Origin of the sequence: Streptomyces sp. NPDC090025, from assembly GCF_044748125.1 — a bacterium.
Classification (GTDB): domain Bacteria; phylum Actinomycetota; class Actinomycetes; order Streptomycetales; family Streptomycetaceae; genus Streptomyces.
On record NZ_JBIVFL010000017.1, the window covers coordinates 27941 to 84866 of the forward strand.

53 protein-coding genes and 1 riboswitch (1 of these 54 only partly in view) are annotated in these 56926 nt (G+C 72.0%); of the genes, 40 read left to right on the forward strand and 13 right to left on the reverse strand.

Going from position 1 to position 56926, the window contains the following annotated elements:
* Positions 1 to 171: 171 nt before the first annotated feature.
* From arcC to ACIPXM_RS30170, 3 genes are read left to right on the forward strand one after another with little or no spacing between them, the layout of a single operon-like run.
* Entirely contained in the window at positions 172 to 1134 is a 963-nt protein-coding gene (arcC, locus tag ACIPXM_RS30160) for a carbamate kinase (RefSeq protein WP_401661975.1), read from the forward strand.
* Positions 1131 to 2735, forward strand: a complete 1605-nt coding sequence (locus ACIPXM_RS30165; protein ID WP_401661978.1) for a YfcC family protein — start codon at positions 1131 to 1133, stop codon at positions 2733 to 2735. The genes arcC and ACIPXM_RS30165 overlap by 4 nt, the downstream gene beginning before the upstream one ends.
* Positions 2735 to 3010 carry a hypothetical protein gene (locus ACIPXM_RS30170; RefSeq protein ID WP_401661980.1) on the forward strand — a complete coding sequence of 92 codons (276 nt, stop codon included), beginning with the start codon at positions 2735 to 2737 and terminating at the stop codon, positions 3008 to 3010. The genes ACIPXM_RS30165 and ACIPXM_RS30170 overlap by 1 nt, the downstream gene beginning before the upstream one ends.
* An 87-nt stretch (positions 3011 to 3097) precedes the next feature.
* Here ACIPXM_RS30170 and ACIPXM_RS30175 read toward each other — a convergent pair whose 3' ends face one another.
* The 3 genes from ACIPXM_RS30175 to ACIPXM_RS30185 form a co-directional block, all read right to left on the reverse strand.
* A complete protein-coding gene (locus ACIPXM_RS30175) occupies positions 3098 to 4522 on the reverse strand; it encodes a S41 family peptidase (RefSeq protein WP_401661983.1) in 1425 nt (474 codons plus the stop codon).
* Positions 4523 to 4673: 151 nt separating this feature from the next.
* Positions 4674 to 5654, reverse strand: a complete 981-nt coding sequence (locus ACIPXM_RS30180) for an LLM class flavin-dependent oxidoreductase (RefSeq protein WP_401661985.1) — start codon at positions 5652 to 5654, stop codon at positions 4674 to 4676.
* A 54-nt stretch (positions 5655 to 5708) separates the two neighbouring features.
* The gene (locus tag ACIPXM_RS30185) at positions 5709 to 7205 is read right to left on the reverse strand and encodes a cytosine permease (protein WP_401661987.1); all 1497 of its coding nucleotides are present in this window, start codon (positions 7203 to 7205) and stop codon (positions 5709 to 5711) included.
* 87 nt (positions 7206 to 7292) lie between these two features.
* Here ACIPXM_RS30185 and ftsY point away from each other — a divergent pair, with 87 nt between their 5' ends.
* Positions 7293 to 8531 carry a signal recognition particle-docking protein FtsY gene (gene ftsY, locus ACIPXM_RS30190; RefSeq protein ID WP_401661989.1) on the forward strand — a complete coding sequence of 413 codons (1239 nt, stop codon included), beginning with the start codon at positions 7293 to 7295 and terminating at the stop codon, positions 8529 to 8531.
* A gap of 108 nt (positions 8532 to 8639) precedes the next feature.
* Here the strand turns inward: ftsY and ACIPXM_RS30195 are convergent, their stop codons facing one another.
* Positions 8640 to 9293 (reverse strand): bifunctional DNA primase/polymerase, encoded by a 654-nt coding sequence (locus ACIPXM_RS30195; RefSeq protein WP_401661992.1) that lies wholly within the window; start codon positions 9291 to 9293, stop codon positions 8640 to 8642.
* Between the two features lie 452 nt (positions 9294 to 9745).
* On the opposite strand from ACIPXM_RS30195, the gene ACIPXM_RS30200 reads away from it, so the two are divergent.
* The 6 genes from ACIPXM_RS30200 (at position 9746) to ftsH (ending at position 19797) form a co-directional block, all read left to right on the forward strand.
* The gene (locus ACIPXM_RS30200) at positions 9746 to 11221 is read left to right on the forward strand and encodes a hypothetical protein (RefSeq protein ID WP_401661995.1); all 1476 of its coding nucleotides are present in this window, start codon (positions 9746 to 9748) and stop codon (positions 11219 to 11221) included.
* 356 nt (positions 11222 to 11577) lie between these two features.
* Positions 11578 to 12969: an ammonium transporter gene (locus ACIPXM_RS30205; protein ID WP_401661997.1), complete on the forward strand. Its 1392-nt coding sequence runs from the start codon at positions 11578 to 11580 to the stop codon at positions 12967 to 12969.
* A complete protein-coding gene (locus ACIPXM_RS30210; protein WP_004924863.1) occupies positions 12966 to 13304 on the forward strand; it encodes a P-II family nitrogen regulator in 339 nt (112 codons plus the stop codon). Before ACIPXM_RS30205 ends, ACIPXM_RS30210 begins: the two co-directional genes overlap by 4 nt.
* 125 nt (positions 13305 to 13429) lie before the next feature.
* Positions 13430 to 15976 (forward strand): [protein-PII] uridylyltransferase, encoded by a 2547-nt coding sequence (locus ACIPXM_RS30215; RefSeq protein WP_401661999.1) that lies wholly within the window; start codon positions 13430 to 13432, stop codon positions 15974 to 15976.
* Between the two features lie 137 nt (positions 15977 to 16113).
* Positions 16114 to 17667: a signal recognition particle protein gene (gene ffh / locus ACIPXM_RS30220; protein WP_401662002.1), complete on the forward strand. Its 1554-nt coding sequence runs from the start codon at positions 16114 to 16116 to the stop codon at positions 17665 to 17667.
* Between the two features lie 153 nt (positions 17668 to 17820).
* Positions 17821 to 19797 carry an ATP-dependent zinc metalloprotease FtsH gene (gene ftsH / locus ACIPXM_RS30225; RefSeq protein WP_401662005.1) on the forward strand — a complete coding sequence of 659 codons (1977 nt, stop codon included), beginning with the start codon at positions 17821 to 17823 and terminating at the stop codon, positions 19795 to 19797.
* 99 nt (positions 19798 to 19896) lie between these two features.
* Here ftsH and ACIPXM_RS30230 read toward each other — a convergent pair whose 3' ends face one another.
* Positions 19897 to 20625: a class I SAM-dependent methyltransferase gene (locus ACIPXM_RS30230; protein ID WP_401662008.1), complete on the reverse strand. Its 729-nt coding sequence runs from the start codon at positions 20623 to 20625 to the stop codon at positions 19897 to 19899.
* Between the two features lie 357 nt (positions 20626 to 20982).
* Between ACIPXM_RS30230 and ACIPXM_RS30235 the strand changes: the two genes are divergently transcribed.
* The 17 genes from ACIPXM_RS30235 to ACIPXM_RS30315 all read left to right on the forward strand — a co-directional run bounded on the left by ACIPXM_RS30235 (position 20983) and on the right by ACIPXM_RS30315 (position 34745).
* The gene (locus tag ACIPXM_RS30235; RefSeq protein ID WP_401662010.1) at positions 20983 to 21576 is read left to right on the forward strand and encodes a hypothetical protein; all 594 of its coding nucleotides are present in this window, start codon (positions 20983 to 20985) and stop codon (positions 21574 to 21576) included.
* 194 nt (positions 21577 to 21770) lie between these two features.
* Entirely contained in the window at positions 21771 to 22214 is a 444-nt protein-coding gene (gene rpsP, locus ACIPXM_RS30240; protein WP_401662013.1) for a 30S ribosomal protein S16, read from the forward strand.
* A 2-nt stretch (positions 22215 to 22216) separates the two neighbouring features.
* Positions 22217 to 22456 carry an RNA-binding protein gene (locus tag ACIPXM_RS30245; protein ID WP_056566048.1) on the forward strand — a complete coding sequence of 80 codons (240 nt, stop codon included), beginning with the start codon at positions 22217 to 22219 and terminating at the stop codon, positions 22454 to 22456.
* Between the two features lie 82 nt (positions 22457 to 22538).
* Positions 22539 to 23144 (forward strand): ribosome maturation factor RimM, encoded by a 606-nt coding sequence (gene rimM / locus ACIPXM_RS30250; protein WP_401662017.1) that lies wholly within the window; start codon positions 22539 to 22541, stop codon positions 23142 to 23144.
* Positions 23144 to 23965, forward strand: a complete 822-nt coding sequence (gene trmD, locus ACIPXM_RS30255; RefSeq protein WP_401662019.1) for a tRNA (guanosine(37)-N1)-methyltransferase TrmD — start codon at positions 23144 to 23146, stop codon at positions 23963 to 23965. The genes rimM and trmD overlap by 1 nt, the downstream gene beginning before the upstream one ends.
* A 128-nt stretch (positions 23966 to 24093) precedes the next feature.
* Positions 24094 to 24444 (forward strand): 50S ribosomal protein L19, encoded by a 351-nt coding sequence (gene rplS, locus ACIPXM_RS30260; protein ID WP_401662022.1) that lies wholly within the window; start codon positions 24094 to 24096, stop codon positions 24442 to 24444.
* 38 nt (positions 24445 to 24482) lie between these two features.
* Positions 24483 to 25394 carry a signal peptidase I gene (gene lepB, locus ACIPXM_RS30265; protein WP_401662024.1) on the forward strand — a complete coding sequence of 304 codons (912 nt, stop codon included), beginning with the start codon at positions 24483 to 24485 and terminating at the stop codon, positions 25392 to 25394.
* A 208-nt stretch (positions 25395 to 25602) separates the two neighbouring features.
* Positions 25603 to 26568: a signal peptidase I gene (lepB, locus tag ACIPXM_RS30270; protein WP_401662286.1), complete on the forward strand. Its 966-nt coding sequence runs from the start codon at positions 25603 to 25605 to the stop codon at positions 26566 to 26568.
* Positions 26483 to 27601, forward strand: a complete 1119-nt coding sequence (lepB, locus tag ACIPXM_RS30275) for a signal peptidase I (RefSeq protein WP_401662288.1) — start codon at positions 26483 to 26485, stop codon at positions 27599 to 27601. The genes lepB (ACIPXM_RS30270) and lepB (ACIPXM_RS30275) overlap by 86 nt, the downstream gene beginning before the upstream one ends.
* A gap of 256 nt (positions 27602 to 27857) precedes the next feature.
* Positions 27858 to 28667, forward strand: coding sequence for a signal peptidase I (gene lepB / locus ACIPXM_RS30280; RefSeq protein WP_401662026.1), 810 nt, complete (start codon positions 27858 to 27860; stop codon positions 28665 to 28667).
* Positions 28664 to 29185, forward strand: a complete 522-nt coding sequence (locus ACIPXM_RS30285; protein ID WP_401662029.1) for an NUDIX hydrolase — start codon at positions 28664 to 28666, stop codon at positions 29183 to 29185. Before lepB (ACIPXM_RS30280) ends, ACIPXM_RS30285 begins: the two co-directional genes overlap by 4 nt.
* A 55-nt stretch (positions 29186 to 29240) precedes the next feature.
* On the forward strand, positions 29241 to 29549 hold the full coding sequence (locus tag ACIPXM_RS30290; RefSeq protein ID WP_005311352.1) for a DUF2469 domain-containing protein: 309 nt from the start codon (positions 29241 to 29243) through the stop codon (positions 29547 to 29549).
* A gap of 184 nt (positions 29550 to 29733) precedes the next feature.
* Positions 29734 to 30099: a YraN family protein gene (locus ACIPXM_RS30295; protein WP_401662032.1), complete on the forward strand. Its 366-nt coding sequence runs from the start codon at positions 29734 to 29736 to the stop codon at positions 30097 to 30099.
* A gap of 1 nt (position 30100) precedes the next feature.
* On the forward strand, positions 30101 to 31771 hold the full coding sequence (locus tag ACIPXM_RS30300) for a YifB family Mg chelatase-like AAA ATPase (protein ID WP_401662035.1): 1671 nt from the start codon (positions 30101 to 30103) through the stop codon (positions 31769 to 31771).
* Entirely contained in the window at positions 31768 to 33036 is a 1269-nt protein-coding gene (gene dprA / locus ACIPXM_RS30305) for a DNA-processing protein DprA (RefSeq protein ID WP_401662038.1), read from the forward strand. The genes ACIPXM_RS30300 and dprA overlap by 4 nt, the downstream gene beginning before the upstream one ends.
* A gap of 254 nt (positions 33037 to 33290) precedes the next feature.
* Entirely contained in the window at positions 33291 to 34127 is an 837-nt protein-coding gene (whiG, locus tag ACIPXM_RS30310) for an RNA polymerase sigma factor WhiG (RefSeq protein ID WP_401662041.1), read from the forward strand.
* Positions 34128 to 34184: 57 nt separating this feature from the next.
* On the forward strand, positions 34185 to 34745 hold the full coding sequence (locus tag ACIPXM_RS30315; RefSeq protein WP_401662290.1) for a TetR/AcrR family transcriptional regulator: 561 nt from the start codon (positions 34185 to 34187) through the stop codon (positions 34743 to 34745).
* Between the two features lie 116 nt (positions 34746 to 34861).
* On the opposite strand, the gene ACIPXM_RS30320 is transcribed toward ACIPXM_RS30315, so the two are convergent.
* Positions 34862 to 35365 (reverse strand): M23 family metallopeptidase, encoded by a 504-nt coding sequence (locus ACIPXM_RS30320; protein ID WP_401662044.1) that lies wholly within the window; start codon positions 35363 to 35365, stop codon positions 34862 to 34864.
* 264 nt (positions 35366 to 35629) lie between these two features.
* On the opposite strand from ACIPXM_RS30320, the gene rpsB reads away from it, so the two are divergent.
* The 10 genes from rpsB (at position 35630) to ACIPXM_RS30370 (ending at position 46395) form a co-directional block, all read left to right on the forward strand.
* A complete protein-coding gene (rpsB, locus tag ACIPXM_RS30325; RefSeq protein ID WP_401662047.1) occupies positions 35630 to 36556 on the forward strand; it encodes a 30S ribosomal protein S2 in 927 nt (308 codons plus the stop codon).
* Between the two features lie 129 nt (positions 36557 to 36685).
* Positions 36686 to 37522, forward strand: coding sequence for a translation elongation factor Ts (gene tsf, locus ACIPXM_RS30330; RefSeq protein WP_401662050.1), 837 nt, complete (start codon positions 36686 to 36688; stop codon positions 37520 to 37522).
* A 158-nt stretch (positions 37523 to 37680) separates the two neighbouring features.
* On the forward strand, positions 37681 to 38445 hold the full coding sequence (pyrH, locus tag ACIPXM_RS30335; RefSeq protein WP_401662053.1) for a UMP kinase: 765 nt from the start codon (positions 37681 to 37683) through the stop codon (positions 38443 to 38445).
* 154 nt (positions 38446 to 38599) lie between these two features.
* A complete protein-coding gene (gene frr, locus ACIPXM_RS30340) occupies positions 38600 to 39157 on the forward strand; it encodes a ribosome recycling factor (protein WP_031008629.1) in 558 nt (185 codons plus the stop codon).
* Positions 39157 to 40317 carry a phosphatidate cytidylyltransferase gene (locus ACIPXM_RS30345; protein ID WP_401662056.1) on the forward strand — a complete coding sequence of 387 codons (1161 nt, stop codon included), beginning with the start codon at positions 39157 to 39159 and terminating at the stop codon, positions 40315 to 40317. The genes frr and ACIPXM_RS30345 overlap by 1 nt, the downstream gene beginning before the upstream one ends.
* Positions 40318 to 40439: 122 nt before the next feature.
* The gene (rlmN, locus tag ACIPXM_RS30350) at positions 40440 to 41546 is read left to right on the forward strand and encodes a 23S rRNA (adenine(2503)-C(2))-methyltransferase RlmN (RefSeq protein WP_399749854.1); all 1107 of its coding nucleotides are present in this window, start codon (positions 40440 to 40442) and stop codon (positions 41544 to 41546) included.
* Between the two features lie 69 nt (positions 41547 to 41615).
* A riboswitch (TPP riboswitch) is annotated at positions 41616 to 41725 on the forward strand.
* 83 nt (positions 41726 to 41808) lie between these two features.
* A complete protein-coding gene (locus ACIPXM_RS30355; protein WP_401662060.1) occupies positions 41809 to 42909 on the forward strand; it encodes a thiamine ABC transporter substrate binding subunit in 1101 nt (366 codons plus the stop codon).
* 47 nt (positions 42910 to 42956) lie between these two features.
* On the forward strand, positions 42957 to 44570 hold the full coding sequence (locus ACIPXM_RS30360; RefSeq protein ID WP_401662293.1) for an ABC transporter permease: 1614 nt from the start codon (positions 42957 to 42959) through the stop codon (positions 44568 to 44570).
* The gene (locus ACIPXM_RS30365) at positions 44570 to 45604 is read left to right on the forward strand and encodes an ABC transporter ATP-binding protein (protein ID WP_401662063.1); all 1035 of its coding nucleotides are present in this window, start codon (positions 44570 to 44572) and stop codon (positions 45602 to 45604) included. The genes ACIPXM_RS30360 and ACIPXM_RS30365 overlap by 1 nt, the downstream gene beginning before the upstream one ends.
* Before the next feature lie 197 nt (positions 45605 to 45801).
* Complete coding sequence (locus tag ACIPXM_RS30370; RefSeq protein WP_401662066.1) at positions 45802 to 46395, forward strand: hypothetical protein; 594 nt, start codon at positions 45802 to 45804, stop codon at positions 46393 to 46395.
* Between the two features lie 98 nt (positions 46396 to 46493).
* Here ACIPXM_RS30370 and ACIPXM_RS30375 read toward each other — a convergent pair whose 3' ends face one another.
* The 5 genes from ACIPXM_RS30375 to ACIPXM_RS30395 form a co-directional block, all read right to left on the reverse strand.
* The gene (locus ACIPXM_RS30375) at positions 46494 to 47573 is read right to left on the reverse strand and encodes an LOG family protein (protein WP_401662069.1); all 1080 of its coding nucleotides are present in this window, start codon (positions 47571 to 47573) and stop codon (positions 46494 to 46496) included.
* Between the two features lie 465 nt (positions 47574 to 48038).
* Positions 48039 to 49124 carry a hypothetical protein gene (locus tag ACIPXM_RS30380; protein WP_401662071.1) on the reverse strand — a complete coding sequence of 362 codons (1086 nt, stop codon included), beginning with the start codon at positions 49122 to 49124 and terminating at the stop codon, positions 48039 to 48041.
* Complete coding sequence (locus ACIPXM_RS30385) at positions 49106 to 49834, reverse strand: ABC transporter ATP-binding protein (protein ID WP_401662073.1); 729 nt, start codon at positions 49832 to 49834, stop codon at positions 49106 to 49108. Before ACIPXM_RS30385 ends, ACIPXM_RS30380 begins: the two co-directional genes overlap by 19 nt.
* A gap of 220 nt (positions 49835 to 50054) precedes the next feature.
* Complete coding sequence (locus ACIPXM_RS30390; RefSeq protein ID WP_401662076.1) at positions 50055 to 51437, reverse strand: aspartate aminotransferase family protein; 1383 nt, start codon at positions 51435 to 51437, stop codon at positions 50055 to 50057.
* Positions 51422 to 51928: an Lrp/AsnC family transcriptional regulator gene (locus tag ACIPXM_RS30395; RefSeq protein WP_401662078.1), complete on the reverse strand. Its 507-nt coding sequence runs from the start codon at positions 51926 to 51928 to the stop codon at positions 51422 to 51424. The genes ACIPXM_RS30390 and ACIPXM_RS30395 overlap by 16 nt, the downstream gene beginning before the upstream one ends.
* A gap of 191 nt (positions 51929 to 52119) precedes the next feature.
* Here ACIPXM_RS30395 and ACIPXM_RS30400 point away from each other — a divergent pair, with 191 nt between their 5' ends.
* The 3 genes from ACIPXM_RS30400 to ACIPXM_RS30410 all read left to right on the forward strand — a co-directional run bounded on the left by ACIPXM_RS30400 (position 52120) and on the right by ACIPXM_RS30410 (position 55554).
* Positions 52120 to 53556 (forward strand): gamma-aminobutyraldehyde dehydrogenase, encoded by a 1437-nt coding sequence (locus ACIPXM_RS30400; protein ID WP_401662295.1) that lies wholly within the window; start codon positions 52120 to 52122, stop codon positions 53554 to 53556.
* Positions 53557 to 53733: 177 nt separating this feature from the next.
* Positions 53734 to 54882 carry a spermidine/putrescine ABC transporter substrate-binding protein gene (locus tag ACIPXM_RS30405; protein ID WP_401662297.1) on the forward strand — a complete coding sequence of 383 codons (1149 nt, stop codon included), beginning with the start codon at positions 53734 to 53736 and terminating at the stop codon, positions 54880 to 54882.
* Between the two features lie 75 nt (positions 54883 to 54957).
* On the forward strand, positions 54958 to 55554 hold the full coding sequence (locus ACIPXM_RS30410; protein WP_401662081.1) for a hypothetical protein: 597 nt from the start codon (positions 54958 to 54960) through the stop codon (positions 55552 to 55554).
* On the opposite strand, the gene ACIPXM_RS30415 is transcribed toward ACIPXM_RS30410, so the two are convergent.
* Together ACIPXM_RS30415 and ACIPXM_RS30420 are read right to left on the reverse strand one after the other, a co-directional pair.
* Complete coding sequence (locus ACIPXM_RS30415; protein ID WP_401662084.1) at positions 55520 to 56704, reverse strand: serine hydrolase domain-containing protein; 1185 nt, start codon at positions 56702 to 56704, stop codon at positions 55520 to 55522. The genes ACIPXM_RS30410 and ACIPXM_RS30415 overlap by 35 nt on opposite strands.
* A gap of 129 nt (positions 56705 to 56833) precedes the next feature.
* Positions 56834 to 56926: the 3' portion of a response regulator gene (locus ACIPXM_RS30420; RefSeq protein ID WP_401662087.1), read on the reverse strand. 585 nt of this gene lie beyond the right edge of the window; only the last 93 of its 678 coding nucleotides appear in the window; its start codon lies beyond the right edge, outside the window; the stop codon is at positions 56834 to 56836.

Below are 56926 nucleotides of genomic sequence, written 5' to 3' on the forward strand. Positions count from 1 at the left end.
GTTGTCACCCCTCCAGGGGGTGTTGGGGGGGGCGGCGGGGGGGGTGCGCCGCGGGGCCGTCGGGCGGGCGGCCGGGGCGGGGGGGGGACCCGGTCCGGCCCGGACCCCGCCCCCTCCCTCTCCCCCCTTCCTTCCTTTCCTTCCCTCGCATTCCACCGAACGGAGACTCCGGTGCGTGTAGTCGTGGCTCTGGGCGGAAACGCCCTGCTCAGGCGCGGGGACAAGCCCGACGCCGACATCCAGCTGGCCAATGTGCGCCAGGCCGTGGCCGCGCTGGCCCCGCTGGCCGAGGAGCACGAGCTCGTGGTCACCCACGGCAACGGCCCCCAGGTCGGCGTGCTCGCCCTGCAGAGCGCCGCCGACCCGGCCCTCAGCAGCCCCTACCCCTTCGACGTGCTGGGCGCCGAGACCCAGGGCATGATCGGCTACTGGCTCCTCCAGTCGCTGCAGAACGCCCTCCCCGGCCGCCAGGTCTGCTCCCTGATCAACCAGACCCTGGTGTCCGTCGCCGACCCCGCCTTCACCGACCCCACCAAGTTCGTCGGCCAGGTCTACGACGAGGCGACCGCCCGCGCCCTCGCCGCCGAACGCGACTGGACCGTCCGCCAGGACGGCGCCCACTGGCGCCGGGTGGTGCCATCCCCGCAGCCCGCCAGGATCGTCGAGACCCGGCTGATCCGGATGCTGCTCGACCAGGGCGTCATCGCCGTCTGCGCGGGCGGCGGCGGAGTCCCCGTCGTCCGGGACGAGGGCGGCAGCCTCACCGGCGTCGAGGCCGTCGTCGACAAGGACCTCACCGCGGCGCTGCTCGCCGAGGCCCTCGAAGCCGACGCGCTGATCCTGCTCACCGACGTGCCCCGGGTGGTCCGCGGCTTCGGCACCCCCGAGGCCGAGGAGATCGCCCACACCACCCCGGCCGCGCTGCGCGCCGAGAACTTCCCGGCCGGTTCGATGGGCCCCAAGGTGGACGCCGTCTGCCGCTTCGTCGAACTGACCGGCGACATGGCCGCCATCGGCGCCCTGGAGGACGTCGCCGACATCCTGCGCGGCAAGGCCGGAACGGTGGTCACGCCCAGCGGCGACGCCGAGGCCCTGCTCACCGCAGCACGCGTCAGGGCCGGCGGGATCTCATGAGCACGCTCATGCCCGACCGGCCCGTCGACCCGGGGACCGACCCCGACGGCGCACCGGACCCGGGCACCGGCCCCGTCGTCCAGGACGACCCCTCCGACCGGCCGCCCCCCGAGCAGCCGCCCGTCGCCAAGCCCGAGAAGAACTTCCGCTTCCCGAGCGCCTTCACCATCCTCGGCATCGTCACCCTCGGCGTGTGGCTGCTCGCCTTCCTCATCCCGCCCGGCGCCTACAAGCTCGACGCGGACGGCGCCCCGATCCCCGGCTCGTACCACCAGGTCGATTCCTCGGCGTCCTTCCTCGACCGGCTGAGCGACCTCTTCCTCTCCCCGGCCAACGGCCTCTACGGCGTCACCGGCGCCGAGGGCCACACCGGACCCGGCGGCGACGGCTCCCTGATGGGCGCGGCGGCCGTCTTCCTCTTCATCCTCGCCGTCGGCGCCTTCATCACCGTGGCCATGCGTTCCGGCGCCCTCGACGCGGGCATCGGCCGCCTCGCCGGACGGCTCGCCCACCGCAGGACGCTGCTGATCGTCGCCCTGATGCTGGTCTTCTCGCTCGGCGGTACGACGTACGGCATGGCGGAGGAGACCCTCGGGTTCTACGCCCTCGTCGTGCCGCTCGCGCTGAGCCTCGGCTTCGACCGGATGGTGGGCGCCGCGATCATCATGGTCGGCGCGGGCGTCGGCACCCTGGCCTCGACCGTCAACCCGTTCGCCACCGGAGTGGCCTCGGCCTCCGCGGGCATCGGGACCGGCGACGGCATCGTGCTGCGGCTGCTGATGTGGCTCGTGCTGACCGGCACCGCCATCGCCTTCGTGCTGCGCTACGCCAAGCGGGTCGCCCGCGACCCGGCGGCCTCGCTCGCCGCCGACGGCACGGACGGCGGCGGAGCCGGGGCGACGGCCGACGGGCCCGCCGCGACCGGCCCGCTGACCGGACGGCACAAGGCGGTCCTCGCGGTCTTCGCCGCCACCTTCGTGCTGATGATCTTCTCGGTGATCCCGTGGGAGGAGTTCGGCATCACCGCCGTCCCCACCCTCGGCTGGTACTTCCCCGAGCTCGCCGGTCTCTTCCTGGTCGCCGGCATCGTCATCGGCCTGATCTCCGGACTCGGCGAGAAGGGCACCGTCGACGCCCTGGTGGTGGGCGCGGGCGACTTCATCGGCGCCGCCCTCATCATCGTCCTGGCCCGTGGCGTCACGGTCATCATGAACAACGCCCAGATCACCGACACCATCCTCAACGTCCTCAACAAGGCGGTGGAGGGCACCAGTTCGGGCCTGTTCGCGGTGCTCACCTTCCTGGTCAACATCCCGCTGGCCTTCTTCGTACCGTCCTCGTCGGGACACGCCACCCTCGCCATGCCGATCCTCGCCCCGCTCGCCGACTTCGCCGGGGTGCAGCGCGGCATGGTGGTCACGGCCTACCAGTCGGCCTCCGGCCTGGTGAACCTGGTGACGCCGACCTCCGCCGTCATCATGGGCGGTCTCGCCCTCGCGAAGGTCCGCTACGACCGGTACCTCAAGTTCGTCATCCCGCTCGTCGCCGCCCTGCTGGTGCTGTGCGTCGGGTTCATGCTCCTCGGGGCGGTGATGGGCTGATGACGGGCCCGGCCCCGGCGGCGCGCCGCCCGGTGGAGGGACCGCCGCTCCCGGCGGCGGACCTGGTCATCCGGGTCGAGCAGGCGGGCGCCACGCTGATGCTGCACACCCTGCCCGGCGGTGCCCGGTACGTCGCGTCCCTGATCGACGCGGCGCCCGGGACCGGCACCCTGGGGTGCGTGGCGGGCAACGACGTGGTGCTCGTGGTCTGCCGGGGCTGGGAGGGCGCCCGCAAGGTGCGCCGCGTCCTGCGGCGGGAGGAGGAGACCGGCTGACCGAACACCTACCGCACCCGCCTGGACAGCGACGACGCCCACGGGAACCACCGGTTCCCGTGGGCGTCCCGCTGCTCCGCGAGCGGGTCAGCCCGTGGCCCCGCCACGGTCCCGCAGGACCTCCAGGGCCCGGTCGAAGGCCGAGTCCCGTCCGGCGGCGAACTCCTCCTCGGTGAAGACCGGCTCGACGAGGTGCGGCGGCACGCCGGTGCCGTCGAAGGTGCGGCCCGAGCGGGTCAGGAACTCCTCGTTCGGCAGCCAGGCCGCCATGCCGTTCGGCAGCGCGCGGGTCATCACGTCCGAGAAGACGCCCTGCGTGGACTGCCCGATCCGGACCGTCCGGCCCGGCCGGTCCAGCAGGGCCTGGGTGAAGGTCTCACCCGCGCTGACGGTGGAACCGCCGGTCAGCACGGCCACCGGCCCGGTGTAGCGGGGAGCCTTCGCGGGCGTGACGTACACGGGTTCGGGCCGGGTGTGCCGGCCGGGGTCGGCCGGATCGTTGCGGACCCGCTTGGCGTAGGCGAGGTACCGGGAGTCGGTGAGGCGCCCGGCGATCCGGATGCCCAGCGCGTCGGAGCCGCCGCCGTTGATCCGCAGGTCGACGACCAGGCCCCGCAGCCGCCGCACCCGCTCCCGGTCGAACACCGTGTCGAGCGCCCGGTCGAGTTCGGCCAGCTCGGCGGTGTACGGGGCGTTGTCGTCGTCCGTGTACCCGCCGAAGCCGGAGATCCGCAGATAGCCCCGGTCGCCGGGCAGGTCGGCGTAGCTGATCCGCCCCCTGGCGAACTCCGTCAGGCCGGTCGCGTCCTTGAGGTCGCGCGCCACGACGAACTGCTTCACCCTGGCGTCCAGTTCCTCGCTGGGCAGGACGGTCCCCGCGCGGACCTGGTAGAAGACGCGGCGGCCGTCCTGGACGGCGACGTGGGCGTCCCGCAGCGGCCCCGTCATCTCGCTGAAGACGGCGAACAGCTCGTCCCGCGTCGTCCCGGCGTGCACCCGGGGGCGGTACCGCGCGCGGACCTGGTGCCAGTCGACACCCTTGGCCGCGAAGAAGGGGTAGTTCTCCTCGAAGGTCTGCCAGAAGACGTCGAAGGCGGCCAGCGGGTCCCCGGCGGCCGGGCGCCCGCAGGCGTCGGGCAGCGCGCCGACGCGCCGCAGGCCCCGGCTGCCGACGGAGCCGTCCGCGCGCAGCGACGCGTGGACGCCGTCCGCCCCGGCGCGCAGGGTGAGGACGGTGCCGTCCGGCGCGGTGAACACGGGGCTGCCGGGGGCGGTCCGGGTGGCCGAGTCGCCCTGGAGACAGCTGACGGCGGTGGTCTGGTACTCCTGAAGGGTGCCGTCCTGGACGGACAGCACCGTGCCGTAGCCGTCCATCCGCCAGAATCCGTCGACGGCCGGTGGACGGGACGTGGCGGAGGGGTCGGACGTGGCCCGCGGACCGGCCGTGGTGGCCGGTGCCGCCACCGCGCCGACCAGGGCAAGGACGACGGCGGTGGCCATGACCATGCGCACGAGGGTGCCTTCCGGTGGGTGATCGTTCGGACGGCACCAGGATCACCGGCCCGGCCGCCGACCGGCCATCCGGCACTCCGGTGTGTCCCGGGTGGGGCCAGCCCCCGCCCCGCCCTGATCCGCCCACCCCCCCAGACCCGCCGACGCGGCGTCAGGCGGCCTTCAGCCGGGGCAGCACCTCGTCGCAGAACAGCCGCACGCACCGCCACCCCTCCTCCAGCGGCATCCCGCCGCACAGCGGATGCAGCACCAGACTGTCCAACTCGGCGCCGAGCGCCACGCACTCGTCCGGGGTCACCACCCGGTAGACGCCCTCGGCGCGCAGCTCCGCCACCGTCGTCGCGGTCGACTTCACCGCCGAGCGGATGTCCTTCGACTGCCAGGACGCGTAGGTCCGCGCCTCGTGCAGGAAGTGCCCGCCGAGCTCCGCCCAGGTCCGGTCCGGGTCCTCCGCCACGTACAGCAGCGGGGTCTCCCGGGCGGGCATCATCGTCCAGCCCTCCGTGCCGTGCGCCGCGCACTGCTCCTGGTAGTACGTCTCGAGCTCCGGCAGATGCGCGCTCGGGAACAGCGGCAGCCCCAGCCGGGCCGCCCGGCGGGCCGCCGCCCGCGAGGAGCCGCCGACGAGCAGCAGCGGATGCGGCTGGGTGAAGGGCCGCGGGGTGACCCGTACCGTACGGCCCTGGTACGTGAAGGGCTCGCCCGACCAGGCGGCCAGCAGCGTCTCCAGGAGCACATCCTGGAGCTTGCCGCGCCTGCCCCAGTCGACGCCGCGCTCCTCGTACTCCTCGGGCCGGTAGCCGATCCCCGCCACCGTCACCAGCCGGCCGCCGCTCAGCAGGTCCAGGACCGCGATCTCCTCGGCGAGCCGCAGCGGGTCGTGCAGCGGGCCGATGATCGCCGACACCGTGACCGCGATCCGCTTGGTCGCGCCGAACACCGCGCCCGCGAACGCGAACGGCGACGGCAGCCAGTTGTTGGCGGCGCCGTGGTGCTCCTCGGTCTGCACGGTGTCCACGCCGTGCGCGTCGGCGTGCGCCGCCATCTCCACCGCCGCCCGGTAGCGGGCCGACAGGGACACCGGATCGGCCTGCGGATCGACCAGGTTGAAACGGACGACGGTGAACGGCATGGGAAGTCCCCCTCCACGGGTGCGTCGTGGAGGGGGACGGTAGCTGACGAAGCGTCAGATGGAAACGGTCGTGCGCTCCTCGGCCTCGGGCTCGTCCGCGAGGGCGGCCGGGGCGGTGGGGGCCGCCGCCGGACGCCGCCGCGGCAGCACCGCGTACAGCACACCGGCCACCACGATCGTCGCCGCCCAGCCAAGACCGTTCGTCCCGATCCACGACGAGGCCAGCGGACCGGCGAACCAGTCGACCTTGGTGAACAGCAGCCCCGCCACCAGGGCCACGGCCCACGCCGTCATCGCCTGCCAGGCGAAACCGCCCCGGTACCAGTAGGCACTGGTCCGCGTGGTGTCCATCAGCGCCGCCGCGTCGTACGACTTGCGGTGCAGCATGTCCACGCCGAACACACCGATCCACGCCGAGAACGCCACCGCGAGCAGCGTCAGGAACGAGATGAACGAGCCGATGAAGCTGGTCGCCACCACCATCAGTAGGAACCCGAAGACCAGGCTGATCACCGCGTTCACGCTCACCGCCGCCGCCCGCGACACCTTGATGCCCAGCGTCTGCGCGGTGAAGCCCGCCGAGTACATCGACATCGAGTTGATCAGGAGCATCCCGATCAGCGCGATCACCAGGTACGGCACCGAGATCCACATCGGCAGCAGCTCACCGATGAACGACACCGGGTCCTGCGCCGACGCCAGGTCCGGCGTCGACACCGCCATCACCGCGCCCATCAGGACCATCGGCAGCACCACGATGCCCGCGCCGCCGACCGTCGAGCCCACCACGCCCTTCGAGGACGCCGTACGCGGCAGATAGCGGGTGAAGTCGGGGCCCGACGGCACCCAGCTGATGCCACCGGCCGCGATCGTGCCGATGCCGGCCACCAGCATCGCCGTCGAACCGGCCGGCTTCGCGAACACCGCGTCCCAGTCCGTGTTCGCCACCAGGTACACGAGCACCAGCACCGAGAAGGCGCCGAAGAGGTACGTCGACCAGCGGCTGCACACCCGCAGCGCGTTGATGCCGAGCCCGGACACCAGGAACGTGCACGACACGAACGCCAGCAGCGTCACCACGATGAGGAAGGTGTTCGACTTCACATCGAAGAGCAGATCGAGGACGGTGAGCACCGCGTAGGCACCGGTGACCGCGTTGATCGTCTCCCAGCCCCAGCGCGCCACCCAGATCAGCGAGCCGGGAAAAAGGTTTCCGCGCTGCCCGAACACCGCCCGCGACAACGCCATGCCCGGCGCCCCGCCCCGCTTGCCCGCGATCGAGATCACCCCGACGATCCCGTACGAGAGCACCGGCGCGGCCACCGCCACCAGCAGGACCTGCCAGAAGTTCAGCCCGTTGAACACGATCAGACCCGCGCCCATGGTGAGCAGCAACACACTGATGTTGGCCGCGACCCAGGTCGGGAACAGCTCACGGACCCGGCCGGTCCGCTCGGCGTCGGGCACGGGCTCGAGGCCGCGGCTCTCCAGGGTGGAACCGCCGGGCGCGCCGTCTGCCGCCGCGCCGTCGGTCTCGGAGGGGTGGGACATGGATGTACTCCGTCGTACGGATGTGGGGGAGTCATCCAGCCTACGTGCTCCGCCCGGGCGCTCCGCGTGGCCGATACTGGACGCGTTATGGAACTCATCCTTGCTGTAGTCATCGCTCTGGTCGTCGCGGTCGCCGTGACCGGCGGGCTCGTGGTAAGCGGTCGCAAGAAGAAGCAGCTGCCGCCCGCCCAGCCGCCGTCCACCACGCCGACCATCACCGCTCCGCCCGCCGAGCCGCACGTCGGCGACGAGGCGGAGACACCGCGGGACGAACCACGCCGCACGGTCGAGGAGGTCGAGCTCCCGGCCACCGCCGAGGCCGTCGAGACCCCCGCCGCCGTCGAGGACCCGGTCGCCCCGGCCCCCGCCGCCGAGCCCGCCGCGCCCGAGATCGAGGTGCCCGAGCCCACCGCGGGACGCCTGGTCCGGCTGCGCGCCCGGCTCGCCCGCTCCCAGAACTCGCTCGGCAAGGGACTGCTCACCCTGCTGTCCCGCGAGCACCTGGACGAGGACACCTGGGAGGAGATCGAGGAGACCCTCCTCACGGCCGACGTCGGCGTCGCACCCACCCAGGAACTCGTCGAGCGGCTCCGCGAGCGCGTCAAGGTCCTCGGCACCCGCACCCCCGAGGAGCTGCGCGGGCTGCTCCGCGAGGAGCTGGTCGCCCTGCTCGGCCCCGACCTGGACCGCGCGGTGAAGACCGAGAGCCCCGAGGACGTCCCCGGTGTCGTGATGGTCGTCGGCGTCAACGGCACCGGCAAGACCACCACCACCGGCAAGCTCGCCCGGGTCCTGGTCGCCGACGGCAGGTCCGTCGTGCTCGGCGCCGCCGACACCTTCCGCGCCGCCGCCGCCGACCAGCTGCAGACCTGGGGCGACCGGGTCGGCGCCCGTACCGTGCGCGGCCCGGAGGGCGGCGACCCCGCCTCCATCGCCTTCGACGCGGTCAAGGAGGGCATCGCCGAGAAGGCCGACGTCGTCCTCATCGACACCGCCGGCCGGCTGCACACCAAGACCGGCCTCATGGACGAGCTCGGCAAGGTCAAGCGCGTCGTCGAGAAGCACGGCCCGCTCGACGAGGTGCTGCTCGTCCTCGACGCCACCACCGGCCAGAACGGCCTCATCCAGGCCCGTGTCTTCGCCGAGGTCGTCGACATCACCGGCATCGTCCTGACCAAGCTCGACGGCACCGCCAAGGGCGGCATCGTCATCGCCGTCCAGCGCGAGCTGGGCGTCCCGGTCAAGCTCGTCGGCCTCGGCGAGGGCCCCGACGACCTGGCCCCGTTCGAGCCGGGCGCCTTCGTCGACGCCCTGATCGGCGACTGACCCCGCCGCACCGGCTCCGCGAAGGGCCCCCGCCGCGCAGTCAGCGGCGGGGGCCCTTCGGTGTTGGTACGGCGGCGTACGGGGGGCGTACGGGTGGGGGAGCGGGCCTCAGCAGTGGGTGCGGTGGCAGATGTACGCGAGGGTGCCGAGCAGCAACCGCGCCTGCGGCGGCGCCCCCGCCGTGTCCAGGGTCGGCGGCCGCAGCCAGCGCACCGGCCCGAGCCCGCCCAGGTCCGACGGCGGCGCCGTCACATGCCCGCCGGGACCGATCCCGTGCAGATCCAGATCCGCGTCGTCCCAGCCCATCCGGTACAGCAGCCGCGGCAGCTCGGCCGCCGCGCCCGGCGCCACGAAGAACCGGGCCCGGCCCGTCGGCGTCGCGCACACCGGGCCCAGCGGCAGCCCCATCCGCTCAAGGCGCACCAGCGCCCGGCGGCCCGCCTCCTCGGCCACCTCGATCACGTCGAAGGAACGCCCGACCGGCAGCAGCACCGCCGCACCCGGGTACTCCGACCACGCCTTCGTCGCCACATCGAGCCCGGCGCCCGCCGGGACCGGCTCGGCGAACGCCAGCGGATGCGCCCCCGGAGCCGTACACGCCGGATCACCGCAGGAGCAGCGCCCGGCGGCCGCCCGGGTGCCCGGGACCACGTCCCAGCCCCACAGTCCTGTGTACTCGGCCACCGCTGTGCACTCCGTGGTGCGGACGCGGCGCCGTGAGCCGGTGCGCATCTCACGGATGCCGCCGATCGTGAAGCCCATGCCCCCTCCAACGGGTCGAACGCGCCGGTGGTTACGGACCGGACAGGCACCGTCACACGCCGCCACGCGCCGCCCCGGCTCCGACCCGCCCGGCCGCCCCCGCGCCGACCGCACGGCGCCCGGTGGTGCGACCGGTGGTGCGGACCCTGGCGCGCGCCTCTTCGCGCCCCGGTTCACCGACCCCGATCCTTCGCCTGTCAAGTGAATCGCGTTCCGTGCAGGGGGAGTTCATTCGAAGGGGTGGCGAATGGTGGCGTTTCTTGAAACGCCATGCCCGGACGGGTGATCGTAGGATTACCTTCGGTACACGAACCCCGGAGAAAGTGCGCGCACGGGTATGCCGGAGGCAACCCGGTCTTCCGTTCGAAGGAGTACAAACACCGGACGGGAACCGTACGACACGGCATCCTGGCAGGGGTACGCGAAGACATCACGTGGATGGGGGCGTTCCAGTGGGCGGCAACGGCGCAGACGGTACGACTGCCGGCAAGCGCCCGAACGAGCTCTTGAGCTCCTGGTTCGTGCGCAGCGGCTGGTCGAAGGGCGAGCTGGCGCGCCAGGTGAACCGCCGGGCCCGGCAGATGGGCGCGCACCACATCTCCACCGACACCTCCCGGGTGCGCCGCTGGCTCGACGGCGAGCAGCCCCGCGAACCCATCCCGCGGATCCTCTCCGAGCTGTTCTCCGAGCGCTTCGGCTCCGTCGTCGCCATCGAGGACCTCGGCCTGCGCACCGCCCACCAGTCGCCGTCCGTCTCCGGCGTCGACCTGCCCTGGGCCGGACCCCAGACCGTCTCGCTGCTCAGCGAGTTCTCCCGCAGCGACCTCATGCTCGCCCGCCGCGGCTTCCTCGGCTCCTCGCTCCAGCTCGCCGCCGGACCCGCGCTCATCGAACCCATGCAGCGCTGGCTGGTGCCCACCCCGCTCACCGACACCGAACGCCCAGGACCCGCCGAACCCGACCGGCGCCCGCACCGGCTCTCCCCGGTCGAACTCGACCTCCTCGAATCCACCACCGCCATGTTCCGCCAGTGGGACGCCCAGTGCGGCGGCGGACTGCGCCGCAAGGCCGTCGTCGGCCAGCTCCACGAGGTCACCGACCTCCTCCAGGAGAACCAGCCGCCCGCCATCGCCCAGCGCCTGTTCACCTGCGCCGCCGAACTCGCCGAACTCGCCGGCTGGATGAGCTACGACGTGGGCCTCCAGCCCACCGCCCAGAAGTACTTCGTGCTCGCCCTGCACGCCGCCAAGGAGGCCGGGGACAAGCCGCTCGGCTCGTACATCCTGTCCTCGATGAGCCGCCAGATGATCCACCTCGGCAGACCCGACGACGCCCTCGAACTCATCCACCTCGCCCAGTACGGCAGTCGCGACTGCGCCACCTCCCGCACCCAGGCCATGCTGTATGCGATGGAGGCCCGCGCCTACGCCAACATGGGCCAGCCCTCCAAGTGCAAGCGGGCCGTGCGGATGGCCGAGGACACCTTCGCCGACGTCGGACTCGACGGCGAACCCGAGCCCGACTGGATCCGCTTCTTCTCCGAGGCCGAACTCAACGGCGAGAACTCCCACTCCTTCCGCGACCTCGCCTATGTCGCCGGACGCTCGCCCACCTACGCCTCGCTCGCCGAACCCGTCATGGAACGGGCCGTCGACCTCTTCGAGAAGGACCCCGAGCACCAGCGCTCGTACGCCCTCAACCTCATCGGCATGGCCACCGTCCACCTCCTCAAGCGCGAGCCCGAGCAGTCCGTCGTCCTCGCCGAGAAGGCCCTCGGCATCGCCCGCAAGGTCCGCTCCGAACGGGTCAACACCCGACTGCGCAAGACCGTCGACACCGCCGCCCGCGACTTCGGCGACGTCGCCGAGGTCCTCCACCTCACCGACCGGCTCACCGCGCTGCTCCCGGAGACCGCCGAAGCCGTCTGACCCCCGCCCCGCACCCCGCTGCTCCGCCCCGACCGGCCCCGTACCCCGTACCGCACCGGTCCCGCACACCCCGGCCGCGCCGGCCGTCCCGTGAAGCCCCGACTCGGCTCCCCCGCCGCAAGGACACACGGACGGTCGACGCGGCCGGTCCTTTTCCGGCGGCCCCTCCCACCGGCCCGGCCACCGGCCGTTCACGGTCGCGTAACACGCCCCGCCCCCTTGTCACCGCGGCGAAACATCGAGCGGCATCGGCGGAAACCGGCCTGCGCGAATCTCTGGCGCATAACCGGCCCCCCACGGCCCCGCCCCCCTCGGCCCCGCCCCGCACAGGCCGCAACGACGACGAGGAGACGCCGATGGCAGCAGCCATCACGACCCTGGCGGCGGACACGCCCACCCTGTCCGCCGCGAACACCGGGTTCATGCTCATCTGCTCCGCCCTGGTCATGCTGATGACCCCGGCCCTGGCCTTCTTCTACGGAGGCATGGTCCGCGTCAAGTCCACCCTCAACATGCTGATGATGAGCTTCATCAGCCTCGGGATCGTCACGATCCTGTGGGTGCTCTACGGCTTCAGCATCGCCTTCGGCACCGACACCGGCTCCCTCGTCGGCTGGTCCTCCGACTACGTCGGCCTCGGCGGCATCGGACTCACCGAACTCTGGGACGGCTACACCATCCCGGTGTACGTCTTCGCCGTCTTCCAGCTGATGTTCGCCATCATCACGCCCGCCCTGATCAGCGGCGCCCTCGCCGACCGGGTCAAGTTCAGCGCCTGGGCCCTGTTCATCACCCTCTGGGTCACCCTCGTCTACTTCCCGGTCGCGCACTGGGTGTGGGGCGCGGGCGGCTGGCTCTTCGAGATGGGCGTCATCGACTTCGCGGGCGGCACCGCCGTCCACATCAACGCCGGTGCCGCCGCCCTCGGCGTCATCCTCGTCATCGGCAAGCGCGTCGGCTTCAAGAAGGACCCGATGCGCCCGCACAGCCTCCCGCTCGTCATGCTCGGCGCCGGACTCCTCTGGTTCGGCTGGTTCGGCTTCAACGCCGGATCCTGGCTCGGCAACGACGACGGCGTCGGCGCCGTCATGTTCGTCAACACCCAGGTCGCCACCGCCGCCGCCATGCTCGCCTGGCTCGCGTACGAGAAGCTCCGGCACGGCTCCTTCACCACCCTCGGCGCCGCCTCCGGCGCCGTCGCCGGACTCGTCGCCATCACCCCTTCGGGCGGTTCCTGCTCCCCGCTCGGCGCCATCGCGATCGGCGCCGTCGCCGGACTCCTGTGCGCCATGGCCGTCGGCCTGAAGTACCGCTTCAACTACGACGACTCCCTCGACGTCGTCGGCGTCCACCTGGTCGGCGGCGTCGTCGGCTCCCTCCTCGTCGGCTTCTTCGCCACCGGCGGCGTCCAGTCCGACGCCAAGGGCCTCTTCTACGGCGGCGGACTCGAACAGCTCGGCAAGCAGGCCGTCGGCGTCCTCGCCGTCCTCGCCTACTCTCTGATCGTCTCCGCGCTCCTCGCCCTGGCCATCGACAAGGCGATGGGCATGCGGGTCACCGAGGACGTCGAGGTCTCCGGCATCGACCAGGTCGAACACGCCGAGACCGCGTACGACTTCAGCGGGGCGGGCGGCGGCATCGCCGGACGCGCCACGGCCGTACCCGCCCCGGTCGCGAGCACGGCCGAGAGCGCCACGGCGGAGCACGACAAGGCGGACAGCAAGGCGGACAAGAAGGTGGACGCATGAAGCTCATCACCGCGGTCGTGAAGCCGCACCGGCTCGACGAGATCAAGGAGGCCCTGCAGGCGTTCGGCGTCCACGGCCTCACCGTCACCGAGGCCAGCGGCTACGGCCGCCAGCGCGGCCACACCGAGGTCTACCGGGGCGCCGAGTACACCGTCGACCTCGTCCCGAAGATCCGCATCGAGGTCCTGGTCGAGGACGACGACGCCGAACAGCTCATCGACGTCGTCGTGAAGGCCGCCAGAACCGGCAAGATCGGAGACGGCAAGGTGTGGAGCGTGCCGGTCGAGACCGCCGTCCGCGTCCGCACCGGCGAACGCGGCCCGGACGCACTCTGACCCTCCGGTCCGGCCTCGAACCGCCCGCCACCCGCAGCACTCAGCACGCAGGACCCGTACCCGGGGCCCGACCCCGGACACGGCCACGGGGTTACGCGCACGGGTAAGAACAGGGGACACCGCTGGTGACCAGCCTCGATGTGACAACGGAAACCGAAGACCAGGGACCCAGCGGCTACGCGGCGGCCCGGCTGCGCCTTCTCACCGAGAAGACGCGGACCGGGCCGCCCCGGCGTACCGCCCTCGCCCGCCTCACCGACGACTGGCTGGCCGCGCTCTACGCCGCCGCCGCACCGCCACCCGGCACCGCCCTCGTCGCCGTCGGCGGCTACGGCCGCGGCGAACTCTCCCCGCGCAGCGACCTCGACCTGCTGCTCCTCACCGACGGCCGCGCCGACCCCGGCGCCGTCGCCGCCCTCGCCGACCGCGTCTGGTACCCCGTGTGGGACCTCGGCCTCGCCCTCGACCACTCCGTCCGTACCACCACCGAGGCCGTCAAGACCGCCGCCGACGACCTCAAGGTCCAGCTCGGCCTCCTCGACGCCCGCACCGTCGCGGGCGACGCCGGACTCGTCACCGCCCTGCGCGGCACCGTCCTCGCCGACTGGCGCAACCAGGCCGTCCGCCGCCTCCCCGAACTCGCCGCCCTCTGCCGCGACCGCGCCGAACGCTCCGGCGAACTCGCCGCCCTCCTCGAACCCGACCTCAAGGAAGCCCGCGGCGGCCTCCGCGACGCCCACGCCCTCGACGCCGTCGCCGCGTCCTGGCTCGCCGACGCCCCCCGCGAAGGACTCGGCGACGCCCGCCGCCGCCTCCTCGACACCCGCGACGCCCTCCACCTCGCCACCGGCCGCGCCACCGACCGGCTCGCCCTCCAGGAACAGGACGCCGTCGCCGCCGAACTCGGCCTCCTCGACGCCGACACCCTGCTCCGCGAGGTGTACGAGGCCGCCCGCGTCATCGCGTACGCCTCCGACGTCACCTGGCGCGAGGTCGGCCGCGTCATCAAGGCCCGCTCCGCCCGCCCGGCCCGGCTCCGCGGCCTCCTCGGCGGCCGGGGCGCCCGCACCGGCGGCGCACGCCCCGGCGGCGCGAAACCGCCCGTCGCCCGCACCCCGCTCGCCGAAGGCGTCGTCGAGATGGACGGCGAGGCCGTCCTCGCCCTCGGCGCCCGCCCCGAACGCGACCCCGTCCTCCCGCTGCGCGCCGCCGCCGCGGCCGCCCAGGCCGGGCTGCCGCTCTCCCCGCACGCCGTCCGCCGCCTCGCCGCCACCGCCGCACCCCTGCCGGTGCCCTGGCCCGCCGAGGCCCGCGAAGCCCTCGTCACCCTGCTCGGCGCGGGCGCCACCACAGTCCCCGTCTGGGAGGCCCTGGAGGCCGAAGGACTCGTGACCCGGCTGCTGCCCGACTGGGAACGCGTCCGCTGCCGCCCCCAGCGCAACCCCGTCCACACCTGGACCGTCGACCGCCACCTCGTCGAGACCGCCGTCCGCGCCGCCCACCTCACCCGCCGCGTGCACCGCCCCGACCTGCTCCTGATCGCCGCCCTGCTGCACGACATCGGCAAGGGCTGGCCCGGCGACCACTCCCTCGCGGGCGAGACCATCGCCCGCGACGTCGCCGCCCGCGTCGGCTTCGACCCCGCCGACGTCGCCGTCATCGCCACCGTCGTCCGCCACCACCTGCTGCTCGTCGACACCGCCACCCGCCGCGACCTCGACGACCCCGCCACCGTACGGACCGTCGCCGACGCCGTCGGCAGCACCGGCGCCCTCGAACTCCTGCACGCCCTCACCGAGGCCGACGCCCTCGCCACCGGACCCGCCGCCTGGTCCACCTGGCGCGCCTCCCTCGTCGCCGACCTCGTCAAACGCGTCACCGCCGTCCTCGCGGGCGACGAACCGCCCGACCCCGAGGCCGCCGCGCCCAGCGCCGCCCAGGAACGCCTCGCGATCGAGGCCCTGCGCACCGGCGAACCCGTCCTCACCCTGCGCACCGAACCCGGCCCCGACGACGCCGGGGCGGCGGCCGGGCCCGATGGGTCCGGCGGGCCCGCCGGGGGAGCGGGGGGCGTGAGCCTGGTGGGCGTCGAACTGCTCGTCGCGCTCCCCGAACGCCCCGGCGTGCTCCCCGCCGTCGCCGGAGTCCTCGCCCTGCACCGCCTCACCGTCCGCGCCGCCGACCTCCGCGCCGTCGCCCTGCCCGCCGAGCTCGACCACCCCGGACCCGGCCCGGCCCCCGCCCCCGCCGTCCTCGTCCTCAACTGGCGGGTCGCCGCCGAGTACGGCTCGCTCCCCGAGGCCCACCGGCTGCGCGCCGACCTCGTCCGCGCCCTCGACGGCTCCCTCGACGTCCCAGCCCGGCTCGCCGAACGCGACGCCGCCCAGCCCCGCCGCCGCGGCGTCACCGCGCCCCCGCCCCGGGTCACCGTCGCCCCCGCCGCCTCCCGGCACGCCACCGTCCTGGAAGTCCGCGCCCAGGACGCCCCGGGACTCCTCCACCGCATCGGCCGCGCCCTGGAGGGCGCCGACGTCCGGGTCCGCAGCGCCCATGTCTCCACCCTCGGCGCCAACGCCGTCGACACCCTGTACGTGACCAGGCCGGACGGCTCCCCGCTCGCGCCCGAGGACGCCGCAGGACTCGCGAGGACACTGGAGGCCGCGCTGGCCTGAGCGGCCCGTCCGGTACGGCCGGGGCGGCGCCGCCCCGGCCGTACCGGAAGCTCCGGCCGTACGGGCCCGGCGGGCCTCGGCCCGGGCCGGATACCCTTGGGTGACTGCCCACCCCGACCCGAGGAATCGCGACCACCGTGTTCGATACGCTTTCCGACCGCCTGGCGAATACCTTCAAGTCCCTCCGGGGCAAGGGCCGCCTCTCCGAGCAGGACATCGACAGCGCGGCCCGGGAAATCCGTATCGCCCTCCTCGAGGCCGATGTCGCCCTCCCGGTCGTCCGCGCGTTCATCAAGAACGTCAAGGAGAGGTCCGTCGGGGCCGAGGTCTCCAAGGCGCTGAACCCCAGCCAGCAGGTCATCAAGATCGTCAACGAGGAGCTCGTCAGCATCCTCGGCGGCGAGACCCGCCGACTGCGGTTCGCCAAGAACCCGCCGACCGTGATCATGCTCGCCGGTCTCCAGGGTGCCGGTAAGACCACCCTCGCCGGAAAGCTCGGCCTCTGGCTGAAGAGCCAGGGCCACACCCCGCTCCTCGTCGCCTGCGACCTCCAGCGCCCCAACGCCGTCAACCAGCTCTCGGTCGTCGCCGACCGCGCCGGTGTCGGCTTCTACGGCCCGCAGCCCGGCAACGGCGTCGGCGAGCCCGTCCAGGTCGCCAAGGACTCCCTCGAGTACGCCCGGTCGAAGATGTACGACGTCGTCATCGTCGACACCGCCGGCCGCCTCGGCATCGACCAGGAGCTGATGCGGCAGGCCGCGGACATCCGCGACGCCGTCAGCCCCGACGAGATCCTGTTCGTCGTCGACGCCATGATCGGCCAGGACGCGGTCAACACCGCCGAGGCGTTCCGCGACGGCGTCGGCTTCGACGGCGTCGTGCTGTCCAAGCTCGACGGCGACGCCCGCGGTGGTGCCGCGCTCTCCATCGCGCACGTCACCGGCAAGCAGATCATGTTCGCCTCCAACGGCGAGAAGCTGGACGACTTCGACGCGTTCCACCCGGACCGCATGGCGTCCCGCATCCTCGGCATGGGCGACATGCTGTCGCTCATCGAGAAGGCCGAGCAGACCTTCAGCCAGGAAGAGGCCGCCAAGATGGCCTCCAAGCTGGCGTCCAAGAAGGGTCAGGAATTCACGCTCGACGACTTCCTCGCCCAGATGGAGCAGGTCCGCAAGATGGGCTCCATCTCCAAGCTGCTCGGCATGCTCCCCGGCATGGCGCAGATGAAGGACCAGATCAACAACATCGACGAGCGCGAGGTCGACCGCACCGCCGCGATCATCAAGTCGATGACCCCGGCCGAGCGCCAGGACCCCACCCTCATCAACGGCTCCCGCCGGGCCCGTATCGCCCGCGGTTCCGGTGTCGAGGTCAGCGCCGTCAAGGGCCTGGTCGAGCGCTTCTTCGAGGCCCGCAAGATGATGTCCCGCATGGCGCAGGGCGGCGGCATGCCCGGCATGCCCGGGATCCCCGGCATGGGCGGTGGCCCCGGCCGCCAGAAGAAGCAGATCAAGCAGGCCAAGGGCAAGCGCAAGAGCGGCAACCCGATGAAGCGGAAGGCCGACGAGCAGGCCGCCCAGGAGCGCCGCGAGCAGGCGCAGGCCGGCGGCGCCTTCGGGCTCCCGGCGGCCGGCCAGGGCCCCGCCGACTTCGAGCTGCCCGACGAGTTCAAGAAGTTCATGGGCTGACGACGCCCGCACCCGCCCCGACAAGGGCGGTACGGAGGGGCCCGCGACGGTACGAAACCGTCGCGGGCCCCTTTTCGTCCGCCCGGCCCACCCGTAATGCCGGGAATGCCGCACTCTTCGATACTGGGGCCACAGCCGCCCCGAGGAGAGCCCGTGGCCAACCCCGTACCCCCGCGCGACCGGACCGACCAGCCCTGGCGCTCGGAAGGGGCCCCGCCGCCCCCGCCGTCCAAGAAGAAGATGCCCGGAGGCTGGGGCGGACTCATCCTCACCGCGCTCGCGGTCTACCTCATCGCCAACCTCGTCCTCTCCCTCTTCAACGAGGGCGACGGGCCGACCATCTCCTACACCGAGTTCGACAAACAGGTCGCCGCGGGCAACGTCTCCAAGATCTACTCCAAAGGCGACGCCATTCAGGGCCAGCTGAAGAACAAACAACCCGTTCCGGACGGCGGCAAGGGCGACTACAGCAAATTCACCACCCAGCGCCCCGCCTTCGCCGACGACGACCTGTGGGCCCAGCTCACCAAGAGCGGCACCGTCGTCACCGCCGAACCCGTCGTCCAGGAACGCAGCTTCCTCGCCAACCTGCTCATCTCGCTCGCCCCGATGCTGCTCCTCGTCGTCCTGTGGGTGTTCATCGCCCGCCGGATGAGCGCCGGCATGGGCGGCGGCGCGGGCGGCATGCTCGGCCGCAAGACCCCGCCCAAGCCCGTCGAACTGGACGGCGGCAAGCGCACCACCTTCGAGGACGTCGCCGGCATCGACGAGGTCGAGGGCGAACTCAACGACGTCGTCGACTTCCTCAAGAACCCCGACGCCTACCGCGAGATGGGCGCCAAGATGCCCCGCGGCGTCCTCCTCGCCGGACCGCCCGGAACCGGCAAGACCCTGCTCGCCCGCGCCGTCGCGGGCGAGGCCGGAGTGCCCTTCTTCTCCGCCTCCGCCTCCGAATTCATCGAGATGATCGTCGGCGTCGGCGCCTCCCGCGTCCGCGAACTCTTCGCCGAGGCCCGCAAGGTCGCCCCCGCGATCATCTTCATCGACGAGATCGACACCATCGGCCGGGCCCGCGGCGGCGGCGCCGGCATGGGCGGCCACGACGAACGCGAACAGACCCTCAACCAGATCCTCACCGAGATGGACGGCTTCACCGGCTCCGAAGGCGTCATCGTGCTCGCCGCCACCAACCGCGCCGACGTCCTCGACCCCGCCCTCACCCGGCCCGGCCGCTTCGACCGGATCGTCCACGTCAACCCTCCCGACCGCGGCGGCCGCGAAGCCATCCTCAAGATCCACACCCGCGAGATCCCGCTCGCCAAGAACGTCGACCTCGAACAGGTCGCCAAGACCACCCCCGGCATGACCGGCGCCGAACTCGCCAACCTCGCCAACGAGGCCGCCCTCCTCGCCGTGAAACGCCAGCAGAAGACCGTCACCCAGTCCGACCTCTCCGACGCCCTCGAAAAGGTCCAGCTCGGCGCCGAACGCCCGCTCGTCATGCCCCTCGAAGAACGCCGCCGCACCGCCTACCACGAGAGCGGCCACGCCCTCCTCGGCATGCTCCAGCCCGGCGCCGACCCCGTCCGCAAGATCACCATCGTGCCCCGCGGCCGCGCCCTCGGCGTCACCCTCTCCACCCCCGACGCCGACAAGTACGCCTACACCGAGGAGTACCTGCGCGGCCGGATCATCGGCGCCCTCGGCGGCATGGCCGCCGAACAGGTCGTCTTCGGCGTCATCACCACCGGCGCCGAGAGCGACCTGGAACAGGTCACCAACATCGCCCGCGGCATGGCCGGCCGCTGGGGCATGAGCGAACGCGTCGGCCGCCTCACCGCCATCCCCAGCGACGCCCAGCAGGCGTACGGCCTCTCCGCCGCGCCCGCCACCCTCGACACCGTCGACGCGGAGATGCGCCGGATCGTCGACGAGTGCTACGAGAGCGCCATCCGCCAGCTCCACGACCACCGCGACAAGCTCGACGCCCTCGCGGAGGCCCTGCTGGAGAACGAGACCCTGGAGGAGGCACAGGCGTACCGGGCGGCGGGCATCCCGCGCCTGACGAAGGACGACGGGACGGGGGACGGCCAGGAGGGTACGGACGGCGGGGACGGTACGGAGGGCTGAGACGGTACGGAGGGGGGAGGCGGGGCCTGAGCGGCGGCCGGGCCTGACGGCGAGGCCCCGACAGGCCGGGGCGGGCGGGCCCGGCGGACCGGCTCCGCCCTACGCGGCCACCCGCGCGATCACATACCGGAAGTCGTTCGCCATCCACACCGTCCCGTCCGGCCGGGCGAACGGCTCCAGGGCCTCAAGCAGCTCCTTCTCCACCTGATCCGGATCGGTCGCCTCGATCGCCGCGTCGAACTCACCCGTCGACAGCAGCCCGCGCACCGCGCTGTCCCGGTCCGCGTAGCCGAACGGGCACGACACCCGCCCGCTGCCCGCCGCCCGCAGCCCCGCCGCCGCCACCGCGTCCTCCAGGCGCGCCCGCTCCATCGGCCGCCAGTCCGTCAGCCGCGCCGCGACCCGCAGCACCGAGGCCGTCGCGCACCGCTCCGCGGGACCCCAGCCCGCGAGCACCACCGCCGCACCCGGTTCCGCCAGACGGGTGGCCGCCGCAAGACCCCCGACGACCCGCGCCGTCCCGTGGAACGCCGTGATCACGTCGTACGGACCGCCCTCCGGCACCCCGGACCCGGCGATCCGCACCCGCGGCAACCGCTCCCGCGCGAGCGCCACGCGCGCGTGGTCGCGGTCCGCGCCGGTCACCCGCGCCCCGCGGCCCGCCGCGATCAGCAGCGCCAGACCGGAGCCGCAGCCCAGGCCGAGCACCCGCGACCCGGCGCCCACGCCGAGCCGGTCGTACACCGCCTCGTACAAGGGCACGAGCATCCGTTCCTGGATCTCGGCCCAGTCGCGCGCGGGGTGGTGCGGGACGAGCGTAGGTGTCATGGAAAGCGCCCCAATCCGTACTCGGACGACAACCCCCCGTAGCCAGGGAACTGCGCAACCCGTCCGCCGTCCAGTGCTCGCGCGCCCCCTTCCCCCGGAGAGGGGGCGCGCGAGCACGGGACGACCGCCGGGGGACGGCGGGGGAGTCCGGGACGGAGGGGGCGGTGCCCGAGTTCGGGCAGCCACCCGGTACTGTCCCTCCCACACCGCTCCGGCGCGCGTGAACCATCCGCGCGCCGGGGCGTATGCGCCGTACGCGCAGCTCCCCACGCATCCGCACCGACTGACGGGTACGTGCAAAATATTTGAGTTGCCCCGGAATGGAACCCGGAAGGGATCCGGCTCGTTGTACCCGACGTGAGCACGACACCACCTGTTCTCGCCGCAGAGCTGGCACAGGCGTGGGCCGACATTCAGCGGCACCACTCCGAGCTGCCCGACCTTGCCGCGCCCGAGTCCCTGATCGGAGAGTCCTCGTCCGCCTGCGGCGCCGAGCTCTCCTTCGAGCGACTGCTCCACGAGGCAGTCCACGGCATCGCCGCCGCCCGAGGAGTCCGCGACACCTCCCGCGCCGGCCGCTACCACAACCGCAGATTCCTCGCGATCGCCGAGGAGCTCGGCCTCGACCATCCCGAGGAGCCGCACGCCAGCAGCGGCTTCTCCCTGGTCACCCTGAACGCCGAGGCCAAGCGGCGCTACCGGCCCACCATCGAACGCCTCCAGCGCGCGCTCAAGGCCCACACCGTGGCCACCGCCGCCGACACCAAGCGCAGCTTCCGCGGACCGGCCGCCCGGCACGGCTCCTCCGGCGGTGGCGTCCGCGTCAAGGCGGTCTGCGACTGCGGACGCAATGTGCGCGTGGTGCCGTCCGTGCTCGCCCAGGCGCCCATCGTCTGCGGCGGCTGCGGCAAGCCCTTCCGTATCCCGGAGACCGTCGGCGCCGCCAGCTGACCGCGCGCGGGTCGGCCTCGTCGCGGGCGCGGCGAGGCCGCCGTACGACGTGTGGCACAATGGTCAGCTGTACTCGACAGTCGAACAGGACCCCTCTCTCCTCCGGCTGACGCGTCCATCGGGCACTCGGGTACCACAACCCCACGTGGCATCACCGGTGCCCAACCACGTCAAGACCAGGAGACACCACTCCAGTGGCAGTCAAGATCAAGCTCAAGCGCCTCGGCAAGATTCGCCAGCCGCACTACCGCATCGTCGTCGCCGACTCGCGCACCCGCCGTGACGGCCGCGCGATCGAGGAGATCGGCCTCTACCACCCGACGTACAACCCGTCGCGTATCGAGGTCGACTCCGAGCGTGCGCAGTACTGGCTGTCCGTCGGCGCCCAGCCGACCGAGCCCGTCCTCGCCATCCTGAAGCTCACCGGCGACTGGCAGAAGGCGAAGGGCCTCCCGGCCCCGGAGAAGCCGCTGCTCGCCCCGGCGACCAAGGAAGCCAAGCGCGCCACCTTCGACGAGTTCGCGAAGACCCTCGAGGGCGACGACAACAAGGGTGAGGCCATCACCCCGAAGGCCAAGAAGGCTGACAAGAAGGCGGACGAGGCCGAGGCCGAGTCCACCGAGTCGACCGAGGCCTGATCATGCTCGAGGAGGCTCTCGAGCACCTCGTGAAGGGCATCGTCGAGAACCCCGACGACGTGCAGGTCGCCTCGCGCAACCTGCGTCGCGGCCGCGTCCTCGAGGTCCGGGTGCACCCCGACGACCTCGGCAAGGTCATCGGCCGCAACGGGCGCACCGCGCGCGCACTGCGCACCGTCGTGGGCGCCATCGGCGGCCGGGGGATCCGCGTCGACCTCGTCGACGTGGACCAGGTCCGCTGAAAGATTGACACCGGCACGGGCCGGGGAGGGCAGCCGCCCACCCCGGCCCGTTGCCGTTCCCGTACGACAGGAGAGTTCACCAGTGCAGTTGGTAGTCGCGCGGATCGGCCGCGCCCACGGCATCAAGGGCGAGGTCAGCGTCGAGGTACGGACCGACGAGCCCGAGCTGCGGCTCGGCCCCGGCGCCGTCCTGCACACCGACCCGGCCACCGTCGGACCCCTCACCATCGAGGCCGGCCGGGTGCACAGCGGCCGCCTGATGCTGCGCTTCGCCGGCGTCACCGACCGCACCGGCGCCGAGGCCCTGCGCAACACCCTCCTCATCGCCGACGTCGACCCGGAGGAGCTGCCCGAGGAGGAGGACGAGTACTACGACCACCAGCTGGTCGACCTCGACGTGGTCCTCGCCGACGGCACCGAGATCGGCGTCATCTCGGAGATCTCGCACCTGCCGTCCCAGGACCTGTTCATCGTGGAACGGCCGGACGGCAGCGAGCTGATGATCCCGTTCGTCTCGCAGATCGTCACCGAGATCGACCTGGAGAACCAGCGTGCCGTCATCGACCCGCCGCCGGGCCTGATCGACGACGCCCAGGCGGTCGTGGCCTCCTCGCGCGACGAGGCGGACGAGACCGAGACGGGCGACGCAGAGTCGAGCTCGGACACGTCGGACAAGGACGCCTCCTGATGCGCCTCGACGTCGTCACGATCTTCCCCGAGTACCTCGAACCGCTGAACGTCTCGCTGGTCGGCAAGGCCCGCGCCCGCGGCGTGCTCGACGTGCACGTCCACGACCTGCGGGACTGGACGTACGACCGGCACAACACCGTCGACGACACCCCGTACGGCGGCGGCCCCGGCATGGTCATGAAGACCGACCCCTGGGGCGACGCCCTCGACCAGGCCCTCACCGACGGCTACGAGGCCGGTGCCCACGCGCCCGCCCTCGTCGTGCCCACCCCCAGCGGCCGGCCCTTCACCCAGGAACTCGCCGTCGAGCTGTCCGAGCGGCCCTGGCTGATCTTCACGCCCGCCCGCTACGAGGGCATCGACCGCCGCGTCATGGACGAGTACGCCACCCGCATCCCGGTGTACGAGGTGTCGATCGGCGACTACGTCCTCGCGGGCGGCGAGGCCGCCGTCCTCGTCGTCACCGAGGCCGTCGCCCGGCTGCTGCCCGGCGTCCTCGGCAACGCCGAGTCCCACCAGGACGACTCCTTCGCCCCCGGCGCCATGGCCAACCTGCTCGAAGGCCCCGTCTACACCAAGCCCCCGGTGTGGCGCGGCCACGGCATCCCCGACGTCCTGGTCAGCGGCCACCACGGCAAGATCGCCCGCTGGCGGCGCGACGAGGCCCTGCGCCGCACCGCCGCCCACCGCCCCGACCTGATCGAGCGCACCGACCCCGCCGCCTTCGACAAGAAGGACCGCGAGACGCTCTCCATCCTCGGCTGGGCCCCCGAGCCCGGCGGCCGATTTTGGCGCAGGCCGCAGGGCGTGGAAGAATAGGCAGCTGCCGTACGTCCGGCGCGCGCCCCCTGCCACAGGGGGGACGACGCCCGCCGACGACGGACGGCGATCCCATCGTTCGTACACACCGCTGATGACCTGTGGCATCGGCGAGGAAAGAGACCTCCATGGCCTCCCTGCTCGACCAGGTCAACGCCGCGGCCCTGCGCTCCGACGTCCCGGCCTTCCGCCCCGGCGACACCGTGAACGTCCACGTTCGCGTCATCGAGGGCAACCGCTCCCGTATCCAGCAGTTCAAGGGTGTCGTCATCCGCCGTCAGGGCTCGGGCGTCTCCGAGACCTTCACGGTCCGCAAGGTCTCCTTCTCCGTCGGCGTCGAGCGCACCTTCCCGGTGAACAGCCCGATCTTCGAGAAGATCGAGCTCGTGACCCGCGGTGACGTCCGTCGCGCGAAGCTGTACTACCTCCGTGAGCTGCGCGGCAAGGCCGCGAAGATCAAGGAGAAGCGCGACAACTGAGCCTCGGTCCTCAGGGTGGCGGGATAGGCTCGCCCCCGATGGACACCGAAGCACAGCAAGAGCACACGGAGCGCGATCGCTCCTCCGACGAGGAGGAGCGGTCGCGCTCCGCGCGCGTTTCCGGGCCTGATCCCGATTCGGTTTCCGGCCCTGAATCCGGGACTGTTTCCGGGCCTGATTCCGGGTCTGCCGGTTCGCGGCGTGCCGGTGGTGTGCTGAGCTGGCGGCGGACCGGTCTGATCGGTGTCGCCTGCATGGTCTTCCTGCTGGTTTTCAGCCATTTCGTGCTCCAGCCGTTCCTGGTCCCGAGCAGCTCGATGCAGCCCACCCTCCAGGTCGGCGACCGGATCCTGGTCAACAAGCTGGCGTACCGTTTCGGCGCCGAGCCGCGCCGGGGTGACGTCGTCGTCTTCGACGGCACCGGCTCCTTCGTCCAGGAGCCGCCCGCGCAGAACCCGGTGACCGGCCTGCTGCACGACGCGGCGGCCGCCCTCGGGCTCGCGGAACCCGACGAGACCGACTTCGTGAAGCGGGTCATCGGCACCGGCGGCGACCGGGTGGTCTGCTGCGACAAGGACGGCGGACTCAGCGTCAACGGCGTCCCGGTGCGTGAGTCCTATCTGATGCCCGGCGACCGCCCCTCCAGCGTGCCCTTCGACATCGTGGTGCCTCAGGGAACCCTGTGGGTGATGGGCGACCACCGCAGCCAGTCCAGCGACTCCCGCGACCACCTCGGCCAGCCCGGCGGCGGCATGGTCCCGGTCGACAAGGTGATCGGCCGCGCCGACTGGATCGGCTGGCCCGTCGGCCGCTGGACGACGATCCCGGCGACCGGCGCGTTCGACGCGGTCCCGGACTGGTCGGGCGGCGGCGCCCACGCCCTGTCCGGCGGCCAGGGGTCAGGACCGGGGTCCGGACCAGGTTCCGCGCCGGGGTCCGGACGTGGGTAGGCGGGGCAAGCCCCCGGCCGGCCGAGCCGGCCGCGCCGGTTCCGGAGGTGTCGGTTCCGGAGGCGCCGGTTCCGTACCGTACGAGACGTTCGGTGGGGCCGGCGGGGATTCCGGTACGGGTACGAGTTCCGGGTCCGGTACGGGGCGGGGTACGGGCGCGGGGCCCGCGGCGGGGCCCGCGGCGGCCGGGCGGGCCGAGCGGCGCCGACTGGCCCGTAAGGTCAGAAGACGCCGACGGCGTTCGACGATCACCGAGATCCCGCTCCTCCTCACCGTCGCCGTCCTCATCGCCCTGGTCCTGAAGACGTTCCTGGTGCAGGCGTTCGTGATCCCGTCGGGCTCGATGGAGCAGACCATCCGGATCGACGACCGGGTCCTTGTCGACAAGTTGACCCCGTGGTTCGGCAGCACGCCGCAGCGCGGTGACGTCGTCGTCTTCGAGGACCCCGGCAACTGGCTCCAGCACGAGGAGACCACGGGGTCCGACGACCCGGTCGGCGTGAAGCAGATCAAGCAGGGCCTGACTTTCATCGGTCTGATGCCGTCCGCCGACGAGCGGGACCTGATCAAGCGGGTCGTCGCGGTCGGCGGCGACACGGTGAAGTGCTGCGGTGCCGACGGGCGGCTCACCGTCAACGGCGTGGCCGTTGAGGAACCGTATCTGCACCCGGGGAACGTGCCCTCGACGATGCCGTTCGAGGTCAAGGTGCCGCCGGGGCGGGTGTTCGTGATGGGCGACCACCGGGCCGACTCCGCCGATTCGCGCTACCACCTCGACGAACCGGAGCACGGCACCGTCGCCGAGGACCGGATCGTGGGCAGGGCCGTCGTCATCGCCTGGCCCTTCGGCCACTGGCGGCGCCTGGAGTCGCGGTCGACGTTCGCCGACGTACCAGCCGCAGCTGCGGACGACGGCGGGGCGGCGGGGGCCGTACCCACAGGTCTGTCGCATAGTGTGTCCCCGCGCGATCTGAACGGATTGCCGAAACTCCCGACCCCTGCGGAACTTCTGCTCGTTATGGGAGTGGTGGGCCTGACCCTGTTCCGGGGCGGGCGATTGCACGGACTGAGGAGTGGATGTGGGGGATTTGGCCGTCGGCGCACGATCCGGACACGGCGAGCCCGAGGACAGGCCCGAGCGGCCCGCCCCGCCGGTGGCGGCCATGACGGATGACTCCGCCGACCCCGCGGGCCGTCCCGCGCCCGGCGCTCCCGGCTCCGACCCCTCCCCGGCCCCGGCTCCCGGCGCTCCGGCCGCCGGCCCGTCCGAGGTCCCGCAGGCCCAGGCCACCCCTGCCGCCGCGCCGGCCGGTGGCTCGGGTTCGGGCCACGACGGCGGGGACGACGGTGACGGCGATGGCGACGGGAACGGGGAAGGCGGTGCCGGCAAAGCCGGCCGGTCCGACCGCGGCCCCAAGAAGCCGCGTTCCTTCTGGAAGGAACTGCCGCTCCTCATCGGCATCGCGCTGGTCCTCGCCCTGCTGATCAAGACGTTCCTGGTGCAGGCGTTCTCGATCCCCTCGGACTCGATGATGAACACCCTGCAGCGCGGCGACCGGGTCCTCGTCGACAAGCTCACCCCGTGGTTCGGCTCCGAGCCCGAGCGCGGCGAGGTCGTCGTCTTCCACGACCCGGGCGGCTGGCTCGAAGAGGCCAACACCCCCGACCCCAACGTGCTCCAGAAGGTCCTCAGCTTCATCGGCCTGATGCCGTCCGCCGAGGAGAAGGACCTGATCAAGCGGGTCATCGCGGTCGGCGGCGACACCGTCTCCTGCAAGGAGGGCGGCAAGGTCGTCGTCAACGGCAAGGAACTCGACGAGAGCTCCTACCTCCACCCCGGCTCCGTGCCGTGCGACCCCGCCTTCGGCCCGGTCAAGGTCCCCGAGGGCCGCATCTGGGTCATGGGCGACAACCGGCAGAACTCGCTGGACTCCCGCTACCACATGGAACTCCCCGGTGGCGGCACCGTCTCCAACGACGACGTGGTGGGCCGCGCCGTCGTCATCGCCTGGCCGGTGACCCGCTGGTCGACGCTGCCCGTCCCGGCCACGTACGACCAGCCCGGCCTCAGCCAGGCACTGGCCGCCGCCCCGGCCACCCTCGGTCTCGCCGGGGCGCTCCCGCTGGTGCTGTGGCGCCGCAAGCGGCGCACCGCCCGCGAGGCCGGTGGGAACGACATCGCGCGGACTGCCCATACCGCGCAGTAGTGACTCACGGGTAGGGTGCCCACCCGGGCCGTCCGCACCGGCGACGGCCCGGACGACGGCCCGGACGACGGCCCGGACGACGGCCCGGACGACGGCCCGGACGACGGCCCGGACGACGGCCTGGAAGACAGCCCGGACGACGGCCCGGCGGAACACCGGACAACCAGAGTGCCGGTCCACCGGAACGTCGGAACGCCGGAACGTCGGAACGCCGGACGGACCGGTCCACCGGATCACCCGAACACCCGAGGTGCCCATGAGTGTCGAACCGCGTTCGGTTCCCCAGGACGGCCACGGCCGCCTCGGCAGAGTCCTGTCGGGGCTGGCCGTGGCCGTCGGCTGTGTGCTCTTCCTCGGCGGCTTCGGCCTCGGGGCGCTGCTCTACCAGCCGTTCACGGTGCCCACCGACTCCATGACCCCGACGCTCGCCGTCGGCTCCAAGATCCTCGCGGCGCGCGTCGACGGAGCCGACGTCAAGCGGGGCGACATCGTCGTCTTCCAGGACGTCCAGTGGGGCAACGTCACCATGGTCAAGCGGGTCGTGGGCGTCGGCGGCGACACCGTCGCCTGCTGCGGCGCGGGCGGCCGCCTCACCGTCAACGGCACCCCGGTCGACGAACCGTATCTGCGGGACGCGGGCAAGGCCGTCGGCACCGCCGACGGGCAGCCGGGCAGCGCGGGCGCGGCGGCCCCGGGAGCCGAGTTCTCCGCCAAGGTCCCCGACGGCAGCCTCTTCCTGCTCGGCGACGACCGCCACACCTCGATGGACTCCCGGGCCCACCTCCAGGAAGCCGGACACGGCGCCGTGCCGCGCGGCGCGGTGATCGGCCGGGTCGACGCCGTCGCCTGGCCCGCCCCCGGCGCCCTGGACCGCCCGGCGGCCTTCGCGGCCCTCCCCGGCGGCACCTCGCAGCCCGGCCCCGTGGTGCCCCTGGTCAGCGCGATCGTCGCCGGGTGCGTACTGATCCTGGCCGGGGCGGCGTACGGGCCGCTGGTGCGGCGCGGGGGCCGGAAGAAGACCACGGGTTCTGCGGCCGGGACCGCGAAGGGCCGGGTGAACGCGTGAGCGGCGCGGAGACGGCGGGCGCGGCGGCGACCGAGGTGGAGTCGCGGCGGGTCGCACGGGTCGTGCTGCTCGACCCGGACGACCGGATCCTCCTCATCCACGGCTTCGAACCCGACGACCCCGCCCAGACCTGGTGGTTCACACCCGGCGGCGGCCTGGAGGGCGACGAGACCCGCGAACAGGCCGCGCTGCGCGAACTCGCCGAGGAGACCGGCATCACCGACGTACGGCTCGGCCCGCTGCTCTGGCGGCGCTTCTGCTCGTTCCCCTTCGCCGGACGCCGCTGGGACCAGGACGAGTGGTACTACCTGGCCCGTACCACCCAGACCGCCACCGCGCCCAGCGCCCTCACCGAGCTCGAGGCCCGTAGCGTCGCCGGCCTGAGATGGTGGACCTCCGCCGAACTGTCGGCGGCCCGTGAGACGGTGTACCCCAACAGACTCGCCGAGCTGCTCCACACTCTGCTCGACGAAGGACCCCCGAGCACGCCGCTCGATCTCGCCCCGGAAATCGTTTAGGGGAGCGAGCGGCTGGCGCACAATGGGGGGACGCACGGCTGAAGGGGAACATGCCATGAGCGCCGAGGACCTCGAGAAGTACGAGACCGAGATGGAGCTGAAGCTCTACCGGGAGTACCGCGACGTCGTCGGGCTGTTCAAATACGTGATCGAGACCGAGCGGCGCTTCTACCTCACCAACGACTACGAGATGCAGGTCCACTCGGTCCAGGGCGAGGTCTTCTTCGAGGTCTCCATGGCCGACGCCTGGGTCTGGGACATGTACCGGCCGGCCCGATTCGTGAAGCAGGTCCGCGTCCTCACGTTCAAGGACGTGAATATCGAGGAGCTCAACAAGAGCGACCTGGAGCTTCCCGGCAGCTGAGCCGCCGGGCCCCCGGGGGCGCGGCATGGGGCAGGTCACGGGGCAGGGCGAGGGGCGGGGCGCGGGGCGGACCACCGCGGACCACCCGGACGAGTGACGAAGTTGTCCACAGACAGCCACTCCTCCACAGGCCCGCACACGGAACGTAGCGGTGCGTCACATTCGGTGCCGGAGGTGGTACCGAATGAACGCGACCAGCGCGCTCGGGCGATACGGCGAAGACGTCGCCGCCCGCACCCTCACCACGACCGGCCTGCACATCCTCGCCAGAAACTGGCGGCACGGCCGCACCGGAGAGATCGACATCGTCGCCCGCGACGGCGACACCCTCGTCGTCTGCGAGGTCAAAACCCGCCGCGACGGCATCTTCCAACACCCCATGGCCGCCATCACCCCGGCCAAAGCCCGACGACTCCGCCACCTCGCCGCCTGCTGGCTCGACACCCACGGCACCCCACCCGGCGACGGCGGTGTCCGCATCGACCTCATCGGCGTCCTGCTGCCCCGCCGCGGCGCACCCGTCGTCACCCACGCCCAGGGGGTGGCCTGACATGACCTTCGCCCGCACCTGCTCCGTCGCCCTCGTCGGCGTCGAAGGAGTCCTCGTCGAGGTCCAGGCCGACCTCGAAACCGGCGTCGCCGCCTTCACCCTCGTCGGACTCCCCGACAAGACCCTCACCGAGAGCCGCGACCGCGTCCGCGCCGCCATCGCCAACTCCGACGCCGAATGGCCCCAGAAGAAACTCACCGTCGGACTCAGCCCCGCCGCCGTCCCCAAAGCCGGATCCGGCTTCGACCTCGCCGTCGCCGCCGCCATCCTCGGCGCTGCCGAACGCATCGACCCCCGCGCCATCGCCGACCTCGTCCTCATCGGCGAACTCGGCCTCGACGGCCGCGTCCGACCCGTCCGAGGCATCCTCCCCGCCGTCCTCGCCGCCGCCGACGCGGGCTACCGCCACGTCGTCGTTCCCGAACAGACCGCGGGCGAAGCCGCCCTCGTCCCCGGCGTCTCCGTCCTCGGCGTCCGCACCCTGCGCCAACTCATCGCCGTCCTCACCGACGAACCCGTCCCCCAGGAAGAACCCCACGACCCCGGCCGCCCCGACCCCCTCCTCGCCGGACTCCTCGTCCCCGGCGCGGGCATCGGCACCGGCCTCGCCGCCGACCCCGGCGACGGCCCCGACCTCGCCGACGTCGCCGGCCAGCACACCGCCCGCCGCGCCCTCGAGATCGCCGCCGCCGGCAGCCACCACCTCCTGCTCACCGGACCACCCGGCGCCGGCAAAACCATGCTCGCCGAACGACTCCCCGCCATCCTCCCGCCGCTCACCCGGCACGAATCCCTCGAAGTCACCGCCGTCCACTCCGTCGCCGGGATCCTGCCGCCCGGCGAACCCCTCGTCCGCCGCCCGCCCTACTGCGCACCCCACCACTCCGCGACCATGCAGTCCCTCATCGGCGGCGGCAACGGACTGCCCCGCCCCGGAGCCGTCTCCCTCGCCCACCGAGGCGTCCTCTTCCTCGACGAAGCGCCCGAATTCTCCACGAAATCACTCGACGCACTCCGCCAACCCCTCGAATCCGGGCACGTCATCGTCGCCCGAGCCGCCGGAGTCGTCCGCCTCCCCGCCCGCTTCCTCCTCGCCCTCGCCGCCAACCCCTGCCCCTGCGGCCGCCACACCCTCCACGGCGCCGACTGCGAATGCCCACCCGCCCACATCCGCCGCTACCAGGCCCGGCTCTCCGGACCCCTCCTCGACCGGGTCGACCTCCGCATCGAGGTCGAACCCGTCACCCGCTCCGACCTCCTCGGACACGGCGGCCGAGGCGAACCGAGCAGCACCGTCGCCGACCGCGTCCGTGAGGCCCGCGCCCGCGCCGCCGCCCGACTCGACGGCACCCCCTGGACCCTCAACAGCGAGATCCCCGGCCACGAACTCCGCACCCGCTACCAACCCGCCCCCGGCGCCCTCGCCGCCGCCGAACGCGACATCGAACGCGGCCTGCTCACCGCCCGGGGCGTCGACCGCGTCCTCCGCGTCGCCTGGACCGTCGCCGACCTCGCCGGACACGACCGCCCCACCGCCGAGGACCTGACCCTCGCCCTCGAACTCCGCACCGGCATCGCCCGCGGTGTTCCCCTCCCGACACCGGCCCGAGCGACAGCGGGTGCGGGCGCGGGCGCGGGGCCGAGGGGCGCGGCGACGGGGGAGTGGCGATGACCCCCACCCCGTACCCCGGCGAAACCGGCCCCGGCACCGGCGGCCCGCGACCCCGCGCCCCCCACCCGCCCGGCCCTCCGGCCACCGACCCGCGTGCCGAGGAACGACTCGCCCGCGCCACCCTCACCCACCTCGTCGAACCCGGCGACGAACACGCCGGCCGCGCCCTCCACCGACACGGCGCCACCCGCTTCCTCGACCTCCTCACCCTCACCCGCGGGCACGCCGACCACCCCGACCCCGACCCCGTCGCCTTCCCCGGCACCAGCCCCGCCCGCATCGCCACCTGGCGCCGCCGCGCCGCCACCGCCCGCCCCCACCACGACCTCGACCGCATCACCCGCCTCGGCGGCCGCTTCCTCATCCCCGGCGACACCGAATGGCCCACCCAACTCGACGACCTCCACGACGCCCGCCCCCTCGGCCTCTGGGTCCGCGGCCCCGCCGACCTCCGCGCCTGGGCCCTGCGCTCCGTCGCCCTCGTCGGCGCCCGCACCTGCACCCCCTACGGCGCCCACACCGCCGCCACCCTCGCCGCCGGACTCGCCGAACACGGCTGGGTCGTCGTCTCAGGAGCCGCCTTCGGCATCGACGGCGCCGCCCACCGAGGCGCCCTCGGCAACGGCGGCGCCACCCTCGCCGTCCTCGCCTGCGGCATCGACATCCCCTACCCGAGAGGCCACGCCGGACTCCTCCAACGCATCGCCGAACAAGGCATCCTCCTCGGCGAACTCCCCCCAGGAGCCCACCCCACCCGCAGCCGCTTCATCCTCCGCAACCGCGTCATCGCCGCCCTCACCCGCGGCACCGTCGTCATCGAAGCCCAATACCGCAGCGGCTCCCTCGTCACCGCCCGCGCCGCCGCCCGCCTCGGCCGCCACACCATGGGCGTCCCCGGACCCATCACCAGCGGCCTCTCCGCCGGAGTCCACGAACTCCTCCGCCACGACGCCACCCTCGTCACCGACGCCGCCGAGATCATCGAACTCGTCGGCGACATCGGCCAGCTCGCCCCCCACCGCCAAGGCCCCGTCCTGCCCCGCGACCTCCTCGCCCCCGACACCGCCCGCGTCCTCGAAGCCCTCCCCGGACAGCACCCCACCCCCCTCACCGACATCGCCACCCGCGCCGGCACCCACCCCGACCACACCCTCGCCAAGCTGTACGAACTCCACTCCCTCGGGTTCGTCGAGCGACACCACGACGACTGGAGGTTGACGAACAGCCCGACAGAACCCTCGAACGTCCGGCATGGCGGTACTTGACCCGCCGCATTCGGGTGAAATGGTGAAGACGATGAGCAATCCTGTTCACCCAGCCACACCCCAGGGGCACACCCGCGCCACCGCCCCCGTACGAGCACCAGGCCACCCCAGACCGCCAGGACCACCCCGACCGGCGCGATCCACCGACGTTCGCGCACCGCGACAGTCCACTCACGCTACGCTCACGAGGATCCCCCGCCCGACAAACGGAACCACCCCTACGCACCCGATCGCAGAACGGCTCAAGGCGACGCATGCCCCAGCACACCTCCGGGTCTGACCGCGCCGCGGTGCCCCCAGCAGCCCGGGGCACCGTGCGACCGCCCGCACCGACCTCGCTCGACGAGCTGTGGCGCTCGTACAAGGACACCGGCGACGAAAGGCTGCGGGAACAGCTGATCCTGCACTACTCGCCCCTCGTCAAATACGTCGCCGGGCGCGTCAGCGTCGGCCTGCCCTCCAATGTGGAACAAGCCGACTTCGTCTCCTCAGGAGTCTTCGGACTCATCGACGCCATCGAGAAGTTCGACGTCGACCGCGCCATCAAATTCGAGACCTACGCGATCACCCGCATCCGCGGCGCCATGATCGACGAACTCCGCGCCCTGGACTGGATCCCCCGCTCCGTCCGCCAGAAGGCCCGCAACGTCGAACGCGCCTACGCCACCCTCGAAGCCCAGCTCCGCCGCACCCCCAGCGAGACCGAGGTCGCCCAGGAGATGGGCGTCACCCTCGAAGAACTCCACTCCGTCTTCAGTCAGTTGTCCCTCGCCAACGTCGTCGCCCTCGAAGAACTCCTGCACGTCGGCGGCGAAGGCGGCGACCGGCTCTCCCTCATGGACACCCTCGAGGACACCGCCGCCGACAACCCCGTCGAAGTCGCCGAGGACCGCGAACTGCGCCGCCTCCTCGCCCGGGCCATCAACACACTGCCCGAACGCGAGAAGACCGTCGTCACCCTCTACTACTACGAGGGCCTCACCCTCGCCGAGATCGGCCACGTCCTCGGCGTCACCGAGAGCCGGGTCAGCCAGATCCACACCAAGTCCGTCCTCCAGCTCCGCGCCAAGCTGGCCGACGCGGGCCGCTGACAGCCCCTTGCCCCACCGCCGTACAGTGGAGCCGTGCCCAGGATTCGAGCGGCCTCCGTGGCCGAGCACCGGACCATGCAGCGCGGCGCCCTGCTCGACGCCGCGCGCTCCCTGCTGTCCGAAGGCGGAACGGAAGCACTGACCTTCCCCGCCCTCGCCGAGCGCACGGGCCTCGCCCGCTCCTCGGTCTACGAGTACTTCCGCTCCCGAGCGGCCGTCGTCCAGGAACTCTGCGCCGTCGACTTCCCCGTCTGGGCCGCCGAGGTCGAGACCGCCATGGCCGGCGCCGACACCGCCGCGGGCAAGGTCGAGGCATACGTCCGCAGCCAACTGGAACTCGTCGGCGACCGGCGCCACCGCGCCGTCGTCGCCATCTCCGCGAGCGAGCTCGACGACGGCGCCCGCGAGAAGATCCGCGCCGCCCACGGCGGCCTCATCACCATGATCGTCACAGCCCTCACCGACCTCGGCCGCCCCGAACCCCGCCTGGAGGCGATGCTCCTCCAGGGCATCGTCGACGCGGCCGTCCGCCGCATCGAACTCGGCGCCGCCGAAGACCCCGCCACGATCGCCGACGCGGCCGTCTCCATGGCCCTGACCGGAGTCCACGGCACCTGACCCGGCTCCATCCGCCTCCAGGGGCCTCCCCCCCCGCCCCCCCGCCCCCTCCCCCCACCCCCCCACCCCCCCACCCCCCCACCCCCGTCCCCCTCCTTCAGATCGCACGCCCCGGCTCACTCCCTCGGCGGCGGCCACGGGCCGGGCACGGGCGTGGGCATCGGCTCTGGTTGGTTCCAGAGCGGGAGCAGGCGGGAGCCGCCGCCTCGCATCAGGGACCACGGGTTCAGATAGTGGTCTCCGCGCAGCAGGCCCCAGTGGAGGCAGGTCGTCGGGCAGTGGGTGCCTTCGGTGACCTCGGCCAGGACGTCTCCTTGCCGGACCGTGGTGCCTGCCCGGACGAGGGGGCGGACCGGGGTGTAGGTGGTGCGCAGGGGTGGGTTTCCGGTGGCGGGCAGGGTGAGGGTGAGGGTGCCGTGGCCGCCGACGGGGCCGGCGAAGGTGACGGTGCCGGCGGTGGGGGCGTGGACCGGGGTGCCCGGTGGGGCGGCGAGGTCGAGGCCGCGGTGGCCGGCGGCGTACGGGCCGGGGGGTGGTTCCCAGCCGCGGAGGATGTCGGGCGGTGGTGGGCCGTCGATCGGCCAGACCGCGGTGATCAGGGTCACGAGCAGTGTGGTCATGTGGTGCATGGGGGAAGCGTGCCCGGCGGTCACGGTGGGTGACCGGGTCCGGCCGGATCTGTGGATGACGACGGGGTTGTGGACAACGCCGTCACCCGGTGCGTCCGGGGTCCCGTACACTTTCCCTGGCGACCCGGGTCACCGGGTCGACTTCGCACGCCCCGCCACCAGTCCTCGCGGCGGGTGGCAGCGCCTTTTCGGTCCCTTGTGGCACGGCGCGTCGGGGCGTCAGGAATACGAACCGAGAAACCCAAGGAGATGGCCATGGCCGTCGTCACGATGCGGGAGCTGCTGGAGAGCGGCGTCCACTTCGGTCACCAGACCCGTCGCTGGAACCCGAAGATGAAGCGCTTCATCTTCACCGAGCGCAACGGCATCTACATCATCGACCTGCTCCAGTCGCTGTCGTACATCGACCGCGCCTACGAGTTCGTCAAGGAGACCGTCGCGCACGGCGGCTCCATCATGTTCGTCGGTACGAAGAAGCAGGCCCAGGAGGCCATCGCCGAGCAGGCGACGCGTGTCGGCATGCCCTACGTGAACCAGCGCTGGCTGGGCGGCATGCTCACCAACTTCTCGACCGTCTACAAGCGTCTGCAGCGCCTCAAGGAGCTCGAGCAGATCGACTTCGAGGACGTCGCCGCCTCGGGTCTCACCAAGAAGGAGCTCCTGGTCCTCTCCCGCGAGAAGGCCAAGCTGGAGAAGACCCTCGGTGGTATCCGCGAGATGCAGAAGGTGCCGAGCGCCGTCTGGATCGTCGACACCAAGAAGGAGCACATCGCCGTCGGTGAGGCGCGCAAGCTCCACATCCCGGTCGTCGCGATCCTCGACACCAACTGTGACCCCGACGAGGTCGACTACAAGATCCCGGGCAACGACGACGCGATCCGTTCCGTCACCCTGCTCACCCGCGTGATCGCCGACGCCGTCGCCGAGGGCCTCATCGCCCGTTCCGGCGCCGCTGCCGGTGACTCGAAGCCGGGCGAGAAGGCCGCCGGCGAGCCGCTCGCCGAGTGGGAGCGCGACCTGCTCGAGGGTGAGAAGAAGGCTGACGAGGCCGAGGTCCAGTCCTCCGTCGAGACCGAGAAGGACGTCGTCGCGGAGGCCCAGGCCGACGCTCCGGCGGAGACCCCGGCCGAGGTTGTCGCCGAGGTCGTGGCCGAGGCCGAGGCTCCGGCCGACCAGGCCTGAGCCGCCTGACCCTTCCGTACTCCGGAAACCCCGGACGGGACGGCGGGGGCTCGCGAAGCCGCCGCCGTCCCTCCGTGGGTCTCCGTAGATCTTCGTAGATCTTTCAGACTTCGAGAGAGAAACAGACTCATGGCGAACTACACCGCCGCTGACGTCAAGAAGCTCCGTGAGCTCACCGGCGCCGGCATGATGGACTGCAAGAAGGCGCTCGACGAGGCCGACGGCGACGTCGACAAGGCTGTCGAGGCCCTGCGGATCAAGGGCCAGAAGGGTGTCGCCAAGCGTGAGGGCCGCTCCGCCGAGAACGGCGCCGTGGTCTCCCTCATCGCCGACGACAACACCTCCGGCGTCCTCGTCGAGCTGAAGTGCGAGACGGACTTCGTCGCCAAGGGTGACAAGTTCATCGCCGTCGCGAACGCGCTCGCCGCGCACGTGGCCGCCACCTCCCCGGCCGACCTCCCGGCGCTCCTCGCGTCCGAGATCGAGGCCGGCAAGACCGTGCAGGCGTACGTCGACGAGGCCAACGCCAACCTCGGCGAGAAGATCGTCCTGGACCGCTTCGCGCAGTACGGTGACGGCTTCGTCTTCGCGTACATGCACCGCACCATGCCCGACCTGCCGCCGCAGATCGGTGTCCTGGTCGAGCTGGACAAGGCCAACGCCGAGGTCGCGAAGGGTGTCGCGCAGCACATCGCCGCGTTCGCCCCGAAGTACCTGACCCGCGAGGACGTGCCGGCCGAGGTCGTCGAGTCCGAGCGTCGCATCGCCGAGGAGACCACCCGCGCCGAGGGCAAGCCCGAGGCCGCGATCGCCAAGATCGTCGAGGGTCGCGTCAACGGCTTCTTCAAGGACGCCACGCTGCTCGGTCAGCCGTACGCCCTCGACAACAAGAAGTCGGTCCAGCAGATCCTGGACGAGGCCGGTGTCGCCCTGAAGCGCTTCACCCGCATCAAGGTCGGCATCTGAGTCCGTACGCGACGGACACCGGACCCCGGTAGGGTCTGAAGCAGCCGCCCGCCCGCGTGCGGGACGGCCGCAGATCTGACGAGGAGGCCATTGCCGTACGGGAAACCGCAAGGACCCCAGGGCAATGGCCTTCTTCGTATGTGCACGAGGAGATCTCCATGAATCAGGGCGCCGCACAGGGCGACGACAACAACGGCAAAAAGTCCGGCCGCTTCATGCTGAAGCTGTCCGGCGAGGCTTTCTCCGGGGGTACCGGCCTCGGGGTCGACCCGGATGTCGTACACGCCATCGCGCGCGAGATCGCCGCCGTCGTCCGCGACGGCGCCCAGATCGCGATCGTGATCGGCGGCGGCAACTTCTTCCGCGGTGCCGAGCTCCAGCAGCGCGGCATGGACCGGGCCCGCTCCGACTACATGGGCATGCTCGGAACGGTCATGAACTGCCTCGCCCTCCAGGACTTCCTGGAGAAGGAAGGCATCGACTCGCGCGTCCAGACCGCCATCACCATGGGCCAGGTCGCCGAGCCGTACATTCCGCTGCGGGCCGTGCGCCACCTGGAGAAGGGCCGCGTGGTCATCTTCGGTGCGGGCATGGGCATGCCGTACTTCTCCACCGACACCACCGCCGCGCAGCGGGCCCTCGAGATCGACGCCGAGGCGCTTCTCATGGGCAAGAACGGTGTCGACGGGGTCTACGACTCCGACCCGAAGCGGAACCCCGACGCGGTGAAGTTCGACGCGCTGGAGTACGGCGAGGTGCTCGCCCGCGACCTCAAGGTCGCCGACGCCACCGCCATCACCCTCTGCCGTGACAACAACCTGCCGATCCTCGTCTTCGAGCTGCTCGCCGAGGGCAATATCGCGCGCGCGGTCAAGGGTGAGAAGATCGGCACGCTCGTGAGCGACCAGGGCACCCGGGCCTGACCGCCGGACGGCCTGACCGCCCGACCCGAACCGGGAACCGCCCCATGACAGGGACCGGCCGCCGTACGGCGCCGGTCCCCGCGCGGGGGATGGACAGAGCCCTGCCGGCCGTACACCGTGCAGGACACAACGCGACGACACGCAGGAGCAAGTGGTGATCGAAGAGACCCTCCTCGAGGCCGAGGAGAAGATGGAGAAGGCCGTCGTGGTCGCCAAGGAGGACTTCGCCGCGATCCGCACCGGCCGTGCGCACCCGGCGATGTTCAACAAGATCGTGGCGGACTACTACGGTGCCCTCACGCCGATCAATCAGCTGGCGTCGTTCTCGGTTCCCGAGCCGCGCATGGCCGTGGTGACCCCGTTCGACAAGAGCGCGCTGCGCAACATCGAGCAGGCGATCCGCGACTCGGACCTCGGCGTCAACCCGAGCAACGACGGCAACATCATCCGGGTGACGTTCCCGGAGCTGACCGAGGAGCGCCGTCGCGACTACATCAAGGTCGCGAAGGGCAAGGCCGAGGACTCGAAGATCTCGATCCGCTCGGTGCGCCGCAAGGCCAAGGAGACCATCGACAAGCTCGTCAAGGACGGCGAGGTCGGTGAGGACGAGGGCCGTCGCGCGGAGAAGGAGCTCGACGACACCACCGCGAAGTACGTGGCGCAGGTCGACGAGCTGCTGAAGCACAAGGAAGCCGAGCTGCTCGAGGTCTGATGAACGACTCTTCCTGGGGGTCCCCGGCCGGATCCGGCTTCGGGGGACCCGACCAGGGGCCTGCCCCGGCGGGTCCCGCCTACGACGGGCGGCAGGCGGCGCAGACTCGGCCCATGCCCATCGTGTCCGACGTTCCCGCCGGCGACAACCAGGACGATCACGACCGGGGGGCCGCTCTGCCGAGCGGTCCCCTGTTCCGTGACGAGATGCCGCAGGGGCATCCCGAGATGCCGCCCGAGCATCCGCCGCACGAGCATCAGCAGCCGTACGAGCCTCCGCAGGAGCCCATGTCCAGCCCCTCCCAGCCCGCGCCCGCTCCCTCGCCCCGGCAGCAGCCGCGGCAGAAGAAGAGTGCCGGCCGTGACCTGGGCGCGGCGATAGGGGTCGGCCTGGGGCTCGGCGCGGTGATCATCGCGTCGCTGTTCATCTGGAAGCCGGCGTTCGTCGGTGTCGTGGCGGTCGCCGTGGTCGTCGGCCTGTGGGAGCTGACGTCGCGCCTGCAGGAACGCAAGGGCATCAAGGCGCCGCTGGTGCCGTTGGCCGTCGGCGGCGCGGCGATGGTCGTCGCCGGTTATGTGCGGGGTGCGGAAGGCGCGTGGGTGGCGATGGCGCTCACCGCGCTCGCCGTCCTCGTGTGGCGGATGACGGAGCCGCCCGAGGGCTATCTGAAGGACGTCACGGCGGGCGTGTTCGCCGCGTTCTACGTGCCGTTCCTGGCGACGTTCGTGGCGATGCTGCTGACCGCGGACGACGGGCCGCAGCGGGTGCTGACGTTCCTGCTGCTCACGGTGGTCAGCGACACCGGGGCGTACGCGGTGGGCTGGCGCTTCGGCAAGCACAAGCTGGCCCCGAGGATCAGCCCCGGCAAGACCCGCGAGGGTCTGGTGGGCGCGGTGACGTTCGCGATGGCGGCGGGCGCGCTGTGCATGGAGTTCCTGATCGACGACGGCACCTGGTGGCAGGGCCTGCTCCTGGGCCTCGCGGTCGCGGCCAGCGCGACCCTGGGCGACCTGGGCGAGTCGATGATCAAGCGTGACCTGGGCATCAAGGACATGGGCACGCTGCTGCCGGGCCACGGCGGCATCATGGACCGGCTGGACTCGCTGCTGCCGACGGCGCCGGTGGTGTGGCTGCTGCTGGTGCTGTTCGTGGGCAGCTGAGGCGTCCGGGGCTGCCCGGGCCTTCCGCCGCGCGCCTGTTTTCGCTGTTCAGCCGGTACGGAGGGCTCGTCGTCCACAGGGCGGCGAGCCCTTCGCCGTATCTCTGCGACACTGGTAGGACCATGCCCAAGCCCGGAGAACTCACTTTTGTCGCTCCGCGGGGAGCCAAGCAGCCCCCGCGGCATCTCGCCGACCTCTCGCCCGCCGAGCGCAAGGAGGCGGTCGCCGCGATCGGCGAGAAGCCGTTTCGCGCCAAGCAGCTGTCCACGCACTACTTCGCGCGGTACGCGCACGATCCGGCCGAGTGGACGGACATTCCCGCCGCGTCGCGGGAGAAGCTGGCGGGGGAGCTGCTGCCCGATCTGATGTCGGTCGTACGGCATGTGTCGTGCGACGACGACACCACCCGTAAGACGCTCTGGCGGCTGCACGACGGCACCCTCGTGGAGTCCGTCCTGATGCGCTACCCGGACCGGGTGACGATGTGCATCTCGTCGCAGGCCGGCTGCGGGATGAACTGTCCGTTCTGCGCCACCGGGCAGGCCGGGCTCGACCGGAACCTGTCGACCGCCGAGATCGTGCACCAGATCGTCGACGGGATGCGCGCGCTGCGCGACGGTGAGGTGCCGGGCGGTCCGGCGCGGCTTTCGAACATCGTGTTCATGGGGATGGGCGAGCCGCTCGCCAACTACAAGCGGGTCGTCGGCGCCATCCGGCGGCTGACCGACCCCGAGCCCGACGGGCTCGGTCTGTCGCAGCGCGGGATCACCGTGTCCACCGTCGGACTCGTGCCCGCCATGCTGCGGTTCGCCGACGAGGGCTTCAAGTGCCGCCTCGCCGTCTCGCTGCACGCCCCCGACGACGAGCTGCGCGACACCCTGGTGCCCGTCAACACCCGCTGGAAGGTCCGCGAGGTCCTCGACGCGGCGTGGGAGTACGCCGAGAAGTCCGGCCGCCGGATCTCCATCGAGTACGCGCTGATCCGCGACATCAACGACCAGGCGTGGCGCGGCGACCTGCTCGGCCGGCTCCTCAAGGGCAAGCGGGTGCACGTCAACCTGATCCCGCTGAACCCGACGCCCGGCTCCAAGTGGACGGCGTCGCGGCCCGAGGACGAGAAGGCGTTCGTGGAGGCCATCGCCGCCCACGGGGTGCCCGTCACCGTCCGCGACACCCGTGGCCAGGAGATCGACGGCGCCTGCGGACAGCTCGCCGCCGCCGAACGCTGACCCCGGATCCGGGGCCACCGATCCGGGGCCGCGGACCGGGCCTAGTACTCTGGGCTCGAACACATCTGCATATTCCGACAGGGGAGCGCCACAGCGCTGAGAGTGCGGTAACCGTAGACCGCAGACCCTCTGAACCTCGCCCAGGTCATTCTGGGTAGGAAGTTCGGTCGTAACTCGAGCTGTTGCGCCCTGCCCGCGTCCGGTCCACCCGGGCGCGGGCAGGGCCGCGTCTCTTCCTGGTCCCACCCAGGAGGATCTTCACGTGCACACCAAGAAGACGGTCGCCGTCGCGCTGCTCGCGGCGCTCGGCGTCACCACCCTCGCCGCCTGCGGCGGCGACGGCGACAAGGGCAAGACCGGCGGGACCAAGGCCACCGGGGCCGCGGCCAAGACCGTCACCCTCGTCAGCCACGACTCCTTCAACGCCTCCAAGGAGGTGCTGGCGGACTTCACCAAGCAGACCGGCTACACCGTCAAGGTCCTCAAGAGCGGCGACGCGGGCGAAGCCGTCAACAAGGAGATCCTGACCAAGGGCGCCCCCCAGGGCGACGTCTTCTTCGGCGTCGACAACACCCTGCTGTCCCGCGCCCTCGACAACGGCATCTTCACCCCGTACGAGGCCAAGGGCCTGGACCGGGTCCCCGCCGCGCTCCAGCTCGACAAGGAGCACCGGGTCACCCCCGTCGACACCGGCGACATCTGCGTCAACTATGACAAGAAGTACTTCGCCGACAAGAAGCTGGCGCCGCCGCAGACCTTCGACGACCTCGCCAAGCCCGCGTACAAGGACCTCCTCGTCGTCGAGAACCCCGAGCGGTCCTCCCCGGGCCTCGGCTTCCTCCTCGGCACCGCCGCCACGTACGGCGACGACGGCTGGGCCGACTACTGGAAGAAGCTCAAGGACAACGGCGTGAAGACCGTCGACAGCTGGGAGCTCGCCTACAACCAGGAGTTCTCCGGCTCCGCCGGCGGCAAGAAGGCCAAGGGTGACCGGCCGCTCGTCGTCTCCTATGCCTCCTCCCCGCCCGTCGAGGTCCTCTACGCCGACCCGCAGCCCAAGGAGGCGCCCACCGGCGTCGCCACCGGCACCTGCTTCCGGCAGACCGAGTTCGCCGGACTCCTGAACGGGGCCAAGAACCCCGAGGGCGGCAAGGCGCTCATCGACTTCCTGATCTCCAAGAAGTTCCAGGACGACATGCCGCTGCAGATGTTCGTCAACCCCGTCACCAGCGACGCCACCCTCCCCGAGCTGTTCACCAAGCACGGCGTCGTCGTCGACAAGCCGGAGACCGTGGCGCCCGACAAGATCGCCGCCCACCGTGACCAGTGGATCCAGCAGTGGACCTCGCTCGTCCTGAAGTAGCCGCACCCCGCGGCCGTCGCCGGGGAAGCGTGACGCGGCTCGCCCTCATGGCCGGGCCCGTCGCCTTCTTCGCCGTCTTCTTCGCCTGGCCCGTCGTCTCCATCGTGGAGCGCGGGCTCAGGCCCGAAGGGCACTGGCAGCTCGGCCGCGTCGTCGACACCCTCACCCAGCCGGACATCCTCGACGTCCTCTGGTTCACGCTGTGGCAGGCCCTCGCCTCCACCGCGCTCACCCTGCTCGTCGCCCTGCCCGGCGCGTACGTCTTCGCCCGCTTCCGCTTCCCCGGGAAACGGATCCTGCGCGCCGTCGTCACCGTGCCGTTCGTGCTGCCCACCGTCATGGTCGGCACCGCGTTCCTCGCCCTCGTCGGCCGGCGCGGACTCCTCGACCAGTGGTGGGGGATCCGGCTCGACACCAGCGTCTGGGCGATCCTCCTCGCCCACGTCTTCTTCAACTACGCCGTCGTCATCCGCACCGTCGGCGGCCTCTGGTCCCAGCTCGACCCCCGCCAGGAAGAAGCCGCCCGCGTCCTCGGCGCCTCCCGCTGGCGCGCCTGGCGCACCGTGACCCTGCCCGCGCTCGCGCCGTCCGTCGCCGCCGCCGCACTCATGGTGTTCCTGTTCACCGCGGGGTCCTTCGGCATCGTGCAGATCCTCGGCGGCCCCACGTACTCCACCCTGGAGACCGAGATCTACCGGCAGACCGCCGACCGGCTCCAGCTGTCCACCGCCGCCGTCCTCACCCTCGTCCAGTTCGTCGCCGTCGGCCTCATCCTCGCCGTCCACGCCAGGACCGTACGGCGCCGCGAGACGGCGCTCCGCCTCGTCCCCGCCGAACGCACCGAGCACCGCCCGCGCGGCGCAGGCCAATGGGCCCTGCTCGGCGGCGTCCTCCTCACCATCGGCGTGCTGCTGCTCGCCCCGCTCGGCGTCCTCGTCGAACGCTCCCTCGCCACCCCCGACGGCTACGGCCTCGACTACTACCGGGCCCTCGCCCACGTCGACGACAGCGGCACCTTCCTCGTGCCGATGACCGACACCATCGTCAACTCCCTCCAGTACGCGCTCGCCGCCACCGCCATCGCCGTCGTCATCGGCGGCCTCGCCGCCGCCGCGCTCACCCGGCGGGCCGGGCGGCTCGTCCGCGGCTTCGACGCCCTGCTGATGCTGCCGCTCGGCGTCTCCGCCGTCACCGTCGGCTTCGGCTTCCTCATCACCCTCGACGAACCACCCCTCGACCTGCGCGCCAGCTGGATCCTCGTCCCCCTCGCCCAGGCCCTCGTCGGCGTCCCCTTCGTCGTCCGCACCATGCTCCCCGTGCTCCGCGCCGTCGACGACCGGCTCCGCGAGGCCGCCGCCGTCCTCGGCGCCTCCCCCTGGCGGGCCTGGCGCGAGGTCGACCTGCCGCTCGTCCGCCGCGCCCTGCTCATCGCCGCCGGATTCGCCTTCGCCGTCTCCCTCGGCGAGTTCGGGGCGACCGTCTTCATCGCCCGCCCCGACAACCCGACCCTCCCCGTCGCCGTTGCCCGCCTCCTCGGCCGCCCCGGCGACCTCAACTACGGCCAGGCCATGGCCCTTTCCACGATCCTCATGGTGGTGTGCGCGGTGTCCCTGCTGCTCCTCGAACGGCTCCGCTCCGACCGGACCTCGGGAGAGTTCTGATGCTGACCCTCACCGGCGCGACCGTACGCTTCGGCGACCGGGCCGTCCTCGACCACGTCGACCTCGACGTCGCCGACCACGAGACCGTGTGCGTCCTCGGCCCCAGCGGCAGCGGCAAATCCACCCTGCTGCGGGCCGTCGCCGGACTCCAGCCGCTCGACGCCGGACGCGTCCTCCTCGACGGCGCCGACCAGGCCGGAGTCCCCGTCCACCGGCGCGGACTCGGCCTCATGTTCCAGGACCACCAGCTGTTCCCGCAGCGCGACGTCGCCGGAAACGTCGCCTTCGGCCTCCGGATGCGCGGTACGGGCAGAGCCGAGCAGACCGCCCGCGTCGACGAACTCCTCGACCTCGTCGGGCTCCCCGGCGCCGGACGGCGCGCCGTCTCCTCGCTCTCCGGCGGCGAACAGCAGCGCGTCGCGCTCGCCCGCGCCCTCGCCCCCCTGCCCCGGCTCCTCATGCTCGACGAACCCCTCGGACAGCTCGACCGCGGCCTGCGTGAACGTCTCGTCGTCGAACTCCGCGCCCTGTTCGGACAGTTGGGCACCACCGTGCTCGCCGTCACCCACGACCAGGGCGAGGCGTTCGCCCTCGGCGACCGCGTCGTCGTCATGAACGAGGGCCGCATCGCCCAGACCGGCACCCCGCTCGACGTGTGGCGGCACCCCGCCTCCCCGTTCGTCGCCCGCTTCCTCGGCTTCGACAACATCGTCGCCGCGACCGTGTCCGGCGCCGCCGCCCACACCGTCTGGGGCAAGATCCCCGTCCCCGACGGCTCCCCGCAGGGCGACCACCGCCTCCTCGTCCGGCCCGCCGGACTCCGCGTCGCCACCCCCGGTGAAGGGCTGCGCTGCCACGTCGACACCCGGACCTTCCGCGGCGACCGGGTCGCCGTCACCCTGCGGCCCGCCGAAGGCCCCCCGATCGACGCGGAGTTCGCACTGCGGGACGCGCCCGAGGCCGGGGCCGACGTCGACGTGGAGTTCCTCGCGGACGAGGTCGTCGTCCTCGCGGAGGGCGCGGCGGCGGGGTAGACCCCGGGGGCGGGGCAGGGCCTCGCCGGTGGGGCGGGGCCGCCGGGGTGGGGCGGGGCGTCCGCCGGGGGTGTGCGCCGGTGCGCCTCCCGGTGCCCGTGCCGATCCGCGCAACTCCTCCCGGAAAGACCCCTGGTGGGCCTAACGTCGAGGCGACGCGGGCCGACGGTGGCCCGCACAGCCCTCGGGGGGACCTTGTGCTGATCATCAGAGGCAACGCGCCTGCCCAACTGCGGACGCGCGCCGACCAGTTCGTCCGCGCGGTCGCCGTCCACAACGCCACGGTCCAGACGGCCGTGAACGACGCCCACATCCGGCTCATGGTGCTCGTCGACACCGTCGAATCCGAGTCCGACTCGGAGGACAACGACCGCGACCAGAACACCCGCGTGGGCTGGGTCCAGCCCGACACCGAGATCACCATCACCATGGAGATCGCCCCGAACGGCGGCGGCCTCTACGACGGCCTGCTGCACGAACTCATCCTCCACGTGGTGCCCGCCGTCCGGAAACACACCCTCGCCATCGGCCGGCACGGCATTCCCGTGTACGCGGTCGGCGACGCGCAGATCTCCGCCGAGGAGATCCAGGAGCACGGCGACCAGGCGGCCTGGCAGACCATGGGCGACCTCGGCGCGACGCTCGGCATCGCCGGGCTCCTCGACGCGGTCATCATGGACACGTGCGCCCACAGCAAGCCCTTCGCGCGGAACGTCGTCGCGTCCCTGCGGCAGCGGCAGCTGATCACGCAGGCGGTCGCGCAGGAGCTCCTGACCGAGATCAACTCGTAGCGGCGGCACCCTCACCCATCCCCCCGCCTCCCACCCACCACCCCTCTCACCTCGGGAGGCGCGGAGGCGCACGGTCCCCTGCACGTCCCCCGCGCACCTCACGCCCCCAGCCGCTCCAACGCCTCCTCGATCGAATCCACCAGCTCCAGCCGCCCCTCCATCGCCCGCCCCGCCGCCAACGCCCGCAACAGCGGCCACACCGGCAACCGCTCCTCCCAATGCGCCCGGTCCACAAGCACCATCGGCGTCGGCTCCCCGCGCGACTCGTAGTAGTTCGGCGTCGTGTTGTCGAAGATCTCCTGCACCGTCCCCGCCGCCCCCGGCAGGAACACCACCCCCGCCGTCGACCGCGCCAGCAGCCCGTCCTCCCGCGTCGCGTTCGCGAAGTACTTCCCGATGTCCGAGGCGAACGCGTTCGGCGGCTCGTGCCCGTAGAACCACGTCGGGATGCCCACCGACGCCCCGCCGCGCGGCCACCGCGCCCGCACCTCGAACGCCGCCCGCGCCCACTCCGTCACCGACGGCTCGAACCCCGGGGCCTTCGCGAGCAGTTCGCACGCCTCCGCCAGCGCCCCGTCCGGCAGCGGCGCCAGATACGCGCCCAGGTTCGCCGCCTCCATCGCGCCCGGGCCGCCGCCCGTCGCCACCGTCAGGCCCGCCCGGCTCAGCGACCGGCCGAGGCGCGCCGCGCCCGCGTACTCCTTGCTGCCCCGCACCATCGCGTGCCCGCCCATCACGCCGACGACCCGGGCGCCGGACAGGCGCTCGTCCAGGGCGTCCGACATCGCGTCGTCGTGGATCGAGCGCAGCATCGAGGAGAGGACGTCGCCGTCGGAGCGGGTCTCCTGGAACCAGGCGTGGGAGCGGGCGTCGGGGGTGCGGTCGTAGGGGTGGTCGGTGATGCCTTCGAAGAGTTCTTCGGGGGAGTAGAGGCGGGCGCGGTAGGGGTCGAAGGGGAGGTGGGGGACGGGCGGGAAGACGAGGGCGCCGTCGGCGCGGATCTTGGTGGCGGCTTCGGGTTGGAGGGGGCAGCCGAGGAAGACGGCGTCGGTGGTGTTGGTGGCGAGGAGGGCGAAGGTCCGGTCGGTGAGGTCGACGGACTGGACGCGGGTGCCGCGGAGGGTGCCGAGGTGGTGGACCGTGGCGTCGAACTCGTCGAGGCTGTGGATCTCGCGCATGGGGTCACGATAGGGGGTTGGGGTGGTGGCGCGGTGGCGCTGTGGCGCGGTGGGGGACGGCCTGGGGAGCGGGTGCCGTTCCGGGGACCGTGTCCGGGACTGCATGATTTACGGTGCGGAGCACGTCCCTTGAGACCTTGAGGCCCTGTCTCCCGCACCACAAATCACGCTTTACGTCCCGAACACGATCCCCTGCACGTCCCCCGCTCCCCAGGCCGTCCCCCGGTGCTGCCGCGTGGGTGGGGGGGGAGCCGCCTCCGCCGCTGGGGGGAGTGAGGGGTGGGTGGGGGCTGGTGCCGGTGGGGCCCCTCGGCGTCGGTGGGGGTGGGAGGGGGGTGGGGCCGCCCCCCCCGCCGGTGGGGGAGTGAGAGGTGGGGGGCTTGATGCCGGTGGGGCCCCTCGCGCCCCTGGGGGTGGGGGATGAGGGGGGGAGGGGATGCGAGGGGGCGGGCCCGCGGACCCTGCTCAGCCGCGCAGCGGGATCGCCGCGAGCGCTCCGATCGCCCAGGTCAGTGGGGCGAAGACCGCCAGCAGGGTGGTCGCGCGGAGCAGGACGGTGGTGCGGAGGACCGTGGGTGGGGCGCCGAGGCGGAGGAGGGCCTCGGTGGTGTGGGTGCGGGTCTGTTTCGATTCGAGGGCCGCGGTGAGCAGGGTGCCGACCGTGCAGGCGACGACGACGGTGACGCCGAGCCAGGTCAGCGGGCCGAGGCCGGTGCTGCCGTAGAGGGCGAGGCCCGCGACGGTGCCGGAGCCGACGGCGGCGACGACGCCGAGGGGGCGGCCGAGGCGGCTCGACTCGGACATCAGGACGCGGCCCGCGAGGAGGCGTACGGCGCCGGGGCGGGCGGTCTGGAGGAGGCGGCCGCACGCGTGGGTGAGGGCGGGGCCCATGGCGGCGAGGCCGACCGCGGTGAGGATCCAGCCCGCGAGGACACCGCCGCCGTCGCCGCGGGCGGCGTACGTCTCGACGGCGAGGCCGACGGCGAGCAGCGCGACGCCCCAGGGGAGCGCGGCGGTGGGGGAGGCCGGGGCGCGTTCGGTGGTGCGGGGGCGCAGGGAGAGGCCCGCGGCGGTGGCGGCGACGGCGGGGACGAGGGCGAGCAGGGTGAGGGCGGCGGCCAGCGGGAGGGGCTGGTCGGCGGCGAGCAGGTCGGCGGCGGCGCCGTCGAAGGGGAGGCCGGTGATGTCGCCGCGCAGGTGGAGGTAGCAGAGCAGGGCGACGGCGGAGCCGAGGGTGCAGGCGACGGCGGTGGAGGCGGCGGCGATGGCGGTGAGCCGGGCCGGGCCGAGGCCGATCGCGGAGAGTCCGGGGCGGGGCCGGGTGCTGGGGTCGGTGCGGGCGACGGCGACGGCGAACTGGACGGTCGCGGCGAGCGGCAGGGCGCACCACAGCAGGCGCAGCAGGCCGTCGCCGGCGTGCGAGGGGTGGCCGACGGCGTAGCCGAGGGCGCACAGGAGGAGGAATCCGACGCCCGCGGCGGCGGCCGCGACGAGGAGGCGGCGGGCCTGGACGACGGGGTGGGTGCCGCGGACTAGACGGAGAGCGAGCACGCGGCGACGCCCTCCGCCCCGGTGGCCGGCGGTACGGCGCCGACGCGGCGGCCGTCGAGGAGGGTGACCGTGCGGTCGGCGAGGGCGGCGACCTCGGGGTCGTGGGTGGCGAGGAGGACGGTGATGCCGTGGGAGCGGGCGGCGGCGGTGAGGGTGCGGAGCACCTGGGCGCCGTCGGCGCGGTGGAGGGCGGCGGTGGGTTCGTCGGCGAAGAGCACGGCGGGGGTGGTGACGAGGGCGCGGGCGATGGCGATGCGCTGGCACTGGGGGTGGGTGAGCGCGGCGGGCCGTTTGCGGGCGCAGCCGCCGACGTCGAGGCGTTCGAGCCATTCGGTGGCGGTGGTGCGGGCGGTGCGGTGGGGGACGCCGCGGAGCAGCAGGGGGAGGGCGGCGTTCTCCCACCCGGTGAGTTCGGGGACGAGCCCGGGGGTGGGGTCGATCCAGGCGAACTTGTCGCGGCGGAGGCGTTCGCGGTGTCCGGCGGGGAGGGTGTGGACGGGGGCGCTGTTGAACCAGACCTCGCCCTCCTGGGCGACGGTCTGGCCGGAGAGGCAGTGCAGCAGGGTGGTCTTGCCGCTGCCGCGGGGGCCGACGACGGCGAGGATCTCGCCTTCGCGTACGCCGAGCCAGACGCCGGTCAGGACGTCCGAGCCGCCGCGTACGCAGCGCAGGGAACGTGCCCAGAGCACGTCGTTGTCCGGTGGGGTCATGGCGTACACCTCGATCGGATTCCAGACGGTGGTCGTTCCCCTGGATGGGGGAACGACCGGGTGGGCCGGTGGGTCACTGGGGGGTCTTCCGGCACGTTAAGGATTCAGATCGGGTTGTACGGACAGCACGCGGCCCGGGCCGCCGCCATCCACTCGGATGGCGGCATGCCCGGGCCGGGGTTCACGCCGTGAGGGCGGCGTGGCGCGCGTCGAGTTCGGGTCAGACCTTGGTCCACGCCTCGGTGAGGGTGGCGCGGAGGATCTGCTCGATCTCGTCGAACGTGGACTGGTCCGCGATCAGCGGCGGCGCCAGCTGGATGACCGGGTCGCCTCGGTCGTCGGCGCGGCAGTAGAGGCCGTTCTCGAAGAGGGCCTTGGAGAGGTAGCCGTACAGGACGCGCTCGGTCTCCTCCTCGTTGAAGGACTCCTTGGTGGTCTTGTCCTTGACGAGCTCGATGCCGTAGAAGAAGCCGTTGCCGCGGACGTCGCCGACGATCGGCAGGTCGTGCAGCTTCTGCAGCGTGGAGAGGAAGTTGCCCTCGTTGTCCAGCACGTGCTGGTTGAGCTTCTCCTTCTCGAAGATGTCGAGGTTGGCGATGCCGACGGCGGCGGACACCGGGTGGCCACCGAAGGTGTAGCCGTGCAGGAAGGTGTTGTCGCCCTTGTAGAACGGCTCGGCCAGGCGGTCGGAGATGATGCAGGCGCCGATCGGGGAGTAGCCCGAGGTCATGCCCTTGGCGCAGGTGATCATGTCCGGGACGTAGCCGAACTTGTCGCAGGCGAAGGTGGTGCCGAGGCGGCCGAAGGCGCAGATGACCTCGTCGGAGACGAGCAGTACGTCGTACTGGTCGCAGATCTCGCGGACGCGCTGGAAGTAGCCGGGCGGCGGCGGGAAGCAGCCGCCGGCGTTCTGCACCGGCTCCAGGAAGACGGCGGCGACGGTCTCGGGGCCCTCGAACAGGATCTGCTGCTCGATCTGGTCGGCGGCCCAGCGGCCGAAGGCGACCGGGTCGTCGCCGAACAGCGGCGCGCGGTAGATGTTGGTGTTCGGCACCTTGTGCGCGCCGGGGACCAGCGGCTCGAAGGGGGCCTTGAGGGCGGGCAGGCCGGTGATGGACAGGGCGCCCTGCGGGGTGCCGTGGTAGGCGACCGCGCGGGAGATGACCTTGTGCTTGGTGGGCTTGCCGGTGAGCTTGAAGTACTGCTTGGCGAGCTTCCAGGCGGTCTCGACGGCCTCGCCGCCACCGGTGGTGAAGAAGACCTTGTTGAGGTCGCCGGGGGCCTCGTGGGCGAGGCGCTCGGCCAGCTCGACGGCCTTGGGGTGCGCGTACGACCACACGGGGAAGAAGGCGAGTTCCTCGGCCTGCTTGCGGGCGGTCTCGGCGAGCTCCTTGCGACCGTGGCCGGCCTGCACGACGAACAGGCCGGCGAGACCGTCGAGGTACTTCCTGCCCTTGTCGTCGAAGATGTAGGTGCCCTCACCCTTGACGATGGTGGGGACGGGGCTGTTCTCGTACGACGACATGCGGGTGAAGTGCATCCACAGGTGGTCGTAGGCGGACTTGGAGAGGTCGCTGCTGCTCACGGCTATCGGGTTCCCCACATGTAGGTCTGCTTCTTGAGCTTCAGGTAGACGAAGCTCTCGGTGGAGCGCACCCCGGGGAGGGTGCGGATGCGCTTGTTGATCACATCCAGGAGGTGGTCGTCGTCCTCGCAGACGATCTCCACCATGAGGTCGAAGGAGCCCGCGGTCATCACCACGTACTCGCATTCGGCCATGGCCGTCAGCGCCTCCGCGACCGGATCCAGGTCACCCTCGACGTTGATGCCGACCATCGCCTGCCGCCGGAATCCCACGGTGAGCGGGTCGGTGACGGCGACGATCTGCATGACGCCCTGGTCGAGCAGCTTCTGGACGCGCTGCCGTACGGCGGCTTCGGAGAGGCCGACGGCCTTTCCGATGGCGGCGTAGGGGCGGCGACCGTCCTCCTGGAGCTGCTTGATGATCGCCAGGGACACGGCATCGATCGTCGGGGACGAACCGGTTCCGGTTCTGGGGTCTGCGCTTCGACTGGCCACACCTTCACTGTGCACCGAACCTCGTCGGTCTGGCAACCCCAGACTGATGAAATTCGTTGTGAAGGCGTCCTGATCTTACTGAATCCGAAGTTCCGGGGGGTCGGGCCTATGGAAAGCGTCTGTCGACCCACTAGGCTGAGGTGTCTCGCCCATCGGGACGCCGCACGAAGAGGTGCGGAGGACAGAACGTGACAGGAGGGGTGGCAGTGACCACCGAGCTGCGCCGGCTGCGCAACTACATCAACGGGGAGTTCCGGGACGCGGCCGACGGCCGCACGATCGACCTGATCAACCCCGCCACCGGTGAGGTGTACGCCACCTCCCCGCTCTCCGGTCAGGCGGACGTGGACGCCGCCATGGAGGCCGCCGCGGCCGCCTTCCCCGCCTGGCGCGACACCACGCCCTCGGAGCGCCAGAAGGTCCTCCTCAAGATCGCCGACGCCTTCGAGGAGCGCGCCGAGGATCTGATCGCCGCCGAGGTCGAGAACACCGGCAAGCCGGTCGCGATCACCGCCAGCGAGGAGATCCCGCCGATGGTGGACCAGCTCCGCTTCTTCGCGGGTGCCGCCCGGCTGCTCGAGGGCCGCTCGGCCGGCGAGTACATGGAGGGCATGACCTCGATCATCCGCCGCGAGCCGATCGGCGTCTGCGCCCAGGTCGCGCCGTGGAACTACCCGATGATGATGGCCGTGTGGAAGTTCGCCCCGGCGCTCGCCGCGGGCAACACCGTCGTCCTCAAGCCCTCGGACACCACCCCGGCGTCCACGGTCCTGATGGCCGAGATCATCGGGCAGATCGTCCCCAAGGGCGTCTTCAACGTCATCTGCGGCGACCGTGAGACCGGCCGCGCGATGGTCGAGCACCCGACCCCGGCGATGGCCTCCATCACCGGCTCGGTCCGGGCCGGCATGCAGGTCGCCGAGTCCGCCGCCAAGGACGTCAAGCGCGTCCACCTGGAGCTGGGCGGCAAGGCCCCGGTCGTGGTCTTCGAGGACACCGACATCGCCAAGGCCGTCGAGGACATCTCCGTCGCCGGATTCTTCAACGCAGGACAGGACTGCACCGCCGCCACCCGGGTGCTCGTCCACGAGTCCATCCACGACGAGTTCGTCGCCGCCCTCGCCAAGGCCGCCGCCGAGACGAAGACCGGCCAGCCGGACGACGAGGACGTGCTCTACGGCCCGCTGAACAACGCCAACCAGCTCGCGCAGGTCAGCGGCTTCATCGAGCGCCTCCCCGCGCACGCCAAGGTCGAGGCCGGTGGCCACCGGGTCGGCGACAAGGGCTACTTCTACGCCCCCACCGTCGTCTCCGGCCTGAAGCAGGACGACGAGATCATCCAGAACGAGGTCTTCGGCCCCGTCATCACCGTGCAGTCCTTCACCGACGAGGCCCAGGCCGTCTCGTACGCCAACGGCGTCGAGTACGCGCTCGCCTCCTCGGTGTGGACCAAGGACCACGCGCGCGCCATGCGCATGTCCAAGGTGCTCGACTTCGGCTGCGTGTGGATCAACACCCACATCCCGCTCGTCGCCGAGATGCCGCACGGCGGCTTCAAGAAGTCCGGCTACGGTAAGGACCTCTCCGCCTACGGCTTCGAGGACTACACGCGCATCAAGCACGTGATGACCTCGCTGGGCTGAACCCCCACGACGGGCGCGCGGGCGCCCGTACGGTGAACACGGCCCCGACATCCCTGGTCGACAGGGTGTCGGGGCCGCGTCGTTGCAGTCGACACCGCGTCCATTGTCCGGGCCGGGGGCGGACGCGATGCTGTGCGGGTGAGAGCGACAACCAGGACGACCTTCTCCCGGCGCGCCATGCTGCGCGGGATCGGCGGCACCGGCATCGGCGCCCTGCTCGCCGGCTGCGGCGTGCCCGCCGCCTATGTCGAGCCCGGCGCCCGGGCCGGCCGCGACCTGTCCGCCCGCGACCGGGTGCTGCACTTCGCCAACTGGCCGCTCTACATCGACACCGACGACGACAACACGTCGAAGCGGCCCACCCTGGACGCCTTCACCAGGAAGACCGGGATCTCCGTGCGCTACACGGAGGAGATCAACGACAACGACGAGTTCTTCGGCAAGATCAGCCCGGCCCTGATGAACCACCAGGAGACCGGCCGCGACCTCATCGTCATCAGCGACTGGATGGCCGCCCGCTTCGTGCGCCTCGGCTGGGTCCAGGAGATGGACCGGGCCAAGCAGCCCAACGTCGCCAAGTACCTGGACCCGCTGCTGCGTTCGCCCGCCTTCGACGAGGGCCGGCTGCACTCGGTGCCCTGGCAGTCCGGGATCACCGGCATCGCGTACAACCGCAAGAAGCTCGGCCGTGAGATCCGCTCCACCCAGGACCTGTGGGCCCCCGACCTGCGCGGCAAGGTCACCCTGCTGTCCGGGCTCGACGAGTCCTTCGCGCTGCTCATGCAGGGCAACGGCGTGGACGTCACCCGCTGGACCGCCGACGACTTCCACCGGCTGTGCGACCAGATCGACAAGCTGGTGCGCACCAAGCACATCCGCCGCTTCACCGGCAACGACTACATCAAGGACCTCTCCACCGGCGACGTCCTCGCCTGCCAGGCGTACTCCGGCGACGTCATCCAACTCCAGGCGGACAACCCGGACATCGAGTTCGTGGTGCCCGAGGAGGGCGCCGAACTGTGGGCCGAGTCCCTGATGATCCCCAACCTGGCGCAGCACAAGACCAGCGCGGAGGCGCTCGTCGACTTCTACTACCAGCCCGAGACAGCCGCCGAACTCGCCGCCTGGGTCAACTACGTGTGCCCGGTGCCCGCCGCCCGTGACGTGCTCGCCGACTCCGGCGACGAGGAACTCGCCGAACTCGCCGAGGACCCGCTGATCTTCCCCGACGGCGACATGCGCAAGCGGCTCGCCATCGCCCGGGACATCACCTCCGAGGAGCGCACCGACTTCGCCAAGCGGTGGAACTCCATCGTCGGTCTCTGACGCTCTCCGAGCGTGCCGCGGTCTCGGCGGACCCCCCGCTTTTGAACACGTTCAGAGCGGGCGTACGCTGAGGCCATGAGCGACACGAACGGGCCGAGAGCCCTCCTCAAGCGCATCCGCGTCTGGCTGGTCGTCTTCATCGTCTGCCTGGTGCTCAGCGGCGCCACGGCCTTCCCGCTGGTCACCGAACTCCGCCTGCTCGACGAGGCATTGGGGTCCTGGGCCGCCCCGGCCGGTGATCTCCTGCCCGGCCTCGCCGAGTGGATCGCGCGGGTGCGGGCCGGGGTCGAGGGCGCCGACGCGAGCGCCCCGTACCTCCTCTACGGCACCGACTGGCTGGCCTTCGCCCACCTCGTCATCGCCGTCGCCTTCTACGGGCCCTACCGCGACCCGGTCCGCAACATCTGGGTGATCGACTTCGGCATGATCGCCTGCGTCGGGATCATCCCGCTCGCCCTGATCTGCGGGCCGGTCCGGGGCATCCCCTTCTGGTGGTCGGTCATCGACATGTCCTTCGGGGTGTTCGGGATCCTGCCGCTGCTCGCCGTACGACGGCTCATCAAGCGCCTCGAAGCGCTCGGCGGCACCGCGGGGGCGGGGGCGGGGGCCGGGGCGGGCACGGGAACCGGGGTCGGGGTCAGTCCGACGGCAGGCCGTACGTCGCCAGCATGAGGCCGAGCGCCACCTGGTTCATGTCCTGGCCCTTCGCGTCCGTCGCGTCGACCGAGTAGACCAGGGTCCGCTCACCGTGCCGGGTCGAGGCGATGGCCGTGTTGTAGCCCCAGCGGCCACCGGTCTTGCCCCACACCTCGCGCCCGCCCAGCTTCTTCATCGACAGGCCCACCGAGTACGCCGCCGGGTCGCCGGTCTTCGCGTCCGGCACCTTCGGCAGGGTGAACATCTCCTCCAGGAGCGGCCCGCGCACCACCCGGCCCGCGAACAACGCCCGGGTGAACCGCTCCAGATCGGCGGTGGTCGAGATCAGATCGCCCGCCGCCCAGGTCTCCGTCTGGCTCCACACCGTCACGTCCCGCAGCGCCGTCGAGCCGTCGGGTCCCGCCATCCGCTGGTACCCGTGGTTGAACCGGCCCTCGATGCGCGGGCTCGTGCCGGGGGAGTAGGTGTCGCGCAGCCCGAGCGGCCGCAACACCCGCCGTGCCAGCTGGTGTTCGTACGAGTCGCCGGTCACCCGCTCGATGATCAGGCCCGCGATCGTGTAGCCGATGTTCAGGTAGTGCTGCTTCTCGCCCGGCGCGAACTCCCGCGGCTTCGCGGTCGCCGACCGCACCAGGTCGCGCGGGTCGTGCCGGTCAAGCCGGTGCGCGTACCACTCCTCGACCGTCTCGCCCGGCAGGTCCGCCGCCGGGATGCCATGGGTGTGGTCGAGCAGCTGACGGACGGTCACCTCGCCGTACGAGGCGGGGATCAGCTCCGGCAGGTACGAGCGGGCCGTCCGGTCCAGGTCCAGCCGCCCCTCCGAGGCCAGCTGGAGCGCGAGCGCCGCCGTGAACACCTTCGTCACCGAACCCGCCCGGAACCGGCCGCCCGGGTCCGCCGGACGGTTGCTCCGCAGGTCCCGCACACCCGAACTCCCCTGCCAGGAACCCTCGGTGCCGCCGACCCGGGCGAGCGCCGCCGTGGCGTCCTGCGACGGAAGCCCCGCGAGGACCCGGTCGAGGGCGGCGGACCCCGGCAGCGGGGCGGTGGCCGTGGTGGCCTGCGCGGCGGACTGCGGCGCGGCGGCGGCGGGCAGGGCCGCCGGGCCCGTCACGACGCCCAGGACCAGGGCGGCGGCGATCAGGGTGCGGGTGGTGTTCCTCATGGTCGGTCAACTCCGTGGGTGTGAGCCGTCGTTCTCGATGGCTCCATCCTGCTGACCCGGGCCGCGCCACGGATCGCCCGCCGTGGGGGTATCGGACGGGCGGCCGCCTCCCCCGCGCGGGGGAGTCCGCTACCCGGCCGGGGGAGCGCCCGCCGTGACCAGACCCGTCTCGTACGCGCAGATCACCGCCTGGATCCGGTCCCGCAGGCCCAGCTTCGCGAG

What these genes read in the sequence shown, in the direction of transcription:
- ACIPXM_RS30165 (WP_401661978.1), top strand. Translation starts at nt 1,131, where the DNA reads ATGAGCACGCTCATGCCCGACCGGCCCGTCGACCCGGGGACCGACCCC.
- ACIPXM_RS30170 (WP_401661980.1), top strand. Translation starts at nt 2,735, where the DNA reads ATGACGGGCCCGGCCCCGGCGGCGCGCCGCCCGGTGGAGGGACCGCCG.
- ACIPXM_RS30180 (WP_401661985.1), bottom strand. Translation starts at nt 5,654, where the DNA reads ATGCCGTTCACCGTCGTCCGTTTCAACCTGGTCGATCCGCAGGCCGAT.
- ACIPXM_RS30185 (WP_401661987.1), bottom strand. Translation starts at nt 7,205, where the DNA reads ATGTCCCACCCCTCCGAGACCGACGGCGCGGCGGCAGACGGCGCGCCC.
- ftsY (WP_401661989.1), top strand. Translation starts at nt 7,293, where the DNA reads ATGGAACTCATCCTTGCTGTAGTCATCGCTCTGGTCGTCGCGGTCGCC.
- ACIPXM_RS30195 (WP_401661992.1), bottom strand. Translation starts at nt 9,293, where the DNA reads ATGGGCTTCACGATCGGCGGCATCCGTGAGATGCGCACCGGCTCACGG.
- ACIPXM_RS30205 (WP_401661997.1), top strand. Translation starts at nt 11,578, where the DNA reads ATGGCAGCAGCCATCACGACCCTGGCGGCGGACACGCCCACCCTGTCC.
- ACIPXM_RS30210 (WP_004924863.1), top strand. Translation starts at nt 12,966, where the DNA reads ATGAAGCTCATCACCGCGGTCGTGAAGCCGCACCGGCTCGACGAGATC.
- ACIPXM_RS30230 (WP_401662008.1), bottom strand. Translation starts at nt 20,625, where the DNA reads ATGACACCTACGCTCGTCCCGCACCACCCCGCGCGCGACTGGGCCGAG.
- ACIPXM_RS30245 (WP_056566048.1), top strand. Translation starts at nt 22,217, where the DNA reads ATGCTCGAGGAGGCTCTCGAGCACCTCGTGAAGGGCATCGTCGAGAAC.
- trmD (WP_401662019.1), top strand. Translation starts at nt 23,144, where the DNA reads ATGCGCCTCGACGTCGTCACGATCTTCCCCGAGTACCTCGAACCGCTG.
- rplS (WP_401662022.1), top strand. Translation starts at nt 24,094, where the DNA reads ATGGCCTCCCTGCTCGACCAGGTCAACGCCGCGGCCCTGCGCTCCGAC.
- lepB (WP_401662024.1), top strand. Translation starts at nt 24,483, where the DNA reads ATGGACACCGAAGCACAGCAAGAGCACACGGAGCGCGATCGCTCCTCC.
- lepB (WP_401662026.1), top strand. Translation starts at nt 27,858, where the DNA reads ATGAGTGTCGAACCGCGTTCGGTTCCCCAGGACGGCCACGGCCGCCTC.
- ACIPXM_RS30290 (WP_005311352.1), top strand. Translation starts at nt 29,241, where the DNA reads ATGAGCGCCGAGGACCTCGAGAAGTACGAGACCGAGATGGAGCTGAAG.
- ACIPXM_RS30295 (WP_401662032.1), top strand. Translation starts at nt 29,734, where the DNA reads ATGAACGCGACCAGCGCGCTCGGGCGATACGGCGAAGACGTCGCCGCC.
- ACIPXM_RS30300 (WP_401662035.1), top strand. Translation starts at nt 30,101, where the DNA reads ATGACCTTCGCCCGCACCTGCTCCGTCGCCCTCGTCGGCGTCGAAGGA.
- dprA (WP_401662038.1), top strand. Translation starts at nt 31,768, where the DNA reads ATGACCCCCACCCCGTACCCCGGCGAAACCGGCCCCGGCACCGGCGGC.
- whiG (WP_401662041.1), top strand. Translation starts at nt 33,291, where the DNA reads ATGCCCCAGCACACCTCCGGGTCTGACCGCGCCGCGGTGCCCCCAGCA.
- ACIPXM_RS30320 (WP_401662044.1), bottom strand. Translation starts at nt 35,365, where the DNA reads ATGACCACACTGCTCGTGACCCTGATCACCGCGGTCTGGCCGATCGAC.
- rpsB (WP_401662047.1), top strand. Translation starts at nt 35,630, where the DNA reads ATGGCCGTCGTCACGATGCGGGAGCTGCTGGAGAGCGGCGTCCACTTC.
- tsf (WP_401662050.1), top strand. Translation starts at nt 36,686, where the DNA reads ATGGCGAACTACACCGCCGCTGACGTCAAGAAGCTCCGTGAGCTCACC.
- pyrH (WP_401662053.1), top strand. Translation starts at nt 37,681, where the DNA reads ATGAATCAGGGCGCCGCACAGGGCGACGACAACAACGGCAAAAAGTCC.
- ACIPXM_RS30345 (WP_401662056.1), top strand. Translation starts at nt 39,157, where the DNA reads ATGAACGACTCTTCCTGGGGGTCCCCGGCCGGATCCGGCTTCGGGGGA.
- rlmN (WP_399749854.1), top strand. Translation starts at nt 40,440, where the DNA reads ATGCCCAAGCCCGGAGAACTCACTTTTGTCGCTCCGCGGGGAGCCAAG.
- ACIPXM_RS30360 (WP_401662293.1), top strand. Translation starts at nt 42,957, where the DNA reads ATGGCCGGGCCCGTCGCCTTCTTCGCCGTCTTCTTCGCCTGGCCCGTC.
- ACIPXM_RS30365 (WP_401662063.1), top strand. Translation starts at nt 44,570, where the DNA reads ATGCTGACCCTCACCGGCGCGACCGTACGCTTCGGCGACCGGGCCGTC.
- ACIPXM_RS30375 (WP_401662069.1), bottom strand. Translation starts at nt 47,573, where the DNA reads ATGCGCGAGATCCACAGCCTCGACGAGTTCGACGCCACGGTCCACCAC.
- ACIPXM_RS30385 (WP_401662073.1), bottom strand. Translation starts at nt 49,834, where the DNA reads ATGACCCCACCGGACAACGACGTGCTCTGGGCACGTTCCCTGCGCTGC.
- ACIPXM_RS30405 (WP_401662297.1), top strand. Translation starts at nt 53,734, where the DNA reads ATGCTGCGCGGGATCGGCGGCACCGGCATCGGCGCCCTGCTCGCCGGC.
- ACIPXM_RS30410 (WP_401662081.1), top strand. Translation starts at nt 54,958, where the DNA reads ATGAGCGACACGAACGGGCCGAGAGCCCTCCTCAAGCGCATCCGCGTC.
- ACIPXM_RS30415 (WP_401662084.1), bottom strand. Translation starts at nt 56,704, where the DNA reads ATGAGGAACACCACCCGCACCCTGATCGCCGCCGCCCTGGTCCTGGGC.